This is a genomic window from Actinomadura rugatobispora (assembly GCF_042656285.1).
GTDB lineage: Bacteria > Actinomycetota > Actinomycetes > Streptosporangiales > Streptosporangiaceae > Spirillospora > Spirillospora rugatobispora.
The window spans coordinates 1-57,671 of record NZ_JBHSON010000047.1 but is presented as its reverse complement, the minus strand read 5'-3'; the positions used below and the strand labels follow the sequence as shown (position 1 = coordinate 57,671).

48 protein-coding genes and 1 pseudogene (1 of these 49 running past the window's edge) are annotated in these 57,671 nt (G+C 70.4%); 26 read left to right on the top strand and 23 right to left on the bottom strand.

Annotated elements, in window-relative coordinates; genetic code table 11:
• From ACFPZN_RS30425 to ACFPZN_RS30390, 8 genes and pseudogenes are all read left to right on the top strand, one after another.
• On the top strand, positions 1-269 hold the 3' portion of the coding sequence (locus ACFPZN_RS30425) for a nucleoside hydrolase (RefSeq protein ID WP_378285687.1). The gene continues 724 nt to the left of window position 1, outside the view; only the last 269 of its 993 coding nucleotides appear in the window; its start codon lies off the left edge, out of view; its stop codon occupies positions 267-269.
• A 160-nt stretch (positions 270-429) separates the two neighbouring features.
• The gene (locus tag ACFPZN_RS30420; RefSeq protein WP_378285686.1) at positions 430-1,476 is read left to right on the top strand and encodes a PDR/VanB family oxidoreductase; all 1,047 of its coding nucleotides are present in this window, start codon (positions 430-432) and stop codon (positions 1,474-1,476) included.
• A 144-nt stretch (positions 1,477-1,620) separates the two neighbouring features.
• Positions 1,621-2,523: a factor-independent urate hydroxylase gene (gene pucL / locus ACFPZN_RS30415; RefSeq protein ID WP_378285685.1), complete on the top strand. Its 903-nt coding sequence runs from the start codon at positions 1,621-1,623 to the stop codon at positions 2,521-2,523.
• Positions 2,523-2,969 carry a 2-oxo-4-hydroxy-4-carboxy-5-ureidoimidazoline decarboxylase gene (locus ACFPZN_RS30410; RefSeq protein ID WP_378285684.1) on the top strand — a complete coding sequence of 149 codons (447 nt, stop codon included), beginning with the start codon at positions 2,523-2,525 and terminating at the stop codon, positions 2,967-2,969. Before pucL ends, ACFPZN_RS30410 begins: the two co-directional genes overlap by 1 nt.
• Complete coding sequence (gene uraH, locus ACFPZN_RS30405; RefSeq protein ID WP_378285683.1) at positions 2,966-3,277, top strand: hydroxyisourate hydrolase; 312 nt, start codon at positions 2,966-2,968, stop codon at positions 3,275-3,277. The genes ACFPZN_RS30410 and uraH overlap by 4 nt, the downstream gene beginning before the upstream one ends.
• Positions 3,267-4,604: an allantoinase AllB gene (allB, locus tag ACFPZN_RS30400; protein ID WP_378285682.1), complete on the top strand. Its 1,338-nt coding sequence runs from the start codon at positions 3,267-3,269 to the stop codon at positions 4,602-4,604. The genes uraH and allB overlap by 11 nt, the downstream gene beginning before the upstream one ends.
• On the top strand, positions 4,601-5,428 hold the full coding sequence (locus ACFPZN_RS30395; RefSeq protein WP_378285681.1) for a bifunctional allantoicase/(S)-ureidoglycine aminohydrolase: 828 nt from the start codon (positions 4,601-4,603) through the stop codon (positions 5,426-5,428). The genes allB and ACFPZN_RS30395 overlap by 4 nt, the downstream gene beginning before the upstream one ends.
• Positions 5,425-5,733: pseudogene (locus tag ACFPZN_RS30390) on the top strand (acyl-CoA thioesterase/BAAT N-terminal domain-containing protein); the annotation flags it as partial. The gene ACFPZN_RS30395 and the pseudogene ACFPZN_RS30390, both read left to right, overlap by 4 nt.
• Here ACFPZN_RS30390 and ACFPZN_RS30385 read toward each other — a convergent pair.
• Complete coding sequence (locus tag ACFPZN_RS30385) at positions 5,647-5,922, bottom strand: hypothetical protein (protein ID WP_378285711.1); 276 nt, start codon at positions 5,920-5,922, stop codon at positions 5,647-5,649. The pseudogene ACFPZN_RS30390 and the gene ACFPZN_RS30385 sit on opposite strands and share 87 nt — an antisense overlap.
• A gap of 6 nt (positions 5,923-5,928) precedes the next feature.
• Between ACFPZN_RS30385 and ACFPZN_RS30380 the strand changes: the two genes are divergently transcribed.
• On the top strand, positions 5,929-6,558 hold the full coding sequence (locus ACFPZN_RS30380) for an acyl-CoA thioester hydrolase/BAAT C-terminal domain-containing protein (protein WP_378285709.1): 630 nt from the start codon (positions 5,929-5,931) through the stop codon (positions 6,556-6,558).
• A gap of 32 nt (positions 6,559-6,590) precedes the next feature.
• On the opposite strand, the gene mgrA is transcribed toward ACFPZN_RS30380, so the two are convergent.
• The 8 genes from mgrA to ACFPZN_RS30340 all read right to left on the bottom strand — a co-directional run bounded on the left by mgrA (position 6,591) and on the right by ACFPZN_RS30340 (position 14,274).
• The gene (gene mgrA, locus ACFPZN_RS30375; protein WP_378285680.1) at positions 6,591-7,586 is read right to left on the bottom strand and encodes an L-glyceraldehyde 3-phosphate reductase; all 996 of its coding nucleotides are present in this window, start codon (positions 7,584-7,586) and stop codon (positions 6,591-6,593) included.
• A gap of 61 nt (positions 7,587-7,647) precedes the next feature.
• Complete coding sequence (locus tag ACFPZN_RS30370; RefSeq protein ID WP_378285679.1) at positions 7,648-8,475, bottom strand: ABC transporter permease; 828 nt, start codon at positions 8,473-8,475, stop codon at positions 7,648-7,650.
• A complete protein-coding gene (locus tag ACFPZN_RS30365; RefSeq protein WP_378285678.1) occupies positions 8,472-9,242 on the bottom strand; it encodes an ABC transporter ATP-binding protein in 771 nt (256 codons plus the stop codon). Before ACFPZN_RS30365 ends, ACFPZN_RS30370 begins: the two co-directional genes overlap by 4 nt.
• Positions 9,242-10,420: a substrate-binding domain-containing protein gene (locus ACFPZN_RS30360; RefSeq protein WP_378285677.1), complete on the bottom strand. Its 1,179-nt coding sequence runs from the start codon at positions 10,418-10,420 to the stop codon at positions 9,242-9,244. Before ACFPZN_RS30360 ends, ACFPZN_RS30365 begins: the two co-directional genes overlap by 1 nt.
• A 190-nt stretch (positions 10,421-10,610) precedes the next feature.
• Positions 10,611-11,069: a MarR family winged helix-turn-helix transcriptional regulator gene (locus ACFPZN_RS30355; protein WP_378285676.1), complete on the bottom strand. Its 459-nt coding sequence runs from the start codon at positions 11,067-11,069 to the stop codon at positions 10,611-10,613.
• Between the two features lie 124 nt (positions 11,070-11,193).
• Positions 11,194-12,180 (bottom strand): isopenicillin N synthase family dioxygenase, encoded by a 987-nt coding sequence (locus tag ACFPZN_RS30350; protein WP_378285675.1) that lies wholly within the window; start codon positions 12,178-12,180, stop codon positions 11,194-11,196.
• A 146-nt stretch (positions 12,181-12,326) separates the two neighbouring features.
• Positions 12,327-13,445, bottom strand: a complete 1,119-nt coding sequence (locus tag ACFPZN_RS30345; RefSeq protein ID WP_378285674.1) for a DUF1152 domain-containing protein — start codon at positions 13,443-13,445, stop codon at positions 12,327-12,329.
• A 28-nt stretch (positions 13,446-13,473) separates the two neighbouring features.
• Complete coding sequence (locus ACFPZN_RS30340) at positions 13,474-14,274, bottom strand: SDR family NAD(P)-dependent oxidoreductase (protein WP_378285673.1); 801 nt, start codon at positions 14,272-14,274, stop codon at positions 13,474-13,476.
• A gap of 103 nt (positions 14,275-14,377) precedes the next feature.
• On the opposite strand from ACFPZN_RS30340, the gene ACFPZN_RS30335 reads away from it, so the two are divergent.
• Together ACFPZN_RS30335 and ACFPZN_RS30330 are read left to right on the top strand one after the other, a co-directional pair.
• Entirely contained in the window at positions 14,378-15,364 is a 987-nt protein-coding gene (locus ACFPZN_RS30335; protein WP_378285672.1) for a helix-turn-helix domain-containing protein, read from the top strand.
• 106 nt (positions 15,365-15,470) lie between these two features.
• Positions 15,471-16,724 carry an SMI1/KNR4 family protein gene (locus ACFPZN_RS30330; RefSeq protein ID WP_378285671.1) on the top strand — a complete coding sequence of 418 codons (1,254 nt, stop codon included), beginning with the start codon at positions 15,471-15,473 and terminating at the stop codon, positions 16,722-16,724.
• A 41-nt stretch (positions 16,725-16,765) separates the two neighbouring features.
• On the opposite strand, the gene map is transcribed toward ACFPZN_RS30330, so the two are convergent.
• Positions 16,766-17,533 (bottom strand): type I methionyl aminopeptidase, encoded by a 768-nt coding sequence (gene map, locus ACFPZN_RS30325; RefSeq protein WP_378285670.1) that lies wholly within the window; start codon positions 17,531-17,533, stop codon positions 16,766-16,768.
• A 70-nt stretch (positions 17,534-17,603) separates the two neighbouring features.
• Between map and ACFPZN_RS30320 the strand changes: the two genes are divergently transcribed.
• Positions 17,604-17,897, top strand: a complete 294-nt coding sequence (locus tag ACFPZN_RS30320; RefSeq protein ID WP_378285669.1) for a helix-turn-helix domain-containing protein — start codon at positions 17,604-17,606, stop codon at positions 17,895-17,897.
• A 10-nt stretch (positions 17,898-17,907) separates the two neighbouring features.
• On the opposite strand, the gene ACFPZN_RS30315 is transcribed toward ACFPZN_RS30320, so the two are convergent.
• A complete protein-coding gene (locus ACFPZN_RS30315; RefSeq protein WP_378285668.1) occupies positions 17,908-18,969 on the bottom strand; it encodes a DUF2293 domain-containing protein in 1,062 nt (353 codons plus the stop codon).
• A gap of 63 nt (positions 18,970-19,032) precedes the next feature.
• Between ACFPZN_RS30315 and ACFPZN_RS30310 the strand changes: the two genes are divergently transcribed.
• The 5 genes from ACFPZN_RS30310 (at position 19,033) to ACFPZN_RS30290 (ending at position 24,834) form a co-directional block, all read left to right on the top strand.
• Complete coding sequence (locus tag ACFPZN_RS30310) at positions 19,033-19,266, top strand: hypothetical protein (RefSeq protein ID WP_378285667.1); 234 nt, start codon at positions 19,033-19,035, stop codon at positions 19,264-19,266.
• Positions 19,267-19,365: 99 nt separating this feature from the next.
• Complete coding sequence (locus ACFPZN_RS30305; RefSeq protein WP_378285666.1) at positions 19,366-20,409, top strand: LacI family DNA-binding transcriptional regulator; 1,044 nt, start codon at positions 19,366-19,368, stop codon at positions 20,407-20,409.
• Positions 20,406-21,953, top strand: a complete 1,548-nt coding sequence (locus ACFPZN_RS30300) for a sugar ABC transporter ATP-binding protein (protein WP_378285665.1) — start codon at positions 20,406-20,408, stop codon at positions 21,951-21,953. Before ACFPZN_RS30305 ends, ACFPZN_RS30300 begins: the two co-directional genes overlap by 4 nt.
• On the top strand, positions 21,943-23,898 hold the full coding sequence (locus ACFPZN_RS30295) for an ABC transporter permease/substrate-binding protein (RefSeq protein ID WP_378285664.1): 1,956 nt from the start codon (positions 21,943-21,945) through the stop codon (positions 23,896-23,898). The genes ACFPZN_RS30300 and ACFPZN_RS30295 overlap by 11 nt, the downstream gene beginning before the upstream one ends.
• Before the next feature lie 36 nt (positions 23,899-23,934).
• Entirely contained in the window at positions 23,935-24,834 is a 900-nt protein-coding gene (locus ACFPZN_RS30290; protein ID WP_378285663.1) for a ribokinase, read from the top strand.
• Positions 24,835-24,933: 99 nt separating this feature from the next.
• On the opposite strand, the gene ACFPZN_RS30285 is transcribed toward ACFPZN_RS30290, so the two are convergent.
• The 3 genes from ACFPZN_RS30285 to ACFPZN_RS30275 all read right to left on the bottom strand — a co-directional run bounded on the left by ACFPZN_RS30285 (position 24,934) and on the right by ACFPZN_RS30275 (position 27,115).
• On the bottom strand, positions 24,934-25,479 hold the full coding sequence (locus ACFPZN_RS30285; protein WP_378285662.1) for a DedA family protein: 546 nt from the start codon (positions 25,477-25,479) through the stop codon (positions 24,934-24,936).
• Between the two features lie 74 nt (positions 25,480-25,553).
• Positions 25,554-25,997 carry a PH domain-containing protein gene (locus tag ACFPZN_RS30280; protein WP_378285661.1) on the bottom strand — a complete coding sequence of 148 codons (444 nt, stop codon included), beginning with the start codon at positions 25,995-25,997 and terminating at the stop codon, positions 25,554-25,556.
• A gap of 35 nt (positions 25,998-26,032) precedes the next feature.
• On the bottom strand, positions 26,033-27,115 hold the full coding sequence (locus tag ACFPZN_RS30275) for an RDD family protein (protein ID WP_378285660.1): 1,083 nt from the start codon (positions 27,113-27,115) through the stop codon (positions 26,033-26,035).
• 308 nt (positions 27,116-27,423) lie between these two features.
• Here ACFPZN_RS30275 and ACFPZN_RS30270 point away from each other — a divergent pair, with 308 nt between their 5' ends.
• Positions 27,424-28,353, top strand: a complete 930-nt coding sequence (locus ACFPZN_RS30270; RefSeq protein ID WP_378285659.1) for a Ppx/GppA phosphatase family protein — start codon at positions 27,424-27,426, stop codon at positions 28,351-28,353.
• An 18-nt stretch (positions 28,354-28,371) separates the two neighbouring features.
• Here ACFPZN_RS30270 and ACFPZN_RS30265 read toward each other — a convergent pair whose 3' ends face one another.
• Positions 28,372-29,886 carry a polysaccharide deacetylase family protein gene (locus ACFPZN_RS30265; RefSeq protein WP_378285658.1) on the bottom strand — a complete coding sequence of 505 codons (1,515 nt, stop codon included), beginning with the start codon at positions 29,884-29,886 and terminating at the stop codon, positions 28,372-28,374.
• A gap of 268 nt (positions 29,887-30,154) precedes the next feature.
• Between ACFPZN_RS30265 and ACFPZN_RS30260 the strand changes: the two genes are divergently transcribed.
• The gene (locus ACFPZN_RS30260; protein ID WP_378285657.1) at positions 30,155-32,422 is read left to right on the top strand and encodes a protein kinase domain-containing protein; all 2,268 of its coding nucleotides are present in this window, start codon (positions 30,155-30,157) and stop codon (positions 32,420-32,422) included.
• A 25-nt stretch (positions 32,423-32,447) separates the two neighbouring features.
• On the opposite strand, the gene ACFPZN_RS30255 is transcribed toward ACFPZN_RS30260, so the two are convergent.
• The 3 genes from ACFPZN_RS30255 to ACFPZN_RS30245 are packed head-to-tail and all read right to left on the bottom strand — an operon-like array spanning position 32,448 to position 38,172.
• Positions 32,448-35,723, bottom strand: a complete 3,276-nt coding sequence (locus tag ACFPZN_RS30255) for an error-prone DNA polymerase (protein ID WP_378285656.1) — start codon at positions 35,721-35,723, stop codon at positions 32,448-32,450.
• A gap of 29 nt (positions 35,724-35,752) precedes the next feature.
• Complete coding sequence (locus tag ACFPZN_RS30250; protein ID WP_378285655.1) at positions 35,753-37,312, bottom strand: DNA polymerase Y family protein; 1,560 nt, start codon at positions 37,310-37,312, stop codon at positions 35,753-35,755.
• Positions 37,309-38,172, bottom strand: coding sequence for a hypothetical protein (locus tag ACFPZN_RS30245; protein ID WP_378285654.1), 864 nt, complete (start codon positions 38,170-38,172; stop codon positions 37,309-37,311). Before ACFPZN_RS30245 ends, ACFPZN_RS30250 begins: the two co-directional genes overlap by 4 nt.
• Before the next feature lie 920 nt (positions 38,173-39,092).
• Here ACFPZN_RS30245 and mtnA point away from each other — a divergent pair.
• Positions 39,093-40,112: an S-methyl-5-thioribose-1-phosphate isomerase gene (mtnA, locus tag ACFPZN_RS30240; RefSeq protein ID WP_378285653.1), complete on the top strand. Its 1,020-nt coding sequence runs from the start codon at positions 39,093-39,095 to the stop codon at positions 40,110-40,112.
• Positions 40,113-40,188: 76 nt separating this feature from the next.
• Here mtnA and ACFPZN_RS30235 read toward each other — a convergent pair whose 3' ends face one another.
• The gene (locus tag ACFPZN_RS30235; RefSeq protein ID WP_378285652.1) at positions 40,189-40,353 is read right to left on the bottom strand and encodes a hypothetical protein; all 165 of its coding nucleotides are present in this window, start codon (positions 40,351-40,353) and stop codon (positions 40,189-40,191) included.
• 65 nt (positions 40,354-40,418) lie between these two features.
• On the opposite strand from ACFPZN_RS30235, the gene ACFPZN_RS30230 reads away from it, so the two are divergent.
• From ACFPZN_RS30230 to ACFPZN_RS30215, 4 genes are all read left to right on the top strand, one after another.
• Positions 40,419-40,580, top strand: a complete 162-nt coding sequence (locus ACFPZN_RS30230; RefSeq protein WP_378285651.1) for a hypothetical protein — start codon at positions 40,419-40,421, stop codon at positions 40,578-40,580.
• 362 nt (positions 40,581-40,942) lie between these two features.
• Complete coding sequence (locus ACFPZN_RS30225; protein WP_378285650.1) at positions 40,943-41,305, top strand: alpha-L-rhamnosidase-related protein; 363 nt, start codon at positions 40,943-40,945, stop codon at positions 41,303-41,305.
• Between the two features lie 891 nt (positions 41,306-42,196).
• Positions 42,197-46,453, top strand: coding sequence for a hypothetical protein (locus ACFPZN_RS30220; RefSeq protein WP_378285649.1), 4,257 nt, complete (start codon positions 42,197-42,199; stop codon positions 46,451-46,453).
• Between the two features lie 25 nt (positions 46,454-46,478).
• Positions 46,479-47,378, top strand: coding sequence for a 2-dehydropantoate 2-reductase (locus ACFPZN_RS30215; protein ID WP_378285648.1), 900 nt, complete (start codon positions 46,479-46,481; stop codon positions 47,376-47,378).
• 14 nt (positions 47,379-47,392) lie between these two features.
• On the opposite strand, the gene ACFPZN_RS30210 is transcribed toward ACFPZN_RS30215, so the two are convergent.
• The 3 genes from ACFPZN_RS30210 to ACFPZN_RS30200 all read right to left on the bottom strand — a co-directional run bounded on the left by ACFPZN_RS30210 (position 47,393) and on the right by ACFPZN_RS30200 (position 51,716).
• Complete coding sequence (locus tag ACFPZN_RS30210) at positions 47,393-48,253, bottom strand: hypothetical protein (protein ID WP_378285647.1); 861 nt, start codon at positions 48,251-48,253, stop codon at positions 47,393-47,395.
• A gap of 923 nt (positions 48,254-49,176) precedes the next feature.
• Positions 49,177-50,034: a TIGR03619 family F420-dependent LLM class oxidoreductase gene (locus tag ACFPZN_RS30205; protein WP_378285646.1), complete on the bottom strand. Its 858-nt coding sequence runs from the start codon at positions 50,032-50,034 to the stop codon at positions 49,177-49,179.
• Between the two features lie 482 nt (positions 50,035-50,516).
• Positions 50,517-51,716, bottom strand: coding sequence for a glycosyltransferase family 2 protein (locus ACFPZN_RS30200; protein ID WP_378285645.1), 1,200 nt, complete (start codon positions 51,714-51,716; stop codon positions 50,517-50,519).
• Positions 51,717-51,974: 258 nt separating this feature from the next.
• Here ACFPZN_RS30200 and recD2 point away from each other — a divergent pair, with 258 nt between their 5' ends.
• Positions 51,975-54,203, top strand: coding sequence for an SF1B family DNA helicase RecD2 (gene recD2 / locus ACFPZN_RS30195; protein ID WP_378285644.1), 2,229 nt, complete (start codon positions 51,975-51,977; stop codon positions 54,201-54,203).
• An 84-nt stretch (positions 54,204-54,287) separates the two neighbouring features.
• On the opposite strand, the gene ACFPZN_RS30190 is transcribed toward recD2, so the two are convergent.
• Positions 54,288-55,775, bottom strand: coding sequence for a peptide ABC transporter substrate-binding protein (locus tag ACFPZN_RS30190; protein ID WP_378285643.1), 1,488 nt, complete (start codon positions 55,773-55,775; stop codon positions 54,288-54,290).
• 520 nt (positions 55,776-56,295) lie between these two features.
• Here ACFPZN_RS30190 and ACFPZN_RS30185 point away from each other — a divergent pair.
• A complete protein-coding gene (locus ACFPZN_RS30185; RefSeq protein ID WP_378285642.1) occupies positions 56,296-57,489 on the top strand; it encodes an LVIVD repeat-containing protein in 1,194 nt (397 codons plus the stop codon).
• The last annotated feature ends 182 nt before the right edge of the window (positions 57,490-57,671 follow it).

The following is a 57,671-nucleotide window of genomic DNA, read 5'->3' as shown; positions in this document are numbered from 1 at the left end:
ACGACCTCCTCGCGGCCATGGTCTGCACCGACCCCACGTTCGTCGACGCCGAGATCGTCGACCTCCAGGTCGACATAGGCGGAGGTGCCGCCTGGGGGACGACGGTCGCCGACCTTCGGCCTGTGGCCCGGCGCGCGCACGTCTCGGCCTCGGCCGGGGACGGCAACGCCCTCGGCGAGGGGGCGGCCGTCCAGGTCGGGCTCGACGCGGACGTCGACCGGTTCCGCGCAACGTTCCGATCATTCGTCACCCTCCCCATTGCCAAATAATAAAGGTACGAACTAAAATTGACCGACAGTTCCGCGCGCCAGCCGGAAAGCGGTAGAAGGACTCCTCCGCAGTCCTGATCGATCGCCTCCGTGCGCCGACCCGGGTCACCAAGAACCAGCGGGCGCCAGGCAGGAACCCGGGCTCAAGGAGTTGTGTCCCGTGCACGCCGACCAGATCAGTGCGACCAGAGTCGCCACCTCAGCACGAACGGAGTCTCCGGATCCGGGGATCGCGAGCGCGGGCCCTGACACGAACGCCGTCCTCGACGTCGTCGTCGCCGAGCGGACCGACCTCGCCGAAGACGTCGTGGGACTGACCCTGCATCGCGCGGACGGCGGTCCGCTCCCTCGCTGGGACGCCGGATCACACATCGATCTGATCTTCCCCACCCCGACACTCGGTACGCTCACCCGGCAGTACTCCCTTTGCGGGGATCCGTCCGACAACCGGGAATGGCGGGTCGCCGTACTCGGCGACCGCCACGGTCGGGGAGGGTCGCGCCATCTGTGCGACCGGCTCCAGGCCGGTGCCGTCCTCCAGGTTCGAGGGCCGCGCAACCACTTCCCGTTCGCCGCCGCCGAGGAGTACCTCTTCCTTGCCGGTGGAATCGGCATCACGCCCATCAGGCCAATGGTCGCGGCAGCCGCCGCGACCGGTGCGCGATGGCGACTCCACTACGCGGGGCGGAAGCGGTCCCGGATGGCGTTCGCTGCCGACTTCGCGGCCACCTACCCCGACAAAGTACATGTCATCGCCGAGGACGAGCATGGCTTCCCCGACCTGCGATCCATCCTCTGCGGGGCGTCGCGGAACACGGCGGTCTACAGCTGCGGCCCCGCGCCGATGCTCGAAGCCGTCGTCGCCACATGCCAGGAGCTCGGCCTTCCCGCGCCGCACCTGGAGCGCTTCACCGCGGTCCAACCGGAACCCGGCACCTTCCAAGACACGCCCGTCGACGTCGAGTTCCGCCGGCTGGGCGTGACCCGGACCGTTTCGGAGAACGAGTCGATCCTCGACGTCGCCGAGGAGCTCGGATCCCCGATCTTCGGCTCGTGCCGCGAAGGAATCTGCGGTACCTGCGAGACCCGTGTTCTCGAGGGCGCGCCGGAGCACCGCGATGCGCTCCTGAGCGACGCACGGCGTGCGGACCACATGTTGATCTGCGTCTCCCGGGCCACGTCACCGTGGCTGGTACTCGACGCCTGAGCTCCGGCCGAGGAACCGGGATCCGTCCGGCGAAGGGAACCAACGTCAGTCGACGCGTGGCGGTGGGCGGCCACGAGATCGCGGAGGTGCCGCACGTGTTCGTCCGGCGCAGTCTTTCGCTCACGTCCAACGACAGGAGAACGCATGTCCACGGTGCTGGGAATGAACCAGTACGGCAAGGCGGAGACCCGCGTCGTCCGCATCTATCGCGACACCCCGATGCACGAGATCCGCGATCTCAATGTGTCGACGTCGTTGCGCGGCGACTTCGACCGTGCTCACACGATCGGCGACCAGTCGATGATCATGCCCACCGACAGCCAGAAGAACACGGCGTTCGCCTACGCCAAGACGCACGGCGCCGACTCGATCGAGGACTACGCGATCGCCCTCGGCAAGCGTCTCGTCACGGCGACGCCCGCGGCGCGCCAGGTGCGGGTTCGCGTCCAGGAGTACGCCTGGGACCGCATCGGTGACCACTCGTTCGTGCGCCGAGGCGGCGGCGTCCGTACCTGCGTCGTCACGATCACGCGAGGCGACGCCCGCGACGAGTGGGACACCCAGGTGCTGACCGGCGTCGAGGATCTGGTCGTCCTCAACTCGACCGGCTCGGAGTTCAAGGGCTTCCTCAAAGACGAGTACACCACGCTCCCCGAAACCGACGACCGGATCCTCGCCACCTCGCTCGCGGCCACATGGCGGCACACCGGCACCGGCGTGGACTGGAACCGGTCATACGAAGCAGCGGTGACCACCCTCCTGAGAACGTTCGCCGGCACCTATTCACGGGCGTTGCAGGAGACCTTGTACGTGATGGGCGTCGCGCTCCTCGAATCGCAGGACGCTCTGGCGGAGGTGCGCTTCTCCGCACCGAACAAACATCATTTCCTTGTCGACTTCTCCGATTTCCGGGTCAACGGACTCACCAATGACGGCGAGGTCTTCAACGCCGCGGACCGGCCCTGCGGACTCATCGAGGCTCAGGTCATCCGCGACGACGCGCCCACCGCCCGCGACGCCTGGCCGGCCGAACCCGGATTCCGCTGATGGTGGTCACCCGGGACGTGCTCCTCGGCTGCCTCGCGATCCCCCGATGGGCGGACGAGGTACTCGCCGGACATCCGTACACGAACGCCGCCGGGGTGCTGGCCGCGGCGGTCCGGGCGTCGGGTGAGCTCACCGACGAGGAACTGGTCCAGGCTCTGTCCGGCCATCCGCGGATCGGCGAGCACGGCGGCGCACAGTCACGACTTGAGCAGTCCGGCATCGATCTGGCGGTCGATGGCACCGCCGCGAGGCTGGCGTCCGGCAACGCGGCGTACGAGGAGCGCTTCAGCCGGGTGTTCATCATCCGCGCCGCCGGGCGGGACGGGGAGGAGATCCTCGCCGAGCTCGAAAGACGGCTCCACAACGATGACGCCACCGAGCGCGCGGAGACGATCGAGAATCTCCGGCAGATCGCACTCCTCCGGCTGGAAGCGGCGTTGTCATGAGCGGGTTGTCCACTCACGTCCTGGATACAGCCCTGGGCCGACCGGCGGCCGGGGTTCACGTCACGCTCGAGACGCGCGACGGCCGGTACGTCGCCGAAGGTGTCACCGACTCCAACGGACGCATCGCCGCCATCGGAACCGGATCACTGGCCGCCGGCGACCACGTCCTGCGCTTTGATACCGGAACCTACGTCGACGGCTTCTACCCGGAGGTGATCGTCATCTTCACCGTCGTCGACGCGGAGGACCACCACCACGTTCCGCTGCTGCTCAGCCCCTACGGCTACGCGACCTACCGTGGCAGCTGAACTCGACCTGGTGATCCGCGCGCGGCGCGCGGTCGTCGACGACACGGAACGACCGGTATCGGTCGGCGTGATCGGCGGGAGGATCGTGACCCTCACCGGGCACGACGAGCCACCGGCAGCCGCGCGCACGGTGCGGTTGGCCGAGGACGAAGTGTTGCTGCCCGGCCTGGTCGACACGCATGTTCACGTCAACGAGCCAGGGCGCACCGAGTGGGAGGGTTTCGCGAGCGCGACCCGCGCGGCGGCCGCGGGCGGCGTGACCACGATCCTCGACATGCCCCTGAACTCGGTGCCACCGACGACGACGGTCGAGAACCTACGCCTGAAGCGGGAGGCCGCGGCGGGTCAGGCGCATGTCGACGTCGGCTTCTGGGGCGGCGCGGTGCCGGGCAATCTCTCCGATCTCGCACCCATGTACGCCGCCGGCGTCTTCGGATTCAAATGCTTCCTGCTCGGCTCCGGCGTGCCGGAGTTCGGCCATCTCGACCCCGGGCCGTTCGCCCGTGTGATGGGGGAGTGCGCCCGCATCGGCGCGCTGGTGATCGTTCACGCCGAGGACGGCCACCTTCTGGACGAGTCGGCCCTGGCCGGCAGGAGCTATGCCGGCTTCCTGGCCTCGCGGCCGCAGGCGTCCGAGGTGGCGGCGATCGAACTGGTCATCCGCCTGGCGGCGAAGACCGGCGGCCGCGCGCACGTCGTGCACCTGAGCGCAGCGGACGCGGTTCCGATGATCCGGGACGCCCGCCGTCGCGGGGTCGACCTGACCGTCGAGACCTGCCCGCACTACCTCACGTTCGCGGCGGCGGACGTCCCCGACGGCGCGACGGAGTTCAAGTGCTGCCCGCCGATCCGCGAGGCGGACAACCGGGACGCACTCTGGCTGGCCGTTGCCGACGGGACCGTCGATTTCATCGTCTCCGACCACTCACCGTGCACTCCGGAGCTCAAGCTGCGTGGCGACGGCGACTTCGGCACGGCCTGGGGCGGCATCGCATCGCTCCAGCTGGGACTGTCGGCGGTGTGGACCGGTGCTCGCCTTCGCGGACATGACCTGACCGACGTGATCCGCTGGACCGCGACCGCGCCGGCGAGCCGCGTCGGTCTGTTCAGGAAGGGCCGGATCGGTATCGGCGCCGACGCGGACCTGGTGCGCTTCGCGCCCGACGAGGAGTTCGGCGTGGACGTATCGCGTCTTCACCACCGCAACCCGGTGTCGGCGTACGCCGGTCGTCGGCTCACCGGCGTCGTCCGCGAGACCTGGCTGCGCGGGATCACCGTCGACGACGGTCTGCCCCCGCGTGGCCGGCTGCTGAGGAGAGGGCAATGACCAACTACCACGTTCCCGCGGGCGGGTTGCCGCCTCAGAGCGCGCTGACGACGGATCGGGCACGGTTCACCGAGGCGTACGCCGTGATCCCGGCACGGACACAGAGCGACATCACCGCGTCCTACCTTCCCGGGTGGCAGTGGACGAGACTCTGGGTCCTCGCCCGTCCCCTCACGGGGTTCGCCGAGACGTTCAGCCAGTACATCGTCGAGGTCTCCCCGGGTGGCGGCTCCGAGAACCCGGAGGCCGACGCCGGGGCGGAGGCCGTCCTGTTCGTCGTCGGCGGCGCGCCGACCTTGACGATCGAGGGCACGACCCACGGCCTGACCGCGGGCTCCTACGCCTACCTGCCGCCGGGAGCCCGCTGGACGCTTCACAACATCGGTCCGGACATCGCGTCGTTCCACTGGATCCGGAAGACCTACCAGCACGCGGCCGGACTCGATGTCCCGGAGGCGTTCGTCACCCGGGAGCGGGACGTCACGCCGATCGACATGCCCGGCACGGGCGGCACCTGGTCGACCACCCGGTTCGTGGACATCGCCGATCTGCGGCACGACATGCACGTCAACATCGTCAACTTCGAACCCGGAGGATCGATCCCGTTCCCGGAGACCCACGTCATGGAACACGGCCTCTACGTTCTCGAGGGGAAGGCGGTGTATCTCCTCAACACCGATTGGGTCGAGGTCGAGGCGGGTGATTTCATGTGGCTCCGAGCGTTCTGTCCGCAGGCCTGCTACGCGGGCGGCCCCGGACGGTTCCGCTACCTCCTGTACAAGGACGCGAACCGGCCGGCTCCCCTGTCCGGCGCGCTTCGATGAACCCCACGCCTGTACGCATCGACGCGGTCTGCGGCCTCACGTTCCGAGGACTGTCGCCCGGCCGGCCGACCACGGTCTCTGTCACGACGACTCACGGAGCCGACAGTTGGGTTTCGCTGGGCACCTTCGCCGCCGACCGTGACGGAGTGGTTGACACCGGTCGGATGCGGTCAATCGCCGGCACGTATGTCGGCCGTTCGTCGATGGGCATCTTCTGGTCACAGCGATGCACCACCGGCGCGGCGGTCCCGTCGACCGCCGCCGACCCGGTGACGTCGACGGTGCACGTCCGTCAGCACGGAGAAATCGTCGACGTCACCGCGGTCCAGAGGTTCGCCGACGGCCCCGACGTCGAACAGCGCCCGGCCACCAAGGGTTTGATCGGGACTGTCTATCTGCCGGCCCGGCCGAAGCGGATCCCGGTTCTCGTTCTCGGCGGATCCGAAGGCGGCCAGAACGATCTCGCCGCCGCGCTGATGGCCGCCCACGGTCACCCGAGCATGGCGCTCACCTACTTCGGGGCCGCAGGTCTGCGCGATCGGCTTGAGGAGGTACCTCTGGAGTACCTCGCCGCCGCCGCGGAGGACCTGGCCGGAACCGGTCCGTTCGCGGTCTACGGCGTCTCCAAGGGCGGGGAGCTGGCGCTCGTGCTCGGCGCGACCCATCCCGCCGTGGCCGGGGTGGCCGCGATGGTCCCGAGCTTCCCCGGCGTGTCGGCGCTGCACTCCGATCTCCAGCCGTGGTCAGGACCCGGGGCACCGAGCGGCATGCCCATGGGGCACGTCGAGCCGCCGCACGCCGGCGAACTGTTCGCGCCGGGCACCGCATTTCGGACAACGCGCGCCCGAGGTCCGCGGACCACCGTCCCGACTCTCCTGGTGACGACCGGGGACGACACCGTTCTCCCGCCGCTGCGGATGGAGGTCCCGGCCGGCAAGACGCTGGAGCGGGTCCACATCCAAGGAGCCGGACATCTCATCCAGCCTCCACACCTGCCCACCACCGCCACGGTCGCACCGTACGGCGACGGCTGGCTGCTCCTGGGCGGGACTCCGGCAAGGAACGCCCTGGCGAACAGGACCGCGTGGACGAGGACACTCCGGTTCCTGCGTCTTCTCGACTCCGAGTGAGCGAGTAGCGCTCCGGGTGGGCGCCCTGGGCGCTAGTCGGACAGGCGCCAGCCGCTCCAGATGTCGACGTCACCGTCGGTGGCGTACCGGTCGATCTCGGCGAGCTCCTCGTTGGTGAGTTCCGCCGCGTCGAGACAGCGCAGACTGTCGTCGAGCTGGCTTACGCTGCTGGCGCCCACGACCACCGATGTCATCCGGGGATCCCTCAACGCCCAGGAGAGTGCCATCTGCGCGAGCGTCTGGTGCCGTTCGGCGGCGAACTTGTTCAGGGCCCGGACCCGCTCCCGATTGTCGCCCGTCAAGTAGCGATCCGGATTCAGCGGGCCGGACCGGGCGGCGCGCGATCCCGCCGGAACCCCGTTCAGGTACCGGTCGGTCAGAAGACCTTGCGCCAGCGGCGAGAAACCGATGCAACCCGCACCCGCACCTTCGAGTACGTCGAGCAAGTCGTCCTCGATCCAGCGGTTGAGCATCGAGTAGGACGCCTGGTGCACGAGCAGCGGGATCGCGAGCGCGTCGAGCGCCTCGACCGCTCGGGAAGTCCGGTCGGCCGAATAGGAGGAGACGCCGGCGTAGATGGCCTTGCCCTGGCGGACAGCGGTCTCCAGAGCGCTCATCGTCTCCTCGATGGGCGTGGAGGGGTCGGTACGGTGCGAATAGAAGATGTCGACGTAGTCGAGTCCGAGCCGCCGCAGGCTGGCATCCAGGCTCGCCAGCATGTGCTTCCGGCTGCCGCCCGTCCCGTAGCGGCCGGGCCACATCTCGTAGCCGGCCTTGGTGGCGACGACGATCTCGTCACGCCTGCCGGCGAGGTCGGTTCGCAGGATCCGTCCGAACAGCTCCTCCGCCGACCCGGGTGGAGGGCCGTAGTTGTTGGCCAGGTCGAAGTGCGTCATGCCGTTGTCGAACGCGTGACGGACGAGCGCACGCTGCCTGTCCTCGTGCCCGGTGCGGCCGAAGTTCTGCCACAACCCCAGGGACAGGACAGGCAGGTCGAGGCCGCTTCGGCCGCACCGGCGGTATTCCATGTGACTCCTCAATCTTCGCCCGACCATCCGTTGGCCGGGGAGAACGCGCCAGGAGCTCTCGTCAGACGCGGCTTCGGTCGAACCGCTTGCCGACCACGAACGAAAGGCCGCTGAAAAGCCAGAAGGCCGCGATACCGAGCAGCGCGCTCAGGATGATCGACGCGTAGAGCAACTCGGACTGAAGCCGAGCGATGTAGAGCGACATCAGGATGCCGATGCCGGTCGTGCCCTGTCGGAAGAAGAAGTCGCCGACGATCGCGCCGATGACCGAGAGCCCGGCAGAGATGCGGAAGCCGGCGAAGATCGCCGTCAACGCGAACGGGAAGTCGAGCTTCCACAGCCTCGTCCATCGACCGACCTGCTGGAGTGCGAAGAGTTCCCGCAGCGCCGGATCGACCGACTTCAGTCCGAACAGCGCGTTCGCGATGATCGGGAAGAGCGAGATCATCGTGCACACCACGACCCGGCTGAAGAACCCGAATCCGAACCAGAACCCGAACAGCGGCACGAGCGCCAGGATCGGGATCGTCTGCAAGGTCACGGCATACGGGTACAAGGAGCGTTCAGCCCAGACGGCCTGGCTCATCGCGATCGCGACCGCGAGGCCGATGATGATCGCGGCGACCAGGCCGACCGCCGCGACCCGGGTCGATACCAGCAGGCCGTTGAGCAGTGCCTGCAGGTTCTCGCCGTCGAGGAAGCCCACCGAGATCACGCGATGCGGCGGCGGCACCAGAAATCGGCGTTCGGGCGTCAGCAACTTGTAGGAGATCAGGTACCAGAGCCCGACGAAGGCCGCGAAGACGAGCGCCGGCGGCACCACCATCGCGAGAAGACGGGCAGGCCGCCGGCTCGGCAGCGACGTGGACTGGGTGGCGATCAAGCTCACTGGGCCCCCTCTCGAAGCAGGCTGGACACCTCGCTGACGAGCTTGGTGAAGAGACCGTCGAACCTCAGGCCGAGTGGCCGGGGAAACGGCAGCGGCACCTCGACCTCCCCGAGGATCGTCCCCGGGCGACCCGACATCACCACGACGCGGGTCGACAGGAAGACGGCCTCGAAGATGTTGTGCGTGACGAACATGCCGGTGAACGGCCTGTTCGCGAACACGCTGGTCACCTCGGTGTTGAGCCGCTCGCGGGTGAGCTCGTCCAGTGCCCCGAACGGCTCGTCGAAGAGGAAGATCTCCGGATTGAGCGTCAACGCACGCGCGATGGAGACCCGCATCTTCATGCCGCCGGACAACTGCTTGGGCAAATGGCGCTGGAACCCACCGAGGCCGACCAGGTCGACGGCCTCCTCGCGGCGTTCGATCCGGTCCTTCTTGGGCACGCCCTGGAGCTCCATCAGCAACTCGACATTCTGGGCGACGTTGCGCCAGTGCAGCAGGGTGGCTTCCTGGAACACGAAACCGATGACGCCGTCGCCGACCCTCGACGTCCCCGTCGTGGGGACGTCGAGGCCGGCGGCGATCCGCAGCAGCGTGCTCTTTCCGCATCCCGAGGGGCCGACGATGCTGATGAACTCGCCCGAGTTCACCGTCAGGTCGACGTCTCGCAGCGCCTGCGTGCCGTTGCCGAACACCTTCCCGAGGCCCGAGAAGTCGATGGATCCCCGGTCGTCAGGCACGTTGTTCCTCTCCGTCGCGACCGACATCAGTCGATGTTGATCGACGGGTCGATGAACCGGTTGGTGACGATGTCATCAGCCTTCAGACCGGGCTTGGTCACCTTCTTCGCCGCGGCGAAGATCGGCACATCGATGTCGATGAGCTTCTGGACACGCGCCGTGTCGAACGAGCCGACGGCGCCGTCAGGAGCATTGGCGAGCATCCCGATGCTCTTCGACTGCTCGCTGCCGAACTTGATCAGCCCCTCGCTCTGCGGAGCGCCGATGTTGTAGACGCCGAGATCCAGGATGAGCTTGTTCGCCTTCGCCGAGTTCTCGTGGTAGGCGACGGCCGCACGCTGGATGACCGGAACGAGCCTCTTGAGGCAGGAGGCCTTGGCGGTGACGTCCTCGGCGCGGACGGACACCTGGTCCGGATAGATCTTGTAGCCGAGGTCGTTCACGAGCTGATACTTGATCGGCTTCTTGTACTGCGCCACGTCGTGCTCGTACAGGTACGGGTCCTGGGTGGCATAGCCCTGCTGGGCGTACTCGCCACCGCCGGCCACGAACGTCGACGGGCTACCGTCGAAGCCGCCGTCGACCTGGCTCTTCTTGAGAACGCCGCCGCCGATCAGGTACGCCATGTAGGTCGTGCCGTCGAAGTACAGCACCTTCGAGTCGGTCTTACCGACGTCTGCGATGGTCTTCCAGTCCGAGTGCTTCTCCGGATCCCAGAAAATCATCAGGGGGCTGAGCTGATCCGGGGCCGCGATGCCGACCGTCGGCTGTTTCGCGGAGTTCTCGATGGCCTCGTCCGTGTTGATGCCACCGATCAGGATGTCCTTGTCCAGGTACATCTGCGCCGACACGCTGGAGAACCCGATAGCCGGCCCTCCGGCACGCACCTCGAGTTTGACGCCGGTGTCGATGCCGCCGTCGACCAGCCTGCCGGTGACCCGCTTCTTGCCGGCGTTGATGTCGACGCCGCCGGCGAGCATCTGGTAGATGGGGCCGTGCTCGGCCTGCGGGACCCAACCGGTCTGCCAGACGATGGTCGATGGGCAGACCTCTGCCAGGTTCGATGCGGAGCCCGCGGCCGCGGTCGTCGTGGCGCCGGTCGGGCCGGAGTCCTTCGAGTCGTCGGAACCGCAGGCGGTCATGGTCGCGGTGATCGCCGCGACGAGGGTGCCGGCGAGAAGCCGAGCACCGCGTCGTTGCTTCATCAGTCACTCCTAGCTGGGGCTCAAGTGGCCGGCGGTGACCGACACAATAGTTTGCGCGCAATCCAAACGGAAGATGTTTGCGCGCAATATTTACACGGGTTCTTCTTCCTTCACCGGCCCGTATAACGACGGCCCGGCACCCTCTTGCGGGGTGTCCGGCCGTCGTGCCCGGCGGATCGCAGGGGGTTGTTCAGCCGTGCGACCTGCCCCCGCGTTCGTCGCGATCCGCGATCTTGCGGAGGAGCCCGATCAGCCGTGGCCGATCTCCGGCCGCCTCGAAGAAGGACCGGTCAGCCTGGTCAAGGGCCACCACCGCTTCCTCGGCCAGGTCTCGACCCTGGTCGGTCACGTACAGCAGCGAAGCGCGTGCGTCCGCCGGGTCCTGGCCTCGCACGATCCAGCGCTTGCCCACCAGCGCGTTCGTGACTTGGGAGGTCATCGCCGGGTCGAGGCCTCCGTGTTCGGCGACATCGCGCTGCCGCGGCGGATGCCCGTCGCGGCCGAGCCACCAGACCGTCGTCAGCACGACGAACTGGACGTGGGTCAGGCCAAAAGGCGCCAGCACCTCCGCCATCGTGCGCTGCCACCGCAGGTTGGCGTGCCAAAGCAGGAAGCCCGCGCTGTCGCCGGCGGAGTGCTGCTCGATCAACTCGTGCGGCACCTTGCGCCGGGTCCGGGACGAGGAGTTCTTTCCGGTGACCGCTGCTTCACCCGCAGCCGCATCGGTTGTGCGTCGAGTCTGAGCCACCATCGAATGTTACCGGTCGTCCTTTCTAAGCTGTCGCATACATGCGGGAGACCTTGCCGAGCAAATGATCCCCCGAAGTGACCGGCGCGTACTTCGGTGGCTCCCCCGGCTCGAGGCAGGTCGGGATGCACTCAATGAGAGCGTCGAAGTTCGGCTGGTGGAAGTAGGGGATGCTGAAACGCTCGGTCGGCTCGCCCGAACGCGGTGGATTGACGACCCTGTGGACCGTGCTTCGCCAACGATCGTTGGTCCAGCGCGCCATCAGGTCACCGAGATTGACGAGGAACGCCCCCTCGACCACGGGGACGTCGCTCCAGGAGCCATCGAGCTCCATCACCTGTAGCCCGCCGGCCGAACTGTCCTGGTAGAGCAGGGTGAGGCTGCCCCAGTCGGTGTGCTCGCCTTTCCGGATCTGGCCGGGCCTCGGCGCCGCGAACTGCTTGGGGTAGTAGTTCGCGGTCAGGCTTCCGATCTCTCGGTCGATGAATTCCTCGAACCATGTGCCCGGCAGGTCGAGCGCGATCGCGAACAGTCGCATAATGCGGTCGCTGAGCAGCGACATCTCTGTGGCGTACTCAAGCCACGTCTCCCGAATCCATTCCTGGCCCGGAGCGAGCGGCGGCCAGTGATTGGGCCGCATCAGGTCAGGGTGGGGAACCTCGGCATAGCCGCGTTCAGGTGCGATGGCCATGCTGAAGACCTCGCACAGGTCCGGCGGGGCTGTGGCCTCCGCCTTGACCAGACGGGCGTCCTCATCGCTGGCCTTCGCGACAGCGCCACTCCTGCTGAAACCACGGCCGAACGGGTCCACCGGGTCGACGACGAGGCCGTCCTTGACCGCGTCCGGAAGTGCGAACAGCGCTTTCGTCGCGACGTACATGCGCTCGATCAGGGCAGCGTCGACGCCGTGACCCGTGATGGCGAAAAAGCCGTCGCGCACACTGGCGTCGGCCACGCGCAGAGCCAGGTGCCGACCATTGCCTTCGCTGAGATCGATCAGCGGAACACCCATGTGCGTTTCCGTCCTTTCTCGTGCTGTGGTGCACTGTTCGGGACCGGTGCGAAAGGCCGGCCGGAAAGCGGTGCGGCCGTACGCCGCCGCGCGCGACCAAGCACCACCGAACCGCTCGGGCGCCGCTCGGCGGCCGCCGTTGCCGGCTACCGGGCGTAGTCGATGAAGCGGAGCAGCCCCGTCTCCGGAACCCGGCCCAGCGACCGGTACACGTCTTCGGCGTTGGCCAGGGACGTCGTCGGGATGAGGTCCGCGGCGTGCTTCGCGACGAGCCTGGTGACCATCACCGGGTCGAAGACCCAGATCGGCACGGCTGACGGTCCGATCCGCGCGACCTCACCGAACGGGTTGCTCTTGACGACCCGTTCCAGGCCGAACTCGCCGAGGCCGGCCTTGATCACCAGGCTGCCGATCGGGTCGTGCGCCTGGGCGTGCAGGTCACGGACCTTCTCCAGGGCGGGATAGCTCGCGCCGATGACGCCCCGGAAGGATCCGCCCCGGATCGCCGTACCGAGGTTCGCGTCGAGTTCCTCGAGCTCCATCTCGGCGTCCAGGCCGTATCCGGCGAGCGCGAAGTAGGTCACGATGTCCTGCTGCAACAGACCCGAGAGCGTGAGGTGGTCGGCGAGCGACGTCTGGGTCGGGCGGATCTCGTCGCCCGTCGACAGGGTGTCGGAGCCGACGTCGACGCTCACGATCAGGTCGGCACCGTAGTGCTCGATGACGGCCTTCATGCCCGCGCCGACGCCCTGGCCGCCACCGCGGAGGGAGATGATGAACGCCTCGCCCCCGAAGTTCCGGGCAGCGGTCGCCTCGTGCGGCGCGCGGCCTTCGAGCGAGGCGTCCGCACCGACGATGACGGCGTGGTCGTTGAGCGGCTTGGCGCCCACCAGGTCGGTCGGCTCGTAGAAGTCCGGACCGAGGACACTCTTCAGGCCGACGCGCTCCTCTCCCGGCGGCAACCACCACTGGCATGCGACGCCGCCGAGGATGACGCGCTCTACGCCCATGCGGGTGAGCCAGTCGCCCACCAAACTGGCGACGAGGCAGTCGCTGCCTCCGCCGTGTCCCATGACGATGGCGGTCCTCGCCAGCCGAGCAGCCTCTTCGATAGTGCTGGTCGTCGAGCCCATAGGGGTCCGCTTCCTTTCCTTGAAATAGATTGCACGCAAACTATCATCCAATTTTTCCTTTGTCGAGAAGTGCCGCAGAAGGTGCACATGACGCGCGGTGAGGTGGAGGTTCCGGACCGGCGCCGCCTCCACCGGAAGCCGGCCGTCTGAGCCGGCGGGATCACGGCGGCGACAGCCGCTCGATCACGGCCAGGGCGTCGGGGTAGCGCTTGGTGTGCGCCCCTCCGTCCACGCTGTAGAGCCCGCCGGAGATGAACGACGCCTGGTCGGACGCGAGGAAGTAGACGAGGTTCGCCACTTCCTCGGGTTCGGCGAACCTGCCCAGCGGGGTGTTGTCGACGTACTCGTCCACGAGCCCCGGCACGTTCCACAGCGGGCCGGTCGCCGTGGTGCGGACCAGGCCGGGGGCCACGGCGTTCACCCGGATCCCGTGGGGCCCGAGCTCCATCGCGGCGACCTCCGTCAGCGCCACGACCCCGGCCTTGGCCGCGCAGTAGGCGGCCATGCCCCGGGCGGGCTGCACGGCGTTGAGACTGGCCAGCGTGACGATCGCGCCGCCGCGTCCCGCGTCGCGCATCGCCCGGCCGGCGTGTTTGACGGTGAGGAAGGCCCCGTCGAGGCAGAGGGCGACGGTGTGGCGCCAGTCGCCGGCGTCACAGTCGGTGATCTCGGTGAGGGCCCGCGAGCCTCCGGCGTTGGCCACCACGGCGTCCAGGCCGCCGAAGCGGGTGCCCGCGAGCTCGATCAGGGAGGCCACGTCCTCCTCGACGGTCACGTCGCAGCGGGCTCCGGCGAAGACGTCGGGGCCGAGGTCGGCCTCGAGCGCGGCGAGTGCGTCGTGGTCGACGTCCCCGCCGACGACCTTGCCTCCCTCCGCGACCAGCCGCCTGGTGATGGCCGCGCCGATCCCGTTCGCGGCGCCCGTGACGACGCCCACCCAGCCGGGCGGAAGACCGCTCATCGCTGCTCTCCTTCGCGCGTGACGACTACGCCTCACAACCTGGCAGTTGGCAATCGGCAAATCAACGGTCGCACTATGCGAACATGGTGTTACCTTCGGGTCCATGGGCCGACCCTCGCCGCAGACCGATCGCCTCCTCGACCTGGTGGACCTGATGGTCGAGCGTCCCGACGAGGGACTCGCCCTGGCCGAGATCGCCCGCGCGCTCAACGTCGCCAAGGCGACCGTCCACCCGATGGTCACGACGCTGACCCGGCGGGGCTGGCTGCTGCGCCACCCCGAACGGCACACCTACCGGCTCGGGCCCGCGCTGGTGGCGGCCGGCCGGGCGGCGGCGCGCGGGCACGTGGTGGTCGACGCCGCGCGCCCGGTCGTCCGCGAGATCGTCGACGAGACCGGCCTGCCCTGCCTGGTGCTGGTGGCGGGGGCGATCCCGGGCGAGTACGACGACCTGCTGGTCGGCGAGATCGTGCAGCCCTCGGCGCGGCACGCCAGGGAGTGGGCGGCGGGCCGTCCGGGCACGGGCTACCACTGCCTGCGGCTCGGCGACCGGATCCCGCCCCGACCTCCGCTGGGCGCCGTCTGCGTCGCGTGGTCCGACGACCCCGGCGCCGTCGGCCGGTGGCTCGACCGGCTCGGTGAGGACCGGCCGCCGGACGCGCTGGAGCAGATCGCCCCGGGCCTGGCCAGCGTCCGCGAGCGCGGCTGGGCGCTGGAGGTGGAGAACCGCCTGCACGAGCGGCTCAAGACGCTGGCCAGGGAACTCGGCGAGGACCGGCGCTCCGAGAAGCACGCCGCGACCTTGCACGGGATGCTCGGCGAGATCGTGCGGGCGTTCGATCTCGCCGACACCCTGCCGCCCACGGTGGAGCCCGGCGCCCGGTACCGCCCCACGAGCGTCAACGCCCCGGTCTTCGACGCGAGCGGCGCGGTGACGGTCGCCCTGTGCATGATCTGCTCGTCGGGCGCCCCCGGCGACCCCGCCTGGAGCGGCACCGACGTGATCGAACTCGGGGAACGCGTCAGGGCCGCGGCCGACGCGGTGACGGCCGCGACCCACGGCCGGCCGCCCGAGTCGCGCCGCCTCTGACCGTCCGCATAGCCGGCGGCCGGGAGATCATCGCCTCGCCGGAGCCGTTCATCGCGAGCGCGATCGTTTCGGAGGCATGTCGGGGGTGGCCGTTAGGTTCTGGGGCATGGTCGCATCCCCCTTCGAGAACGAGCCGATCCTCTATGAAATCGATGCCGGGTTTTTTCTGCCCGACCGGGGTGACGAGCAGGAGGGCCCCTCGGACGCGCTACCCGCCGGTGACCCGGACGAGGCGGTGCGCCTCTTTCATGAGTACCGGCGGCGGATGGCAGAGATCCTCGGATACGAGGACGAGCTTCCCGGGCCCGCGACCGAAGAGGATCTCGACGCCGCGGAGGAGCGTCTGGGCTTGGCGTTCCCACCCGACCTCCGCGCGCTCTACGGCATCGCGGACGGCGACGGCTACAAGATCATCAACCATCTGTTCGATCGGCACCCGTGGCACTCGCTGGACGAGATCGGCGACGAGGAGGAGGACTGGCTGCTCGGCCGGCAGTGGGAGTACGAGCCGCAGCGCAGCACGGTCTTCGACTCCGAGCCGCCGAACGCCGTCCGGCGGTCGCTGCTGCGTCCGGGCTGGATCCAGTTCGCGGACGACACCGGCGGCAACTGGCTCGCCGTGGACATGGACCCCGGCCCTGAGGGACGTCCGGGGCAGGTCATCGCGATTGGCATCGACTACACGGACGGGCCACTGTACGTCGCCGACTCGGTGACCACGTTCCTGCGCCGCCTGGTGGAGGCGCTGGAACGCGGCGACTACTCCCAGCATGACCAGAACCTCTGGATCGAGGCGGACCTGCCGAACGGACTCGCGATCGACAGTGAGCGCACCTGGTACACCGATGGCCCGTCGGCAAGGGCGCAGGCAGGGCAGACGCGTCCTCGGGTGCAGCGGGTCAGAGTGTCCGACGTCGGTGACCTCGCGTTCCTCGACGCGCTGCCCAATGTGCGTTCGCTGTCGCTGGCGGGCTCCGGCTCGCCCGATCTCACCCCGCTACGCGAGCGTCCGGTCGAGTATCTCGAACTCGATCTGGAGACCGTCGGCCTCACGCCGCTGACCGGCCATCCGGAGCTGCGCTCGCTGTCGGTGTCCTCCGCGCGGCCGGTCGAGCTGGCCCCGCTGCTCACGGTGCCCCACCTGTGGGCGCTGGACATCGCGGGTGCGCCCGTCGCGGACCTCGCCGCGGTGGCCGAGTTCCAAGGGCTGCGCTTCCTTGAGCTGACTCATGACCAATGGCGGGAGTTGAGGGACGACCTGCCTTCTCTGGCGGCCGTCGGCATCCACCCTCGTCGGCCCGAACGGGAATGGCCCGTGGGCACCCACTGGACGAGGGTCCTGGGGGAGCCGCCGCGTTAGCGGTGTCAAGTGTCCACCTAGGAAAGCGGGCTGGGCGGCGTTCAGGGCAGGGTGAGGATGCGGGGGCCGTCCTCGGTGATGGCGACCGTGTGCTCGACGTGCGCGGAGCGGCTGCCGTCGCCGGTGCACAGCGACCAGCCGTCGGAGGCCGTGTAGTAGTCGTCGCCGCCTCCCGCCATGAGGCTCGGCTCGATCGCGATGACGAGGCCGGGCCGCAGCCGCAGCCCGCGTCCCGGGCGGGACTCGTTGGGGACGAAGGGCGCCTCGTGCATCTCCCGGCCGATGCCGTGGCCCGCGAAGTCGTTCTGGACGCCGTAGGAGGCGCCGCGCCCGATCCGGGACATGGCGTGGCCGATGTCGCCCATCTTCCCGCCGGGGACGGCGGCGGCGATGCCCGCGGCGAGCATCTGCTCGGCGGTGCGGATCAGTGCCAGGTCCTCCTGCCGGGCCTGGCCGACGACGAAGCTGACCGCGCCGTCGGCGTGCCAGCCGTCGATGTACGCGCCGCAGTCGACGCTGAGCAGGTCGCCTTCGCGCAGCCGGTAGGACGTGGGAAGGCCGTGCAGCATCACGCCGTTGACCGAGGTGCAGATGACCCCGGGGTAGGGGGTCGCCCCGAACGAGGGGTGGTAGCCCAGGAACGAAGCGCCGGCGCCCGCCTCGGCGATGATCTCGCGGGCGAGCTCGTCCAGTTCGAGCAGGGACACGCCGGCGGCGGCGCGGGCCCGGGTCTGGTCGTGGATCGCGGCGACGACCCGGCCCGCCTCGCGCATGGCGTCGATCTCACCGGGGGTCTTGAGCTCGATCACGGTGCTGCCCTTCCGCTCCGTGCCGGAGCCGGATGTTGACGATAACTATACCGGTATTAGTATCACAGGCATGGTGCGAGAACCGTTGACCGAGTCCGAGCGCGAACGCGGCGAGCGGCTGGGCGAGGCCCTGCGTCAGGCGCGCGGCCCGCGCAGCATCGTGGAGGTGGCCGGCAGGGCCGGGATCTCCCCCGAGACGCTGCGCAAGATCGAGCGGGGCCGCATCCCCACGCCGGCCTTCTTCACCGTCGTGGCCGTCGCCGAGGTGCTCGGGGTGTCGCTGGAAGTCCTGATGACCCATGTCAGGGCCCAGAACGAGCTCGTGCCGGGTGATGCCGCCGCGGCGGCCGCCGTACCGCTCTGACAGGGCTCCGTCAGGGTCGGCGCCATCCGTCCAGGACGGCGTCCACGCGGGCGCGGATCCGGGTGCGGGCGTCCTGGCGCGGGACGCCCGACATCAGCAGCTCGTCGTAGTCGGTGTCCAGATGCCGGACGGACGCGGCGACGGCGAGGAGCAGCGCGTTGTCGTCCAGTTCCCGGCCCGCCGCCGAACGGCCGACCCGCCCGCTGCCCCGCAGCCCCGCGTGCTCGGCGATCGCCCGCGCCCGCTCCGCCGGGCAGCCGGGGAACAGCCGGACGATCTCGGCCGCCATCCGGGCCTGGAACTCCACGTCCTGGTGCGCGCGGCGCTCCTGGTCGCGGACGCGGCGCCGGGCCCGCGCGTCCTCGTCGGCCAGGCACTGCTCCTCGGCCCTGGCCAGCGCCTCCTCCTCCACCAGGATGCCGCGCCGCTCGTACCGCTTGCGCCGCCGGTTGTGCTGGACGACGATCGCCGACAGCCCGCTCTCCTTCTTGGCGCGCCGGCTGAGCGCCGCGTTCCCGGCGGGCAGGAAGAGGAGGTGGTCCATGTCGGCGCAGGCCAGGCAGAGCGGCGCGCCGTCCTCCATGACCAGCATGTCGCCGGTGCCGTGGCAGGAGGCGCAGGTCCAGTCCGGCTTGGGCGGGAGCACCGCCACCAGGTCGGGCGCCTGGTTCTGGCGCGCGGCGAGGCGCTCGCGGCGTGCGGGGGTGAGGTCGGGGGAGATCCAGTGCGTGCGGTACGCGCGATCGGCCGTCTCGTCCGCGCGTGCGGTGAAGCGCAGCGGCCTGCGGTCGCGGGTGGCGGCGATGTAGGCGGCCTCCGAGGGTTCGAGGCCCTTCTCCTCGGCCCAGGCGCGCAGTGCGACGAGCGCCGTGGCGATCTTGTCGTGGCGTACGGTCATGGCCGCTTCGAGGGGGTCGATCCGTCCCTGGCGCCATTCGTCCACGCGCGGGGCCGTGAGCCAGCCGATCTGCTGGAACACCTCGACGGCCGCCACCGAGTGGGAGCGCCTCAGGAGGGTGTCGGCGGCCTCGGCGACCCGGCGTCCCAGCCGTGTCTCGTGCACCTCGCTCACGGCGGACAACGCTATACCAGCTGATGGTGTAGCTGATCCATCGCGTTCCGTAACGTCGGTCCCGTGGGGGAAGGCCAGGGGGGAGGCATCCGCTGGGCCGGGCCGGGAACGGTGAGGGTCGCCGCGGTCCGGCTGTCGGGCGCGCATCGCGTGTGGGCCTCCTACATGGGGGTCCCGGCCGCGGTGGACGCGGCGTTCCTGGTCACCGACGGCGGCGCCCTCGTCGGGCGCGGCTACTACACCTCGGTCGAGGAGCTGGCCGAGGTGGTCGATCTCTCCGCGCTCACCCCGTACTGATCACCCCGTACTGATTCCGCCGGGGGTTGCGGGAAGAAGCGGCGTCATGTAATCGTTTACATCGATGTAATCGTTTACACGGCGAGGGCGGGACGCGCGATGGCGAGCGTGAAGGACGTGGCACGGCGGGCCGGGGTGTCCGTCGCCACCGTCTCCCGGGTGCTCAACGACAGCGCCTCCGTCACCGCCGCCACCCGGGCGCGGGTGCTGGAGGCGGTCGCCGAGCTCGGCTACCGGCGCAACGCGGTGGCCCGCTCCCTGCGCACCGACGCGACCCGCACCCTCGGCCTGGTGATCGGCGACATCCTCAACCCGTTCTTCACCGAGCTGGCGCGCGCCGTCGAGGACGAGGCCCGCGCCCTCGGCTACTCCGTCGTCATCGGCAACGCCGACGAGCGCCCCGACCGGCAGGACCACTACGTCCGCACCCTGCTGGAGCAGCGGGTGGACGGGCTGCTGCTGTGCCCCACCGCCGAGATCACCCCGCTCGTCCGCGACACCGTCCGCGACGGGCTGCCGCTGGTCTTCCTCGACCGCACGCTGCCCGGCCTGGACGTGCCCACCGTGCGGGCGGAGGGGGCCGCGGCCATCGCCGCGCTCGTCCGGCACCTGCGCGACCTCGGGCACCGGCGGATCGCCTTCATCTCCGGGCCCGCGCTGCTGTCCACCGGCCGCGAGCGCACCGAGGCGTTCGCCGCCGCGATGGAGGCGTGCGGCCTGCCGGTCCCGGGCGGCCACCTGGAGGCCGGGGACTTCCAGGCGGCCAGCGGCCGGTCCGCGACGGCCCGGCTGCTGGACCTGCCCGAGGCCCCCGAGGTGATCGTGGCCGGGGACAACCTGATGGCGCTCGGCGCGCTGGACGAGATCCGCGCCCGGGGTCTGCGGATCCCCCGGGACGTGGCGCTGGCCTGCTACGACGACCTGCCGTGGTTCACCCATCTGGACCCGCCGGTGACCGCGATCGCGCAGCCCGTCCAGGAACTGGGGCGGCGCGCGGTGCGGGTGCTGGCCGAGCGCATCGAGGACCGGCCGGTGGAGTCGGTGGTGCTGCCGTCCCGGCTGGTGGTCCGCCGCTCCTGCGGCGAGCCCGCCGGCACGGGTGAGAGGGACGCGGGCGAGAGGGAAGGGAGCGTTCGGGCATGACGGACGAGATCCTGCGGGTGCGCGGCCTGCGCAAGGCGTTCCCGGGCGTGGTCGCCCTGGACGGGGTCGACTTCGACCTGCGGCCGGGCGAGGTGCACGTGCTGCTCGGTGAGAACGGCGCGGGCAAGAGCACGCTGATCAAGGCGCTGTCGGGCGCGCACCGTCCCGACTCCGGCCGGATCGAGGTGGACGGGAGGCCGGTCGAGATCCGCGACGCGCAGGACGCGGCCGGTCTCGGCATCGCCACCATCTACCAGGAGTTCAACCTGGTCCCCGAGCTGACCGTCGCCGAGAACCTCTTCCTGGGCCGCCCGCCGCGCCGGTTCGGCCTGGTGGACCGGCGGGCCATGGACGGCGCCGCGCGCGAGCTGCTGGACCGGGTCGGCGTCGACGCCGACCCGCGCCGCCGGATGGCCGACCTCGGCATCGCCCGGATGCAGATGGTCGAGATCGCCAAGGCGCTCGGCCGGGACGCCCGGGTGCTCATCATGGACGAGCCGACCGCCGTCCTCACCACCGGCGAGGTCGACACCCTCTTCGAGATCGTCCGGGCGCTGCGCGAGCGCGGCGTCGCGGTCGTGTTCATCACCCACCACCTGGAGGAGATCCCGCGGATCGGGGACCGGGTGACCGTGCTGCGCGACGGCCGGTCGGTGGCCGAGGTGCCCGCCGGCACCCCCGAGGACGAGCTGGTCCGGCTGATGGTCGGCCGTCCGATCGAGCAGCGCTACCCGCGCGAGCGGTCCGACGCGGGCGAGACGCTGCTGACCGTGCGCGGGCTCGGCCGGGACGGCGCCTTCGACGGGGTCTCCTTCGACGTGCGGGCGGGCGAGGTGGTCGGGCTGGCGGGGCTGGTCGGGGCGGGCCGCACCGAGGTGGCGCGCGCGATCTTCGGGGCGGACCGCTACGACCGCGGCGAGGTGCTGGTGGGCGGCGCCGCGCTGCGCGGCGGGGACGTGCACGCGGCGATGGAGGCGGGCGTCGGGCTGGTCCCCGAGGACCGCAAGGGCCAGGGCCTGGTGCCGGGCGCCGACGTCCAGGAGAACCTGGGCCTGGTCACGCTGGGCCCGACCAGCCGCGCCGGGCTGGTGGACCGTTCCGGCCAGCGCGGCCGGGCCGCCGAGATCGCCGCGCGGCTGAACGTGCGGATGTCGGGGCTGCGGCAGCCGGTCGGCACGCTGTCCGGCGGCAACCAGCAGAAGATCGTGATCGGCAAGTGGCTGCTGGCGAAGGCGCGCGTGCTGATCCTGGACGAGCCCACCCGCGGCGTCGACGTGGGCGCCAAGGTCGAGATCTACCGGCTGGTCAACGCGCTGACCGCGGCGGGGCACGCGGTGCTGATGATCTCCAGCGACCTGCCCGAGGTACTGGGCATGAGCGATCGGGTGCTGGTGATGTCCCGGGGCCGGCTGGCCGGCGAGCTGCCGGCCGGCGAGGCCACCCAGGACGCGGTGATGGCCCTGGCCGTCGGCGGCGACGGCGCGGCCGCCGCCGCGGCGGGCGAGAACGACGACACGCTGGAGGGAGAGGCCGATGTCCACTGACACGCTGCGCGAGCGGCCACCGGCGGGAGCGCGGGACGGCGCGGCGCGGGCCGCGGCCCGGCTGCTGGGCGAGAACGGTGCGCTGGCCGGGCTGGCCGTCCTGGTCGTGGTGCTGGCCCTGCTGTCGGGAGACTTCCTGACCGTCACCAACCTGCTCAACGTCGGGGTGCAGGCGGCCGTGGTCGCCATCCTGGCGTTCGGCGTCACCTTCGTCATCGTGACCGGCGGCATCGACCTGTCGGTCGGCGCGGTGGCGGCGCTGTCGGCGGTGGTGCTGGCCTGGACGGCCACCGGCCAGGGCGTGCCCTGGCCGATCGCGGCGGTGCTGGCCGTCGCGACCGGCGTCGCGGCCGGGCTGGTGAACGGGGCGCTGATCACCTACGGGAAGCTGCCGCCGTTCATCGCGACCCTGGCCATGCTGGGCGTGGCCCGCGGGCTGGCGCTGGTGATCTCCGAGGGCAGCCCGATCGCGCTGCCGGACGCGGTGACCCGGGTCGGCGACACGATCGGCTCCTACCTGCCGGTCCCGGTGATCGTCATGGTGGCGATGGGGCTGCTGACCGCGTTCGTCCTGGCCCGCACCTACAGCGGCCGGGCGATGTACGCGATCGGCGGCAACGAGGAGGCGGCCCGGCTGTCGGGCATCCGGGTGTCCCGGCAGAAGCTGGTCACCTACGCGCTGTCGGGCGCGTTCGCCGCCGTCGCGGGGATCGTGCTGGCCGGACGGCTCGCCTCCGCCCAGCCGCAGGCCGCCAACGGCTACGAGCTGGACGCCATCGCCGCCGTCGTCATCGGCGGGGCCAGCCTGTCGGGCGGCAAGGGCCGGGCGTTCGGCACCCTGGTCGGCGCGCTGATCCTGGCCGTGCTGCGCAACGGGCTGAACCTGCTGTCGGTGTCGGCGTTCTGGCAGCAGGTGGTGATCGGCGTGGTGATCGCGCTGGCGGTGCTGCTGGACACCGTCCGGCGCCGCGGCACCCGGGTCCGCCCGGCCGCGTTCTGGGCCGGGGGAGCGGCGGTCGTCGCGGTGGTGGCGGCGCTGGCGGTGGGCGTGGCGTCCACCGGCGGCGGGTCCGGATCCGGCACGGCCGCCGGTGGCGGCGGCGGGGTGAAGATCGGCCTGTCGGTGTCGACGCTGAACAACCCGTTCTTCGTGCAGTTCCGGCAGGGCGCCGTGGACGAGGCGCGGCGGCGGGGCATCGCGCTGACCGTCTCGGACGCGCAGAACGACGCCTCGCAGCAGGTCAACCAGGTGCAGAACTTCGCCGGCCAGGGGATGAAGTCGATCATCATCAACCCGGTCGATTCCGACGCCGCCGCGCCCGCCGCCAAGGCCGCCGAGCGGGCCGGGATCCCGGTGGTCGCGGCGGACCGCACCGTCAGCGGCGCCGCCATCGCGCAGCTGGTCGCCTCCGACAACGTCGCGGGAGGCCGGGACGCGGCCCGGGAGCTGGCCCGGGAACTGGGCGGACGCGGCAAGATCGCGATCATCCAGGGGCAGGCGGGCACCTCGGCGTCCCGCGAGCGCGGCCAGGGCTTCGAGCAGGGCATCCGGGAGTTCCCCGGGATCCAGGTCGTCGCCAAGCAGCCCGCCGATTTCGACCGCACCAAGGGCCTGGACGTGATGACCAACCTCATGCAGTCCGAGCCCGGCCTGAACGGCGTCTTCGCCGAGAACGACGAGATGGCCCTCGGGGCGGTCAAGGCGCTCGGGGCGAAGGCGGGCACGCAGGTCAAGGTGGTCGGGTTCGACGGCACCCCGGACGGCATCAAGGCCGTCCAGGCGGGCACGATGAACGCCACTGTCGCGCAGCAGCCGCGGCTGCTCGGGCAGATGGCGGTGCAGAGCGCCGTCAGGGCGGCCGAGGGCGAGCGGCTCGGCGCCACGTCGATGGTGCCGGTGAAGATGGCCACCCGCGAGAACGCGGCCGAGTTCGCCACCTCGTAGCGTGGGGCTCCGCCGGGAGGAACAGGGAGAGGCTCAGTGTCGGAACGGCATGACGTGGTCGTGGTCGGATCGGTCAACGCGGACCTGGTGATCGGGGTGGAACGGCGTCCCGCGCCCGGCGAGACCGTGCTCGGATCCGACCTGGCCACCTATCCGGGCGGCAAGGGCGCCAACCAGGCCGTCGCCGCCGCCCGGCTCGGCGGCAGGGTCGGCATCCTGGGCCGGATCGGCGACGACGGCCACGGCGCCCTGCTCCGGGAGGCCCTCGCGGACGCGGGCGTGGACCTGGCCCACCTGCTGGTCACGGACGGGCCCAGCGGCGTCGCCCTCATCACCGTGGACACCGGGGGAGACAACAGCATCATCGTCTCGCCGGGCGCCAACGCCCGGCTCGTTCCGGGCGACGTCGAACGGGCCCGGCCGATGCTGGGCGGCGCCGCGGTCGTCTCGTTCCAGTTGGAGATCCCGATCGGGACGGTCCAGGCCGCCGCCCGGACGGCCGCCGGCGCGGGGGCCCGGGTGGTGCTCAACCTCTCGCCTCCGGCGCCGGTCCCCGACGACGTCCTGGCCCTGTGCGACCCGCTGGTGGTGAACGAGCACGAGGCGGCCTTCCTGCTCGGCCACCAGGGGGAGCCCGCCCTGCTGGCCCGGGAGCTGCTGGGCCTGGGCCCGCGCTCGGTGCTGATCACGCTGGGCGCGGACGGCGCGCTGGTCGCCGACCCGTCCGGCGTGACGGCGGTCCCTTCGCCGAAGGTGGAGGCGGTGGACACCACGGGCGCGGGCGACGCCTTCACCGCGGCCCTGTGCCTGCGGCTGGCCTGCGGCGACGGCCTCGCGGACGCCGCCCGCTACGCGGCCCGCGTGGGCGCCGCCGCCGTGCGGAAACCGGGTGCCCAGAGCTCCTACCCGGGCGCCGGCGAGGAACTGCCCGCCTGACCTTCGCCGCCCGCTGCGCGCTGTCCTCGGTGCCGAATCGCGGGGTGTCGGGGTTTTTGGGGTGCGCGTGGCGGGGCTCAAGCCCCCCCCGCGACCCGCTCAGGGGCGGGGAGCGGTGGCGCCGGGCTCGTCGTGCTCACGCTCGTCGCCGGGCCCGGCCGGTTCGTCGCCGGGACGGCCGCGCCCGCGGCGCCGGCGCAGCACCACGAACGTGCCGATCAGCCCGCAGATCGCCGCGACCAGCGCCGCCACGGCCACCGGGGAACGGCCGAAGACCTCCAGCCAGCCCCAGATCACCGCGTACCCGCCGACCACCCACGGCGGCGTCCAGAGCAGCGACCCCAGCGCGGAGGCGACCAGGTAGCGCGGCAGCGGCATCCGCATGGCCCCGGCGCATATCGGGATCGCGTGCCGCAGGCCCGCGACCCAGTGGGCCCCGAACACCGCCAGCGCCCCGCGCCGCGCCACCAGCCGCTCGACCTTGCGCAGCCGCTCCTCGCCGATCCGCCGTCCCGGCCGCGAGGTGTAGATCCGCTCGCCCAGCGCGCGGCCGATCCAGTAGTAGACCTGGCCGCGGACGAAGATGATCAGTACGGCGACCAGGACGCCCAGCCACAGCGGCATGCCCCAGAAGGTGTCTCGCATGAACCGCCGCCTCGCTCGATCGACTCTCCCGTCGATGTTAGGTGACCCTAACCTGACCTGGAAGCCGTCGGGGCTCAGTGATCGGCGCGGGCGCGGAGGCGTTCCAGCTCCGCGGCGGCGTCCCGGACGTCCTCGCCGAGGTCGAAGGCGCTGAAGAGGTGGAGGTCGTCCGCGGTCTCGATCTCCAGCAGCCGGGTGTGCAGGAGCAGCCGCTGCCGCTCGTCCACCCGCAGCGCGGTGACCGAGGACCACGGCACCCGGCGGCGCCCCGCGTAGCCGGTGACGACGGTCACACCCCCGGCGTCCGCCGCGACCCGCACCGGCGCCAGCACGTCGCGCAGCGCCAGCGCCCCCAGCCCGGCCGCGGCGATCCCGGCCAGCAGCAGGAACGGCCGATCGTCCAGGGACAGCACCGCCAGCAGGGCGAACGCCACGGCCGCGCCCGCCTTGAGGACCACCTGCGCCACCGGCACCCGCCAGCGTCGCTCATCTCCGGCCATGCCGGTCCCTCCGCTCACGGCCCCACGTTAGCGGGAGACCGTGGCGCCTCCGCTCACTGCTCCTCGGGAGGCGGGATCCGGTAGTTGGGCTGCGCCGGCGGTTGCGCGTACGGCTCCGGTGGTTGCGCATAGGGCACGGGCGGCGGCGCGTACGGGATGGGCGGCACGGGCGGGGGCTGGGGAGCGGCGATGGCGGGCGGCGGCGCGGTGTCGCGCCGATCCGTGTAGGCCCGCTTCGCCTTCTCCACGGCCTTGCGGCCGGTCCCGGCGGCCTTTCCGGCGGCGTCGCGCCCCAGTTCCTGCACACGCTGCGCCGACTCGGAGGCTCGCAACTCCCTGAGCCTGTTGTTCTCGGCGAGGCGTTGCGCGCCCTCCCGGGCGCCCTGCAGCGCGATCTGGCCGCCCTGAACGGCCTGTCCGACGGCGGCGCGGTAGAGATGCGCGCGCGCCACGCGCGTCCCCAGCACACGGTCCTGGAGCGTGCGACGCCCCGGAAGGACGGCCGACAGCGCGTTCACCCAGAAGACGGCCAGGGCGAGTGCCCAGCACAGCACCGACAACACGAAGAGGCCCTGGAGGAGCAGGCAGCACGCCAGCGCGTAGAGGCCGATGTCGGTGACGGTGGTCGAGGCCGCGCGCACCAGGGTCTGGCCCTTGCCCAGCCTGGTCCGCCGTTGCGCCTCCACGCGCAGGTCGAGGACGAGCTTGCCGACCGTCCGGCCCTTCCAGGCGAGCGCGGCGAAATGGTAGACGAACACGATCACGACCAGGGCGGCGAACGCCTGCACCACGTACCCGGTCGCGGTGTTCCACAGCCCGAGGCCGAAGTCGACCGAGGCCCCCTTGACGTCGCCTCGCGAGGTGAGCACGCGCCACGCGCTCTTCTCCGCCAGGGCGGGGACGCTGGTGAGCAGTTCGGTGAGCCGGGTCCAGGTCCACGACCCGAGGGCGCCCGCCAGGACGATCACCAGCGCGAAGTCGATCGCCCACGCGGCCGCGCGCCGCCCCGGTCCGGCCGCGGCCTCGCCGCCGTCGTTCCGCCCGGCGGCCCCCGCGGGCCCGTCGGATCCCCAGGATCCGGGGCCCGGGACCCCAGCTGCTGGAGCCGTGTAGTGAGGCGGGAAGTGCGGGTTCATCGAACTCCTTGGCGGGGGGCGGGAAGGACTCCGGAACGGCCTGCAATATTTCACCAGATCATTGATCAACGGCGGATCAATATGACGAAACAGGGATGATGCGGTCATCGCCGTTTCCGCCCCGGGACGCCGTCGCTGTGATTCCGGCGACGTGGTTCCAAAGCTGTTGTTCCAGTGGTGTAGTTCCAGCGATGTGGTGCGGTGCGCCGGTGGAGGTGTCCGTGAGGTTAGGGCCCTCTGGTCGAGAGTGTCTGGTTAGTAGTGATCCACGTAAATTTTCGTGACTTGGGTTCGGTAGCGTCATCCCCATGCGACTCGGCGTGCTGGACGTGGGCTCGAACACGGTGCATCTGCTGGTCGTGGACGCGCACCGGGGCGCGCGTCCACTGCCGGCGTTCTCTCACAAGGCGGAGCTGCGGCTGGCCGCGCATCTGGAGGACGGCGACCGGCTGTCGGAGGAGGGGGAGGGCCTGCTGCGCGACTTCGTCGAGGAGGCCCTCCAGATCGCCGAGGACAAGGGGGTGGAGGACCTGGTCGCCTTCGCCACCTCGGCGATCCGGGACGCCGCCAACGGCGAGGAGGTCCTGGGACGCATCCGGGACGGCGCCCAGGTCGACATCACGGTGCTGTCCGGGGACGAGGAGGCCCGGCTGACCTTCCTCGCGGTGCGGCGCTGGTTCGGCTGGTCCTCCGGACGCCTCCTGGTCGTCGACATCGGCGGCGGCTCCCTGGAGATCGCGGCGGGCATCGACGAGGACCCGGACGTGGCGATCTCCCTGCCGCTCGGCGCGGTCCGGCTGACCCGCGACTGGTTCACCGCCGACCCGGTCCCGGCCGACGAGGCGCGCAAGCTGCGCCGCCACGTCCGCGCCGAGATCGCCCGCCATGTCGGGGAGGTCGCCCGCTACGGCGCGCCCGACCACGCGGTGGCCACGTCCAAGACGTTCAAGCAGCTCGCCCGCATCGCCGGGGCGCTGCCCACGTCGGAGGGCCCGTTCGCGCGGCGGGTGCTGCGCCATGGGAGCGTCACCGAATGGGCCGAGAAGCTCGGCTCGATGCCCCCGGAGGAACGTTCCGAACTGCCGGGGGTCTCCGAGCGCCGCGTGCCGCAGCTGCCCGCCGGGGCCATCGTCGCGGACGCCGCCATGGACCTGTTCGGGGTCACCGAGCTGGAGGTGTGCCCCTGGGCCCTCCGCGAGGGCGTCATCCTCCGCCGGCTCGACATGATCACCGGCTGATCGGCGGGCCGGCGGGGATCAGCGGCCGCCGGAGGTGGAGCCCGGCACCAGGGAACGGCCGGCGAGGAGCGCGCTGACGGTCACGAACCTGAAGCCGTCCCCGTCCAGCCGGTCCAGGACCGCCGGGACCGCGTCCACCGAGGCCGCCCGCACGTCGTGCAGGCGGACGATGCCCCCCGGCCTGGCCTGGGACACGACACGGTCGGCGATGGCGCGGGGATCCGTATCGGCCAGGTCGTCACCGTCCCCGTTCCAGAGGATCTGGGCGAGGCCCTGCGAACGGGCGATCCGGGCGACCGCGCCGCCGCCCTCCCCGTACGGGGGCCGCAGCAGCGTAGGCGCGCGGCCCGTCGCGGACCGCACGGCCTCCTGCGTGCGCTGGATCTCCGAGTTGATCCGCAGCGCGGGCAACCGGGCGAGGACGCGGTGCGCGTGGGTGTGGTTGCCGATCTCGTGGCCCTTGGCGTGCATGCCGCGCAGCAGGGCGGGATGCGCGGCGGCGTTCGCGCCCACGACGAAGAACGTGGCGCGGGCGTCCCGCTCGGCCAGCATGTCCAGGAGGCGGCCGGTGTCGGGCCCCGGGCCGTCGTCGAAGGTGAGCGCGACGCACTTGGCGACCCGGCAGTCGGCCTGGGGCGCCGTCCGCGGTGACGGGGGCGGCGCGCTGCCGGTCGGCCGCCCCGGCGGCGCGGTGCCGGCGCGGTCGGGCGGGGGCGAGGGGGCGGTCCTCAGGGTCAGCTCGGGCCGCACGGCCAGCGCCGCGTCCCGGGCACGCCTCCCGAACGGCGACAGCAGCGGCTCGTAGGCGGCGTGCCCCAGGACGACAGCGACCCGTCCCGCCGGGGCGGGCGCCACCGAACCGTCGCTGAACTCGGTGACCAGATCGCCCTGCCCGTTGAACCCCAGCGAGGAGAAGACGCCCCGCGGATCCGCCGTGAGCTTCGCCGGGACGGCCGGCGCGGCGACCCTCGCCGCGACCAGCGAGGCCAGCCTCGACAGCGCGGACGGGCCGTTCACCAGATCGGCCGAGGAGCGCACCGCACCGGAGGCTCCGGCCGCTCCGTCGTACCAGATCGTGCGCCGCGTCTCGCCGCCCCCGGACCCGGACGGCCCGGGGGAGCGCGCGGTCACCAGCCGCACGCCGACCACGTCGCCCGACGCCGCCGCCAGCGACCACTCGACGTTCAGCTCCGGGACGGCCCCGTCCGGCGGACGCGGCCCGGTGCCCGCCGCCCGCTCCGCGAACGGCCGGACGTCCCCGTCCACCTGCCCGGCCAGCGCGCCGTTGAGCGGCTCGGCCCCGGCGATCCGCGGATACCCGGCGAAGAGGCGGATCCGCGCGTCGTGCTCGCCGAGCGTCACCGTGCTCAGGCCCGGCACGCCACCCGGGTCGATCTGCCGGATCGCGGTCGGGTCGGTGAGCGGCGCCGCCTCCCGGTCGTCACCCGAGACGCAGCCCGCCGTCAGGGTCACCCCCGTGATCGCGGCGGCGAGGCCCGCGAGGGGCCGCCTCCGGCGCCGGGTCCGGGCCACCACGGCACCCTCCGATGATCGTTGCGGCCGGGGAAGTCCTGCGTGTCTCGTCCTGCGAATGCCAGTTTCGAGGGCGTCCCGTACCGCTTTGCCGATCATCGGAAAAGGTTTGGCGGAACCTTGACCTTTTCCGGCCTGCGGATCCGGGCCTCCATCCCTGCCATCGGCCGCCGACCTCTGCCATCGTGTTGGGCGGGTGGGTCCATGCGGCGCTCCGGCGACGGCGGCCGACCGGTGGGGGACCCCGGTGGGCGAGAGGTGAACGTCAATGGAGAGCCGACCTGGCCGCAGGCCGGGGGCGGTGGTGCTGCGCGAACTGCAGCCCCACGACCCGACCCGGGTGGGCCCGTACGCACTCGACGCCAAGGTCGGCGAGGGCGGGATGGGCGCCGTCTACCTGGGCCACGGCACCGACGGCCGCCCGGTCGCGGTGAAGGTGGTCCGCCCCGAACTGGCCGGCGACCGCGCCTTCCTGGCCCGCTTCAACGACGAGTGCCGCAACGCCGAACGCGTCGCCTCGTTCTGCACCGCGCAGGTCCTGGACCACGGCCAGGACCTGGGCATGGCCTACATGGTCACCGAGTACATCGAAGGCCCGTCCCTTCTCCAGCACATCGCCGAGAACGGCACCCTGTCCCCGGGCATGCTGCACGGCGTCGCCGTGGGCGTGGCCGCGGCCCTGGTCGCCATCCACGCCGCGGGCCTCGTCCACCGCGACCTGAAGCCCAGCAACGTGCTGCTGTCCATCTCCGGGCCCCGGGTCATCGACTTCGGCATCGCCCGCGCCCTGGACATGGCCACCTCCCACACCCGCACCGGCCAGGTCGTGGGCACTCCCGGCTACATCGCCCCCGAGCAGATCCTCACCCAGCAGATCACCCCGGCGGTCGACGTCTTCGCCTGGGGCTGCCTGGTGGCGTACGCCGCGAACGGTTGCAACCCGTTCGGCCAAGGGTCGATCCACGTCATGGTGGGCCGCGCCCTGCACGCCGAACCCGAACTGGGCGCTCTCACCGAACCGCTCGCGAGCCTGGTGAAAGCGGCCCTCGGCAAGGAACCCGAGACGCGTCCAAGCGCGCGCGACCTGCTTCTCAACCTGGTGGGCGGTGGCGCGAGCGAATCGGCCGTGACCACCACCCTGGGCCAGTCGTGGATGCCTCCGCTGGCCTCCGTCCAGGACTCCTCGACCGGCCCCGTCCAGCAGCCACCGGTCGCCCCGACACGGCAGTCGCCGGCCGCCTCCGCCCAGCAGCCTTCGGCCGCCCCCGTGCAGCAGTCGTCCACTACCTCCGCGCAGCAGCCCTCGGCCGCCTCGCTCCACCAGCCTTCGGCCGCCCCCGTGCCCGTCCAGGAATCGGCGACCCCGTCCACCGCCACTCCCAGTCGGCCGCTGTCTCCCCCTCTGCCGACCGGGCCCAGGCAGGATGACCCGGGGGCGCTCCAGAGGGTGGTCTCGCCCGTTTCCGAGGGGGTCACGATCCCGGCCGGAGAGACCATCACCGATCCGTCGGCGCTCGGTGGCGGGAGCGGGCCCCTACCCCCGCCGCCGCTGCCACCTGCGCCCCTGCCATCGGCGCGGCCGCCCAAGCCCCGGCGAAGGGGACCGGTGATAGCGGGCGCGGCGGCCGCCGTGGCGCTGCTCCTGGCCGGGGGCGGGCTGCTGTGGGCGCAGCTGAGCGACGACGACCCCAACACGGGGAACCTCTCCGCGAACAAATCCGGCGGCCCGCCGATCGAGCCGATGCTCGTGCGCATCGACACCAAGGCCGGCTGGCCCAGGGAATGCCACGCCGACATCGGCACGTACACCCCCGGCCAGACCGCGCCCGTCACCCTCCTGAGCGGGGACACCTGCGACACCCTTCCGGAACGCTCCCCCGACCGCACCAAGGTCGCCTTCACCCGCAAGATCGGGGACCAGTACGAGGCCTGGGTGATGAACGCCGACGGCGGCAACCCGCGGCGGGTGATCGGCGGGCTCTCCGGCGGGCGGGTGACCTGGTCGCCGGACGGCGGCAAGCTGGCGTTCATGCGCAGGGACGGGGGCGTGCGGCAGATCTACGCGATCACCATCGGCCAGACGGAGCCGCAGCGCCTCACCACCGACCCCGCCGACAAGGACGACCCGATGTGGTCCTCCACCGGCAGGCTGGCGTTCTGGAGCAAGCGCGACGGCGCCGCGCAGATCTACAGTCTGGACCCGCGGAACCCCGCCGCCTGGACCAGGCTCAGCAGGAGCGGCGTCCCGTCGATGGACCCCGAATGGTCCCCGGACGGGACGAAGATCGCCTACACCCGCGGCGACTACTCCGACGGGCACATCTGGGTGATGAACGCCGACGGCTCCGGCGACCGGCAGCTCACCAGGGGCGCCGACCACGAGATGGACCCCGCCTGGTCGCGCGACGGCACATGGATCTGCTACGCCCGCGGCCCCTACGCGTCGCCGGAGATCCGCACGATCCGCGTCGACGGCACGGGCGACCGCCCCTTCGGCCCCGCGAACGGCGGGATCGGCCACCCCAACTGGTCCTGACGCGTCCCGCCCGGCCCTGGCCGGGTCAGTGGAAGTTGCGGGCGCGGACGCGGCCGGGAACGGGGAGCCGCCGCAGGCGCGTGGCGCGGATGTTGGTCACGCCGTCGGCGCGCTCCAGGCGCCCGTTGACCAGGAGGGCCTGCGCGTCCACCGCCAGGCCGCGGTGCCGCTGGAACACCTGCGGCGGGCAGATCACGTTGAGGATGCCGGTCTCGTCCTCCAACGTCATGAACACCATGCCGCCCGCCGTCGGCGGCCTCTGGCGGTGCGTGACGAGCCCCGCCACGACCACATTGGTGTCGCTCGGCACACCGGGGAGTCCGCGCGAGGGTGTCGCGCCCAGCTCGTCCAGGGCCTGCCGTACATGGGCCATGGGATGCGTATGCGAGACCCCCGTCGCCCACAGGTCGGCCAGGGTCTCCTCAACGGGAGTCATCGCGGGGAGCACGGGCGCGCTCGCGCCAGGGGTGACCCCCTCCAACTGCCCTGGCCCTGTCCCCGCCAGGGCACCCGCCGCCCACAGGGCCTCCCGCCTCGTCAGCCCCCCGGTGCCCTCGCCCTCCCGCACAGGGACCGAACCGAAGGCGCCCGCCGTCGCGAGGGCCTCCAGGGCCGCCGCCGAGAGACGGACGCGCCGGGCCAGGTCCTCCATGCTCGTGTACGGACGGCCCGCGGCGATGGCCTCGGCCGCCTCGTCGCCCAGGTTGCGGATGCCGATGAGCCCCAGGCGTATCGCAGGCTGCGGCTCCGACGGGGCGTGCGGATGGCCGCGCTCGACGGGCAGAGGTTCCTCCAGAGTCGGGTGAGCATCGCTGGCGTTGATGTCCACGCCCCGTACGACCACCCCGTGGCGGCGCGCGTCGGCCAGCAGCGACTGCGAACTGTAGAACCCCATCGGCTGGTTGCGTACGAGCGCCGCCGTGAAGGCCGCGGGGTAATGCCGCTTCACGTACGCGCTCGCGTAGACCAGGTGGGCGAAGCTCTGCGCATGCGACTCGGGGAAGCCGAAGCCCGTGAACCCCAGGATCTTCTCGTACACGTCCTCGGCGATATCGGCCGGGATCCCGCGCTCGGCCATGCCGTCCAGCAAGCGCTGCCTGAGCCGCTCCACCCGTTCCGGCGCGCGCTTGGCCCCCATCGCCTGCCGCAGCTCATCGGCCTCGGCGGGGGAGAAGCCCGCGCAGTCAACGGCCAACTGCATCATCTGCTCCTGGAACAGCGGAACGCCCAGAGTGCGGGCCAGCGCGCTCTCCATCAGGGGGTGCGGGCAGGTCGCCGCCTCAAGCCCCTTGCGCCGCCGCAGGTACGGGTGAACCGACCCGCCCTGGATGGGCCCCGGCCGGATGAGGGCCACCTCCACCACCAGGTCGTAGAACTCTCGCGGCCTGAGCCTGGGCAGCGTGGCCATCTGCGCGCGCGACTCCACCTGGAACACCCCGACGGTGTCGGCGTCCGACAGCATCTCGTACACCTTCGGGTCCTCCGGCGGGATCGACTGCAGGTCGAACCGCACCCCGTGATGCTCGGCCACCAGATCGAAGCAGTCGTGCAACGCCGCGAGCATGCCCAGCCCCAGCAGGTCGAACTTCACCAGGCCCGCCGCCGCGCAGTCATCCTTGTCCCACTGCAGCACGCTGCGCTTCGGCATCCGCGCCCACTCGATCGGGCAGATCTCCCCGACGGGACGGTCCGCGATCACCATGCCGCCCGAATGGATCCCCAGATGGCGCGGCAACGCCAGCATCCGCCCCGCCAGCCCCGTCACCGCCGCCGGGACCTCCGACTCCGTCCCCACCGGATCGCGGGGATCCATACCGCGCGACCAGGCGTCCTGCTGCCCCGGCGAGAATCCCAGCGCCCGCGCCGCGTCCCGCACCGCCATCCGCGGCCGGTAGGAGATGACGTTGGCGACCTGGGCGGTGCACTCCCGCCCGTACTTGTCGTAGACGTACTGGATGGCCTCCTCGCGGCGGCGGTGCTCGATGTCCAGATCGATGTCGGGCGGCCCGTCCCGTCCCGGCGACAGGAACCGCTCGAACAGCAGCCCGTGCCGCACCGCGTCCACCCCCGTGATCCCGAGCGCGAAGCAGACCGCCGAGTTCGCCGCCGAGCCCCGGCCCTGGCACAGGATGTTCCGCCTCCGGCAGAACTCCACGATGTCGTGCACGATCAGGAAGTAGCCCGGGAACCCGAGCCCCTCGATCACGTCCAGCTCCCGGGCGATCTGCGCGTACGCGCCCGCGACCTTCTCCCGCTCCGGCGGCCCGTACCGCTCCCGCGCCCCCTCCGCCACCAGGCGCCGCAGCCAGCTCGCCTCCGTGTGCCCGTCCGGGACGGGCCAGTCCGGCAGCCGCGGCGCCACCACCTGGAAGTCGAACGCGCACTCCCGCGCCAGCGCCACCGTCCGCTCCCGCACCCCCGGGAACCGCGCCAGCCGCGCGGCCATCTCCGCCCCGCTCCGGACGTGCGCCGTCCCGCCCGCGGGCAGCCAGCCGACCATGTCGTCCAGGCTGCGCCGCGACCGCACCGCCGCCAGCGCCTGGGCCAGCCGCGCATCCGGGCCCGGCGCCGCGAAGTGCACGTTGTTGGACGCCACCACCCCCACCCCGGCACGGGCGGCCAGCTCGAACAGCACGTCGTTGCGGGGATCGTCGCCCGGCTGGTCGTGGTCGATCAGCTCCACGAACACGCCGTCCCGGCCGAACATCCCGGCCAAACGGCGCAGCTCCCGCTCCGCCGCCTCAGGCCCGCCCCGCTCCAGCGCCGCCGGAACCGGCCCCTTCCGGCAGCCCGTCAGCACCGCCCACTGCCCGTCGTGGGCGGCGGCCAGCGCGTCCAGGTCGTACACGGGCCGGCCCTTCTCGCCGCCCGCCAGCTGCGCCGCCGTGATCGCCGAGCAGAGCCGCGCGTACCCCTCCGCCCCCCGCGCCAGGACGAGCAGATGCCGTCCCGCCGGATCCGGCTCCCCGGTCCGCGGCCCCGGCAGCTCCAGGCTCAGCTCGGCCCCGAACACCGTCCCGATCCCGGCCTCGCCCGCCGCCTGCGCGAACTGCACCGCCCCGTACATGCCGTCGTGATCGGTGATCGCCATCGCCTCGACGCCGAGCCGCACCGCCTCCGCCACCAGCGCGGCAGGGTCGCTGGCCCCGTCCAGGAAGCTGAACGACGAATGGCAGTGCAACTCCGCCCAGGGCACACCACCCCGCCGGACGACCGGTACGGGTTCGGGGGACACCGGAGGAGTGCTCTCGGGCTTCGAGCCGCGCCAGGAAAGGCGCTCCTCGAACTCGCGCCAGGGCACGGGCGGGTTATGCCACCCCATCGGCGCTCTCAGTCATAGGCGGCCTCCACATGCCAGGTGCCGTCCTCGACGGCGAGGAGGTAGGCGCGCCCGTCGTCGGTCACGGCCTGGAACCGGGCGCGGCGACGTGAACGGGCCGGATCCCACCACCGCTCGACGGCGGGCCAGGGCCCCGTCCAAGAGGTGATCGCCGTGCGCGGGCCGTCGCCGACCGCCAGTTGCGCGGGCGGCGCCGAGACCACGCACCGCGCCGACACGGTCACGGGGGAGCCCGCGGCGTCCACCACCCCCGCGGGCCACGGCCGGCGCGGCACCACCGCGGGCGCGGGCGCCGGGACCCGACCCGGCCACGGCCCGTCGCGCACATCCCCGGGAGGCAGGTCGCCGACCGGCACCTTCGCCACCCCCTCGCCCGGCCCCCGCCCACCGCTCAGGACCGGACGGGTGATCGCCCGATGCCCCAGCAGCGCCTGGATCCGGTCGGCCGCCCGCGCGATCCGCTCGGTGACCGCCGACCGCCCCCACAGCGACTGCTGCGTCCCCTCGTCCGGAACCAGCTGGTCAGGGGCCATCTCCAGCCAGACGACCCCGCCCCAGACGGCCTCGTCCCGCGGCGGCTCCTCCACGCCCTCGGCATCCACGCCGGACACGGGCCGCCCGCTCCGCCACGCCGCCAGCTGCCAGCGAACCCGCTCCGCCACCGCCGTCGCCGACAGCCGCCCCTCGTGCCGCCACAGCCGGCGCAGCACGTGCCCGTCGGCGAAACCGATCTCCACCTCGAGCCGCACACACGTCAGCCCGCCCGCCGCCAGCCCGTCGTGCAACTCCGCCGCCAGCCGCTTCGCCGCGAACACCACCTGCTCGCCCTGCCCCGCCGGAGGATCGAACTCGTTCCGGACCGACAGGTCGGCGGACGCCGGCGCGGGCGCCACCGGACGGGGCTCCTCACCGCGCGCCAGCCGATGCGCCAGCGCCCCATCGGCCCCGAACCGCCCCGCCACATGCCCCGACGGCAGCGCCGCGAAGTCGCCCAGCGTCCGCACCCCGAGCCGGTTGAGCAGGTCAGCCAGCTCCGGCCGTCCGAGCACGGACAGCGGATACGGCGCCAGGAACACCGCGCCCCGGCCCTCTTCGACGACCACGCCGCCCCCACTGCGCGCGGCCAGCTCCGCCGCGAACAAGCCGTCCGCCACGCCCGCACCGCAGTCGAACCCCGCCTCCACCACCGCGTCCTGAAGAAGCAGCCGCAACGCCTCCTCGCCCCCGTAAAAGCGCGCCGCCCCCCGCGCGGGAACGGCGCACAGCCCCGGACGCACCACCTCCACCTTGGGCGTGAGCTCCGCGACGGCATCGGCCACCTTCTCGAACAACCGCCCCTCGGCGTCGGTGTCCCGTTCCCGCACGACCAGGTCGGGGCAGCGCCGCTGGGCGTCACGGACGCGCTGCCCGCGCCGCACCCCTTCGGCCCTGGCCGCCGCGGTGCAGGCCGCCACCCTCGCGTCCACGACCACGGCCCCGGGCGTCGCCGCGTCCACCCCCACCGCCGTCACCGGCCAGTCGGGACACCAGATCACCAGCACCCGGCTCACCCGCCACCCCCGCCGACCACCGCCTCGACAGCCGCGGCCGGGCTGCCTTCGGTGGGACGATCCGTAACCCAGCCATCGACGGCGCCTTCAGCCGGACCCCCGCCGGGCGACGCGGTGTGCTCGCCCGCACGGACTTCCGGCCGCGGAATCGCGCGCATGTGGCCGGTCAGCCGATCTGAGGTGTCCGGCTGGGCCCGGCCGGCCACGACCTCCAAAGACGGCCGACTCCGCTCGCGCTCAACAGGCAGGACCTCCCCGCTCGGGCCGGGAAGCCAGACCAACGCCTGACGGCCCCGTCCCGGCGCGTCCTGCCCCTCAGCGGTGATCTGCGCACGGCGGCCCGTCAGAACGCCATGTCCGTCGCCGAGTCCTTCCCAGGTGGCCTCGTCCACGCGCAGGCGCAACCGCGTCCCGGGCCAGGTGCGTGCGAACGCCCCGGTGAGAGCCAGAACGCAACCGTGCTTGCGGGCCAGTGCGGACAGCCGTCTCACGGCGGTCGCCGAAGGGGCCTCGGGGGTACGGACCAGCACGAGATCGACCGCCTCGACCAGGGCCGCCACCACGTCCGGCCACCGATCACCCGGCTCGTCCACCAGCAGAAGCCGCTCCGGAGCCGCCCCCATGCCCGCGGCGGCCACGACCCCGAAGTCAGGCAGGCCGACGATCCCGCACCATCCGCCGGCCTCGCCACCCGATACCCCGGCCACGAGCGCCAGGCCGAGGGAGGACGCCCCGGGGCCGTCCAGGCCCACGATGGACCCCGGCCGCAGCCCCCCGCCCGGAATAGCCGGGCGCAAGGCGGGAAGCACCGGAACCAGATCCCGTGCGGCCGCCGTCGAGTCGAGCCGCAGAGCGTCCACAGATGCAAGCTCCGCCACCCGACAGCCTCCCTTCCCAGCCGCCTACAATCTCGAACATAGATTCGACCCGTGTCAAGTTATCGCAGGTCAACAAAGAGAAGAAAGCCACAACCCCCGTGCTCCCGCACACCAACCCGCGCCCACGGGCTAGCCACCGCCGCTGGTATCTACTGGCGGTGCTGGAGGCCACACAGGAGCGCTCGACCGGCGATGCCGGCGAACACGCACACCACTCGAAGGCCCACCGAGCCGAGAGATGAGAGCCCACTGATCGCCTCGGTGCGCCCTGAACAAGCGACCTCACTTCGCGACCCTGCCGTGACGCTCAAGACCGCGCTCTCCGGCTCCCGCCTATCGGGCACCTGCGCCAGCATTTGCTGGCGATGTTGGGGGGCAGCGCGGGGAGGGCCTCGACCGGCGATGTCGTCGGAGTCGCACACCGTTTACAGGATCACCGAGCCGAGAGTGAGGGCCCGCCGGATCGGCTCGGTGTGTCCTGAGCTCGCGACATGGCTTGTCGATCTTGCTGTGATGCTCGCCTGTGGCATTGCCCTGCGGCCCAGATGACGCGCCCACGCGAGGCCACTTCGTAGGGGCCAGGCCGACTCGCGGGCCGCGTCACATGAGCCGGGCTGCCCTTGGGGCACGACCGCCCAGTGCGGACGGGGCGCCACAGGTGGAGGCAGGGTTCTTGGGGCGAGGGGATGCCACACCTGTCCCGGACCGGCGGCAGCCTTCTGGGGTTCCGGCCCTGGCGCAGGCCGTGACGGGCAGGAGCCCCCGGGGAGCGGAGCCTGGTTCCGGCGCCCGACTTGAGCTGTGACCGTTGAGAGGCGGCGTCGTGGGCCGTCCGGGAGGTGGCTGGACGGGGAGTGGAGCATGAGAATGGTCTTATCGGTGATGTTTGCATGGAGTGGGGCATGGTGAACGAACTTCGCGCTGTCGAGTGGGTCGGAGACGGGCTGCGGCTCATCGACCAGACCGTGTTGCCCGGCCGGTTCGAGCATCTCGATGTGCGTGACACCGGCACGCTGGTCGATGCGATCCGGCGGCTGGTCGTGCGAGGGGCTCCTGCGCTCGGGGTCGCCGGGGCGTTCGGTGTGGTGATCGCCATGATCGAGGCCGAGCGTCAGGGCTGGGACGACGCCGAGCGGGACGCGGCCGTCGAACGGATTCGGACGGCCCGGCCAACGGCCGTGAATCTCGCGGCCGGTATTGATCGGGTTGTGCCGTTCGTGCCTAAGGGCGTCGAGGCCGTGGTCGCCGAGGCCCAGAAGTTGCTGGACGAGGACGTGCTGGGGAATCGGGCCATCGGCAAGGCCGGGGCCGACTGGATCCTCGCACGCGCAGGGAAGCGGCCGCTGCGCGTACTGACGCACTGCAACACCGGAGCGCTCGCCACGGCCGGGTGGGGGACGGCGTTCGGGGTGATCCGCGAACTGTCCGAGCTGGGAGCGCTCGAGGTGGTGTACGCCGACGAAACCCGCCCGCTTCTGCAGGGCTCCCGGCTCACCGCGTGGGAGCTGGAGCAGGTGGGCATCCCCTATCTCGTCCAGGCGGACGGCGCGGCGGCGAGCACGATCCTGCGGGGTCTGGTCGACGTGGCGATCATCGGCGCGGACCGGATCGCCGCCAACGGGGACACCGCGAACAAGATCGGATCCGTGGGGGTGGCTCTGGCCTGTGCGGACGCGGGCATCCCGTTCATGGTCGCGGCTCCCTGGAGCACCATCGATCTGAGTACGCCATCCGGTGCCGGGATCCCCATCGAGGAACGACCCGGTGACGAGGTGCTGGCCTGGGCGGGGAACCCCGTCGCCCCGGAGGGCGCCCGAGGATTCAACCCGGCGTTCGACGTCGTCCCGGCGCGGCTGGTGACCGCGCTGGTCACCGAGACCGGTGTGCTCGAAGTCTCAGAGGGCGTGACGCCGCGGGACTGACCCGGCGGACGGAAATCGCTCCATCCCCGCGCAAGCTTCGGGTAGGCGAGGCGGGAGCCAGCGCCGGGAGTCGATCTCAACGCCGAGGTGGCGGCAGTTCCAGCAGGATGAAGAACCACTGGTCGCGTTCGGCGAGGGAGCCGCCCTGGCTCTGTTGGACGAAGCAGGCGTCCTCGAACATCAGCGTCTGCCCGGTGGCCAGGAACGCCGAGCGGCACAACACGTGCGGCGTATTGGACATGGCCCATGTGCAGCGGCACATCGCCACGCCCTGGGGGCGCCGTTGCGCAGTTCGACGCTCCCCTGATGGCGAACCTGTTGAAGCCGACGGGCACCGACTGGTTGCTCACCGTCGACCTGCGGGAGTTCTTCGACCGGCCCGTCGATCACCATTTCGTGCTGGGGCTGCCGGCATCGCACTTCGAGCGTCGGCTTGACTGCACCGGGCCCACGGTGGTGAGGCTTTGACGAAGATCGCCTTGGTTTCGCCGTCGGTAAGGCCCTTGAGCCGTCCCCCACACCGCAACGAACCCGACCTGCACACCTTCCATCGCTGGCTGCGCCAGCGCATCGAGGCGACATCTGCTCCTGTCAAACACGGGCTGGCCTGGAGAATCATGGCGCCGGCGAAGCCGCCGGGCTGTGGGTCCGACGTGCTCTGTAGAAGGCGCTGCTGGAACCGGGGGCGGCCAATCCGCGCGCGATGGTCAAGAGGTGCTACCAGAATCAGCGGACGAGGTGTCTCCAGCAGATGAGGGCTGCGGCCAGGGTCATGGCCGCCTCGTGGATGTGGTCGCGGATCTCCCACGGATGCGTCAGCGGCGGAACCAGTGCAGGAGCCCGATGGTGCGTTCGACGACGTACCGGGCTCGGACCTGTTCTGGGCCACACCCCATCCTGCTGGCAGCGCTCGCAGACACCGGTTACTGGACCTTGCCTACGAACTGCTCATGCTGGACACACCGCCATCCTGGCCGGCGATGATCGACCGCGGCGAGACCACCATCCAAGAGGACTGGTACGGTATCGCCGATGACGGCTCCGCTCGCGCCTCCCTCCACCATCACAGTAAGAGCGCGGTCATCACCTTCCTGCACCATCACACCGCCGGGATCCAACTGCGACCAGGTGTGCACGGCTACCGCCATTTCGACATTTGCCGGGCTCCTGGGCGGCGTCTGGCGGTCAACTGACATGGGCCGAAGCCGAGTTCGACTCTATCTACGGACGTGCCGCCCCCTGCCTGGCGCAACACGAACGCCGCTTCCACCTGTGGGTCACCGTGCCCCTCGCACGGCCGCCACCATCACCTTGCCCGGCGGCCGCGCCTTCGAAGCCATGCCCGGAGACCATCGCGCGACCTGTGTCATGGAGGGCCGCCGAGCCGCACCAGCACAAGGGATCCGGCTCTGCTTTCCTTCTCAGACAACCGGCTGTATCGCAGTCGGAGTCGTTATCTCGCAGGTGTAGTGGTGCAGGGGACATCGGCGGAAAGCCTTGATGCTCTGGGCGTCGATGATGGGGGTGCCGGTTTCTGCCTTTCGGGCTTGCCGCCGGCGGGACGGGCTGCTGCCAAGAGCCCGGTGAGTTGGGCGCGAATACCAACGGTTTCCCAGTCGGGGGTGTACGCGGTCTGTTCGGACGCTGCAGTGGCGCAAAAGGCCACCTCAGGAAATGGTGTTAGGGCCGACGCGCGCCCTGGATCGAACCATCGTGCTTGCGGACTTCGGCTACGCCCATAATGGTCGTGAGATCGGTGGCGCCGGTGCCCGGTGGTGGCCGGAACAGGCCTGCGGGTCCGGAGCGTTGTCCACCTCCGGTATCGATGAAACAAGTCCAGACAGGCAGGCCGTATCTAGGCTGAGGGGTGCGCAGCCCCAGTTCTTTCCTCACCGTAAACCACGTATACGTCCGACCGAAATTTGGTACAGGTCGGCTTTTCTGATATCTCGACCCTTGTCCGCGGTTACCATGTTCAACGGGAGTGTTTGCGGAAACAAGGTGGTCGGCGGACAATGATCACGCGACGGGCGTTGATATTGGGGGCTTCGGAGTTCCGTACGGGTATCGGGGAACTTGCTGGTATGGAAGCACTCCCTTTCGTCAGTGCGCGGCTTGAGGAATTCGGCGAGGCCCTCGCGAACTTCGGATATTCCTGTGTTACGCACGGCATCACTCCTCCCGGTCCGAGTAGTCCGCTCATGGGCGCCCTGGTTTATGACCACGTGACCCGGAATGACCAGCCAGAATCGCTGATCGTTCACGTCCTGAGCCATGGCGACCGCGCACCCGCATCGGGAAAGCTTTATGCGATCGGCTCCGACGGGACGCTGCACAGCGCTACGGACATTGAAAGTTGGATCACCCAGGTAGAGGATTTTCCGAACCGGCCTTACACTCTGTTCCTCCTTGACCTCTGCTATTCGGGCGCGGTCGCGAAACTTCCCTGGACCTTCCGCGAAAAAGAGAATCGGCGGGCCTGGGTCATCGCGGCATGTTCGGAAGACCGGGCCGCATATGAAGGGCATTTCACCCAGGCTCTCTCGAACGTCCTCAATGCGATCAGGCTTGGCAGTCTCGATATCCACAAGACCGTGAAGCACGTCCCCCTCGAGACGATCAGCCGAGAACTGAAGCGTGAGGTACAGCGGATCGCGGAAGCGGAGGGAACTTACACTCAGTTGGTCACCACGACCATGGTGGATCTCTCCCATTCGCTCGACCTCCCCTTCTTTCCGAATCCGTCCTATGAGGAGCGTGAACTCGTCTCGGCGGAGCACGACCTCGACGACATGCTCCTGGCATTCGTGGACGATCTAGATGAGGGCTTGGACGCCTACCACTTCCTGGACCGGGCCGCCGGTCGCGGGCCGCTGGCCGGACGGGTGACCAAGGGATGCTTTTCCGGCAGGACGGTGGAACTGGAGCAGCTCGGGGGGATTATCCGCGGCGTCGGCCCGGTTCCCGCGATCTCCGTGGTCACCGGAAGCCCCGGGGTCGGGAAGTCGGCGCTTCTCGGATTGATCGTCAGTGCGGCTCATCCGCTGTTGCGAGAACGGACACGGGGCATCTGGGAGCACGCGGCCCCCTGGCTTCCAGTATCCGAGAACATCGCCGCGGTCCACGTCCGCCAGAGAGGCATCGCGGAGGTGACCGCCTCCCTCTTCCGCCAGCTCCAGCTCAGCACGCTGGAGGCGGAGCTCACGCCGCAGACACTGATCAATGAGGTCGTCAAGCTGCCGTCTGAACCCGTCATCGTCCTCGATGCGCTGGATGAGGCGCACGACGTCATCCGGCTCATGAACGAGCTCATTCTACCGCTGTCCCACGCGGTGAATCGCGCCGGACGTCCCTGCTGCCGACTGATCGTGGGTATGCGCCCGTGGGGCGACCTCAGCCCGTTGATCAGGTCCGCGAAGCGCCTAGGGAGCCTGATCAACCTCGACCAGGCGGATCGCACCAGACTCGGCGCCGACATCTCCGCCTACGTCTCCTCTCTGTTGAGCACCTGGCCCGCATTGAGCGGCGACGAATCCAGAGAAGTGCGCGACGCTTTCGCGACCACGGTCGGGAGCACCCTGACCGCGCAGCGCTGGTCAGAGGAACGTTGGGGCGAGTTCCTCGTGGCCAGTCTGTACGCCTACCACTTCGTCACGCAAACCGCGTTTCCGATAAGTCCGGGACAGGCCGCTAGCCTCGGCAGGGAGGTGCCGCTCACACTTCCCGGAGTGTTCGAACTGGACCTTCTCATCCGGCAACCGGACGGCCTGCTGCGACCGGTGCTCGCCGCGATCGCGCGGGCACGAGGGCATGGGATGCCAGAGGACCTGGTCCGGCGGGTGCTGCCGGCGTTCCTTGTCGGCGCGCCGAGCCCTGCGCCCGAACGCAATGCCACGATCCGCGCGATCGAGGCGGTCCGGTTCTATCTCCGTACGAAGCCCGATTCCGATGGAACGACGCTCTACCGGCTGTTCCATCAGGGGCTCGCCGACCATCTCACGGCCTTCCCGATAGAGGACGGGCAGCCCGCTCCCAGCGGCCTGCCGGAACGGATCCTCGAACTCATGCTCGCTTCACTGCGGCGGTCGTCGCTGGGTGGGTATTCATGGGGGACCGCACGGCCGTATCTGCTCCGTCATGCGATCCAGCACGCGGGGGACGCCGGGCGTACCGATGATCTGATGATGGATCCCGGATTTCTGGTACGCGCCGACCCTTACACGCTGTTCCCTGAGTTCGACAAGGTCTATTCGGACGCGGCCCGGAACTCGGCCATCGCCTACAGAGCGTCCGTGCGCCGGCACCGAGGCGTGGGATGGCGGGAGCGACAGCAATTGCTCGCGATCGACGCGGTGCGTTGCGGTGCCTCTGAGCTGGCCGGCCGGCTGGTCGAGATCAAGGACCATCCCGTGCTCACCTGGTTGCCCGCCTTCGCCGGCGACAATGAGACGAAGCGCAGGCCGCCCAATCTGGGTGGAGCCGCCAACACGGGCGACGTCTACGCCGTCGCCATTGCCGTGGTCGAGGGCATGCCGCGGGCGATCACGGGGAACAGCGACGGCACCGTGCGCGTCTGGGACATGCGGACCGGAGCCATGGTGGGCGAGCCACTGGTCGGGCACGTGGACGGCGTCCGTTCTGTGGTCTCCGGCGTCGTCAACGGGCGTGCCCTGGCATTCTCCGGTGGGGCGGACGGCCGCATCTGCGTGTGGGACCTGCTGACACAGGCTCAGGTCATGGAGCCGGTCCAGGCGCATAATGACTGGGTGCGCAGCATGGCCTGCCTGGAGCAGGACGGCCGACTGATCGTCGTCTCCGGAAGCGCCGACCAGACGGTCCGCGTCTGGGACGCCGAGACCATGATGCCCCGCGGACCCGCCTTGGAGGGCCACACCAACTGGGTCCGCGGCGTCGCCGCCGTCGGATACGAGGGCAGGACGGTGGCGGTGTCCGTCAGCCCGGACAACACCGCACGCCTGTGGTACCTCGACACCGTGAACGACCTGCAGCCGCCCTTGACCCGTGAGAAGCACGCGATCCGCGCGGTGTCCTGCACGAAGATCGACGGCAGGCCGGTCGCGCTCACCGGTGGCGCCGACGGGACCGTGCGGGTCTGGGATCTGAGAACGCGTTCGCAGCGCGGCGAGGCCATGGCCGGCCACGCCGGCGGCGTCTGGGCGATCGCCTGTTGTCAGATGAACGGACGCCCCACGGCCGTCGTCGGGGATAATGACGGATTCCTGCGCATTTGGGATCTCCGAACCCGCCAGCTCATCCGCGAACCGCTGAAGGCGCATTCCGACTGGCTCGGAGCGGTGGCCTGCATCGAGACATCGGACGGCGTATTCGCGGCGACCGGTAGCGGCGACGGCACCACCCTGATCTGGGATCTCACCACCGGAACCCGGACGGCAGGGCCGCTGACCACCCATTCAGCCCGGACCACCGCGATCGCCAGCGTCGAATACGAGGGCCGGTCACTCGGAGTCGTCTGCGCGGAAGACGGGCGCGCTCGTGTCTGGGATCTGCGCGCGGGTAAGCCCGTGGGACAGTCGTGGGAGGTGCCCGGGGACATCACGGCATGCGACATGCTGGTCGAAGCCGGCACGCCGTACTGCGCGATCGGCGGAACCGGCGGCCTGGAGGTCCGCTCGGTCGGCTGGGCCGAGAACGAACTGATCTGGCGCAGCGGCACCGTTTCCCGCCCGGCGGTCACAGACGTTCGGATCGCCCGGTTCGACGGTCGGCGGTTCGCGATCGCGGTCTCCAGGGAGCAGGGGCTGAGCGTATTCGACCTCCAGCATGGGACGCCGGAGTGGCAGCTGAAGCCGACGATCGGCCCGGACGTGCGTGTCGTGGCAACGACGACGGTGGCCGGCAGGCCCGTGGCCGTGATCGCCTCGACCGAGGGGGAACTGGCGACCATCGATCTCATCGACCGTCGAGAACGTCTACTGGGCATCGTTCGGGACAGAGAGATGACCAAGGTCGCATGCCTGGGAGCGAAGGTGGTCGTGGGATCCACTGACGGACGGGTCGGGATGTGGAATCTGTCCGACGAGGTTCAGACGGCCGAGCTCGCGGCCGAATCTGGAATCGCCGTCTGCGCGCTGGCCTGCGGTGTGATCGATGGCATTCCCGTTACCGTTGCCGGATTCGCGAACGGGGTGGTGAGCAGCTGGGATCTCAACGACGGGCGGCGGCTCGAAGATATCGCTCTGGCGGGAACGGCCGACTCCTTGGAGATCAGCGCCGATGGAATGCTGCTCATCGGAAGCGGATGGCAGTTCATCGGCCTCAAAAAGAGACGGCCGTCGGCGCCGAACAGCAGGATCACGTAGGTGAGATCATGGATGTGGAGTTCTCATGGCGCGCATAGCCGTCATCGGTCCCGGTGCGGTCGGGTCCGTCTTCGCGGCACTTGTCAGCGAGCAAAAGGATCACGATTTGGTGGTCTGCGCGCGGAGCGTCCCGCCAGACAAGATCGTCGTGGAGTCGGAAAGCGGGACGCGAGTATGCATCCCTGACGCGATACTGGCCGATCCCGCCGAGGTCGGCGAACCGGTCGACTGGGTCTTCCTAGCGATCAAAGCGCACGACACGGCGGGCGCGGCGCGCTGGCTCGCGGGTCTCTGCGACGAAAGGACGACAGTGGTGGTCCTGCAGAACGGTATAGGCCATCAGGCCAGGGTGGCACCGCATGCGCCTACAAGTGTGGTCCTGCCGGCGATCGTCTGGTGTCCGAGCGAGGTCGTCGGCGATGGGCGCGTCTCGCTACGAGGCCCGGTCCGGGTCGGCGTGCCCGACTCCCCTGCGGGGAGCGACCTCATTGATCTCCTCGATCCCACCGAAGCCCGAGTCGAACTGGTCGCCGACTTCACCACGCATGCCTGGCGAAAGATCTGCGCCAATGTCGTAGCCGGTCTCATGGTGCTGACGGAGCGCAGAGCCGAGGTCTTCTCCCTGGCGGGAATGCGCGCCCTCGCTCACCAGCTCGCGTGCGAGTCGGCCTCGGTGGGAAAGGCGGAGGGCGCGCGCCTGGATGTTCGGGCGGTGGCTGACGCGATTATTGCCGAGCTTGTCTCCATGCCGTCGGATATGGGCACGTCCATGCTGTTCGACCGCCTCGCCGGCCGCCCGACCGAATGGCGTGAGATTCACGGTGTCGTCCAGGAACTCGGAAAATCACACGGCATTTCCACCCCGGCGCTCGACGTCATCGTTCCTTTGCTTCAGGCCACGTCCGGCCGGCAGGAGCAGGGGTAGCGTTTCCGGCACGATCAAAGGCCGTTCAGGTGGGCCGCGACCACCGGGCTCCGCAGATAACTCTTGGCCGTATGGAAATCCCAGTCAGCAATCGTGATCGCCGGCGCTTCCCAGTCAATGCCCCGGAACCGCCCTCCCAGGCCTCGGCGGGGAAGGGCGACCAGGTCCCCGGCATCCGCCAGGTTGATCCACCGGCGCACTCCGGGGGGACGCTCCCCCCAGCCCTGTGAGGGGGCCGGTTGGAGCCGGTCGAAGACGACGTTGGGCATGCCCAGAGGGCTGCCCAACGTGACCAGCAGATCGACGCGGAGTTCCGGACAGGCCCACAACGCCTCATATACAACGACGCTGCCGAGCGAGTGCGCGACCACGATGACCGGCTCGCCGCTCCCTCCCCTCTCCCGGATCGCCGTGGTGACGGCACCTCGCGCTGTCAAGCGCCGATGACCGGTCCGTTCGTTCAGGTAAGAACCGAGTTCGCGAACGAACATCATCGCGAAGCGGCTCGCCAAGGCCCCGTACCGGATGGTCAGCCAGTCGGCGGCGGCCCGGGCTCGAGCGAGGCGCGGACCTTGGGCCGCCCGGCGGGCCGGCTGCATCTGCTCGACCCACTCGATCAGGAGATCCTGCTCGAGGTCGTCCAGCAGTCCTGGATCTTCCGGCCCTTGAGCCGCTCCGCGGTGCAGGTGGTGAGCGTAGTAGGCGACCTGGACTCCGCTCGGCATCGCGTCCTCGCGCAGTCCCGCCGAGGTCAGACCGGCCCTGAGCCAGGACGTCCAGTCCAGGCTGATGGCCTCGCCCGCCGCCGTCAGGTCCCGGGTGGAACGGTAGTAGCGGTAGTTCAGGATGCCGTGAACGCCGATGATCACTGTCACCGTGACCCCGATTCCTGGTGGTGGTGAACGTCAAACTACCTGCGGACGAAGCCAAATATTGGGCGATTCGACTCAATCGCGCTGGGTTCGAATACCTGGTACCTCCCTAGGGGGCAGGGAAGGGCCGATGAGACCATGTTCCGCTGCTTGAAGACATACGGTCCCTCCTTGCTCCGCAAGCCTGCCGGAGTTGGCGGCGGGTGTCACGGCCGACCGGCTGAAGATCCGCCCGTAAACGGGATCTCGATGAATATGGCGGTCCACTTTCGGGTCACTGCTTCCGGGTCAGTCGAGTTCCGGCTCTGTCCCGTAATCGGTGATGGTGGTGAGTCACCGGTGGCAGGGTGGAGTGCACGGGAGATCAACAATCTTGCGGGCATGCCGAACCATCGCGGATGGGACGTGATCACAGCGCCCGTCGTGCTCGGACTTCGAGCGGCCCACCGGCCGCAGGATGCCGATGCCGGTGGCCAAGGACATCGTGAGGTGCAGGGACAGGTGCTGTGGTGGGTGCGGCTCGTGTCGGTCGAGGATGTCGTGCTGGCGCCTCACTCGCTCGACCAGCCACGTCACCACCCGTCGAACCTTTCGTCAGGCGCAGCCACACCTTCCGGCGCCCGTCGGCCGCCGGAACCGGTCCCTGGCCGGCGCGGGTTTCGCGAACACGCGCCGCGCTGCGCTCTCCGCCCCCGGCGACGGGTTGCGTGCCGCGGCCGCTTCATGGCGGCCCGGAGACCGGTCGGCCATCACGCCTGCTGCGATTCCGGCGCCGGCGGGCCGAGCGGCGCACGCCCGAGGCGATGGTGCGCGGTCGTCGCGACAGGCTCATCAGCGTGGTGTTGTTCTCTGGAGGAGCCCAAGCCCCGGGCCATGCCGCGGATCGGTGACACCTTCAGAAGAACCCCGGGGCGCGAGAAGATGACTTACGAGGCCGAGAGGGAGAACCGCTCGGCGAAGGCGGACATCTCATCGCGCTGCTGTTCCAGTTCCCTGGCGGAAGGGGCCACCATGATGCGGGTCACGCCTTGTGCGGCGAGATCCTCGACCTGTTCGGCCGACATGTCGATCGTTCCCCATCGCGTGTATTCGAGCGCGCCGGGATCGCGGCCGGCCTCGACTGCGGCGATTTTGGCCAGCTCCCATTGCGCCGCGCGTTCTTCCGGGGTGAGTGCGCCGCCGGGGAAGTAGCCGTCCCCGCGCTGCCCGGCGCGGCGTGCTGCGGCCCGGCTGGAGCCGCCGACATGGATCGGCAGGTGCGTGACTCCGTGCGGCTTCGGATAGCTGGTTATGTGATCGAAGCCGAAGAACTCGCCGTCGAAGCTGACGCCTTTCTCGTCGCCTTGCCAGAGCAGCCGCAACACGTTGATGGCCTCGTCGGTACGGCGTCCGCGCGTGTTGAAGTCGACCCCCATTGCCTGGGCCTCGCCGGGCAGGGTGCCCAGCCCCACGGTGAGCAGCCGCATTCGTCCCTTGGACAGGACATCGATGGTGGCCAGGCGCTTGGCCAGGACCACTGGGTGGTGATAGGGCAGCAGCAGTACGGCGGTGCCGAGCAGGATGCGCCGGGTGGCCGCTGCGGCGAAGGCCAGGCAGTCGAGTGGATCGGGATAGGGCAGGGATGGGGGGATCTCAAATGAGCCGTATCCGGCGCCGGGATACAGCACAGTGTGCTCTGGCAGGTACAGCCCCTCAAAGCCGCAGTCCTCGGCATGCCGGGCATAGGCCACGAGCCTGTCGGGGGCGAGCCCGTCGGCTGGGAAATAGTTGATCGCGAATTTCATCGTTCTCCCCGAGATCGGTTCCCGGCACGCTACAACGTTGACATCGGCGTCAAGGCAAATGCCTCCGGACGGGTCCCCAGCCCGGGTGCGGCGGGACAGGCGATATGCGCCGTCTCGGCCGGATCATCGCCGATCGCGTTTCATCCGAGGTCAGATGTGTGAAACCCGTGCGGTCGGCTGGCCGGGCCGGTATTTCTGTCCGCCGCGTCTTGGTGAGTGCGGGATCGCCGAGCGATCTGGCCGGTGACGCTCGCCTCCGGCATGGCCCCACCGGCCAGGTGACGCGCTCGCTCGGGGTTCGGGTCCGCTTCGAGACAGGCCGTGGCACAACCGGTGGATCGGCGTGCGGATCGAACGATCCCTGATCGGCTACGTCCACTGATCAAGTCCTTGCCGGCTCCGAATCGCGGTCAGCGATCGCGTGGCGAGTGCCCTGGTTCATTGCTTTTCGGGGCGTACTGGGAGCGGATCGGGTGGCAGCGCTATGAGGGTGGTCGTTCCCGCGGTGCTGGTGGCCGGGGGGCGGGTTCTTGCGGTGATGAGAGGGCTTGGAGGGCTTGGATTCTTTGCGGGGTGGCGTGGCGGGGCGTGTAGGGGCCTGGGGGGAGGGTGTCCGCGCGGCCCTTCTCGTAGACGGTGAGTGATTTGGTGAGGCCCAGTGGGACCAGGAGCAGTTCGGTGATGAGGCCCTTCCAGGCGTAGTAGGTGTTGATCGCTCTTGCCGGATAGACGCAGGGGATGTTGGCCAGGATGCGGAGGAGTGGGATGCGGCGGCGTCTGGCGGCGTAGATGAGCGGGGGCGCCATGAGAAGGAGTTCGGTGCCCCACCACCAGGCGAGAGCCTGCTCGACGGGCATGTGCCAGGTGACGGTGAGCAGGATCGGCGTCACCCACCACAGGGGCGCGAAGAGGATCTCCAGGACGGCCAGCAGGACCCACAGGGCGAGCATGGGCTTGCGGACGACCAGCCGGCCCAGGTGGAGCCGTACGTTCTGGAAGAAGCCGGCCATCCAGCGGCGGAGCTGGCGGCGCAGGTAGGGGAGGGTTTCGGGGTCGGCGGCCCAGGCCACGGCGTCGCCCACGTAGACGGCCCTGTGGCCGGCGATCTGGGCGGACCAGGTGAGGTCCATGTCTTCGACGATGGTGCGTTCGGGAAATCCTCCGTGCTCGAGGAGGAGGTCGCGGCGGAAGGCCGAGCAGCAGCCGGAGCAGACCATCGGGCTGGCCGCGCTTGCCTGGATGGGGCGGTGCCAGTGAAACCCGAACAGGTACTCGATCGAACGGCCGCGTTCCCAGAGCGTGCGGGTGAAACGGGTCTGGACGTTGCCGGCCGCGATCGCGACGGAGGGGTCGCCGAAGGCGGGCTTGAGGCGTTCGATGTAGTCGGGTGCGAGGACTGTGTCGGCGTCGACGGCGAGGACGAGGTCGCCCAGGCAGTGCGGGAGGGCGTGGTTCTGGGCCCTGGCCTTGCTGCCGAGATTGCCGGGCGGCCGCAGCACGGTGGCACCGTACGAGCGGGCGACCTCGCCGGTGCGGTCGGTGGAGCCGTCGTCGACGACGATGATCTGGTCGGCCTGGTCGGTCTGCGCCAGCAGGGACGCCAGCGTGGCGGGCAGGCCCTGCTCTTCGTTGTGCGCCGGGACGATGACGGAGACCTTCATCGCGGCCTCCGGAAGGCGCACGCGGTGATCATGATGACCCACACCGTGCCGTAGACGAGGTTGCTGATGCCGATGCCGGGTATCGTGCCGTTCATTCTCGCTCTCCTTTCTCGATTCCGGTGCCGCCATCGTCGGAGGGGCGGGCGGGGGTCCGCCAGGGGGAGCGGAAATTGTGGATAACTTCGCGGAGTGAGTTATCCACAGGCCGATCGGAATCGGGAACTGTCGCTGCCGATGCGTACAATCCCTCGGCATGAGGGGTAACGGCCGGAAGGGGCGATGCCGGTGACGGCGGCCGGTGACAGGCCGGGACCGGCCGTACTGGAGGCGGTCCTCGAACGGATCACGTACGCGAACGAGGACACCGGCTACACCGTCGCGCGGGTCGCGACCGAGCGGTCCGGGGGCGATCTGCTGACGGTGGTGGGGGCGCTGCTGGGGGCGCAGGTCGGGGAGAGCCTGCGGCTGACCGGGAGATGGCGGTCCCATGCCAAGTACGGGCGGCAGTTCGAGGTGGATTCGTACACGACGGTGCTGCCGGCCACCGTGCAGGGCATCCGGCGCTACCTCGGCTCGGGGATGATCAAGGGCATCGGGCCGGTGATGGCGGACCGGATGGTGGGCCATTTCGGCACCGACATCCTGCGGATCATCGAGGAGGAGCCCGAGCGGCTGGTGGAGGTGCCGGGCCTGGGGCCCAAGCGCACCAAGCGGATCGGGGACGCCTGGGAGGAACAGAAGGCGATCAAGGAGGTGATGGTCTTCCTCCAGGGCGTGGGAGTGTCGACCTCCCTCGCCGTGCGGATCTACAAGCAGTACGGGGACGCGTCGGTGGACACGGTGCGGCGCGAACCGTACCGGCTGGCGGCGGACGTGTGGGGGATCGGGTTCAAGACCGCCGACACCATCGCCCAGGCGGTCGGCATCCCGCACGACAGCCCGGAACGGATCAAGGCGGGGCTGCAGTACACGCTGTCGGAGGCGGCCGACGACGGGCACTGCTTCCTGCCCGAGCCGAACCTGATCACGGCGGCGGAGAAGATCCTCGGTGTGCCGCGTGAGCTGATCGGGCCCGCGCTCGACGGGCTCGCGCAGGAGGAAGGCGTGGTCAGGGAGGCGATACCGGGCACCGGTGAGGACGCGGCCACGGTCCCGGCGGTGTACCTGGTGCCGTTCCATCGTGCCGAGCGTTCGCTGGCGAACGGGTTGCGGGAGTTGCTGCACGCCGGGCACGACCGGCTGAAGGCGTTCGCCGACGTGGACTGGGACAGGGCGCTGGCCTGGCTGCGCAAGAAGACGGGTGCCGATCTGGCGGCCGAGCAGGAGGAGGCGGTACGGCTCGCGCTGACCTCCAAGGTCGCGGTGCTGACCGGCGGCCCAGGCTGCGGCAAGAGCTTCACGGTGCGGTCGATCGTGGAACTGGCGGCCGCGAAGAAGGCGAGCATCGTGCTGGTCGCGCCCACCGGGCGGGCCGCGAAGCGGCTCGCCGAGCTGACGGGGTACGAGGCCGCCACCGTCCACCGGCTGCTGCAGCTGCAGCCCGGCGGGGACGCCAAGTTCGACCAGGACAATCCGCTGGACGCCGATCTGGTGGTGGTCGACGAGAGCTCCATGGTCGACCTGATCCTGGCCAACAAGCTGGTCAAGGCGATCCCGCGCGGTGCCCACCTGCTGCTGGTCGGGGATGTCGACCAGCTGCCCTCGGTCGGTGCGGGAGAGGTCCTGGCCGACCTGCTGGCGGCCGAGGTCGTCCCGCGGGTACGGCTGACCAAGATCTTCCGGCAGGCGCAGCAGTCGGGCATCGTGGTGAACGCCCACCGGGTGAACTCGGGCGATCACCCGCACACGCACGGCTACCCGGACTTCTTCCTGTTCCCGTGCGAGGAGCCGGAGGCCGCCGCGGAGCTCACCGTGGACGTCGTCGCCAACCGCGTACCGCGCAAGTTCGGCCTCGATCCGCGCCGCGACGTGCAGGTCCTCGCGCCGATGCATCGGGGGGCCGCGGGCGCGGGCACGCTCAACGGCCTCCTGCAGGAGGCGCTCACGCCGCACCGGGACGAACGGTCCGAGCGCCGTTACGGCGGCCGGGTCTTCCGCGTGGGAGACAAGGTCACGCAGCTGCGCAACAACTATGACAAGGGGGAGGCGGGCGTTTTCAACGGCACCGTGGGGGTGGTGACGTCGGTGTCCCTGGAGGAGCACATGTTGACCGTCCAGACAGACGAGGACGAGACCATCGACTACTCCTTCGACGAACTGGACGAACTGGCCCACGCGTACGCCATCACCATCCACCGATCACAGGGCAGCGAATACCCGGCCGTCGTCATTCCGCTGACGACAAGCTCATGGATGATGCTGCGGCGCAATCTCCTCTACACGGGAATCACCCGGGCGAAGAAACTCGTCGTGCTGGTCGGCTCACGCCGGGCCCTGGCCGCCGCCGTTCGTACGGCCGGGGCAGGACGCCGCCACACCGCCCTGGCCCACCGCCTCGGCGCCGCCTGAGGCGTGCCCGTTTTGGGGGAGTGCCTGTCTCGGAATTGCTTCAGGCACCGCGCGAGCGTGGCGCCCAAGTGGTGAGGCGAGGCGTTAGTTTTTGGGTTTCAGGGTGGTGAGGTTCAGGCCGGTGAAAGGGTCGGTGGTTATTTTGTGGAGGCGTTCGGACCATACGAAATGGTCGTGGGCGGACCACAGGGGGATGGCCGCCATGTCCCGAAGAAGGGCCGACTCGGCCAGGCGGGCGGGGGTGACGCCAGCGTCCGGAGTGGGGGCGCTTTCCGCTTGGGTGATGAGGTCTGAGACGTCCTCGCCCTCGTAGCCGGTGCCGGCTTCCAGGAGGGGGCGAAGGGCTGCGACGGGGGCGGGGTAGGGCGTGGTGGTGTGGACGACGAAGGGGCCGTCGACCTTTCGTTCGTCCAATGCCGTGCGGAGTTCTGCCGCAGTGACCCGACGGGGTTGGACGTCGATGGTCAGCGTCTTGCGAAGTTGTTCGGCGACGGCCTCCACCCAGGCGGCGTCGGACGCCTCATGCCACAGGTTGAGCGTGCCGTTGAGGCCGCCCGCGTCGGTCAGGGCGGCGGTGGCCGCGCGGGGGTCGTGAATGCAGAGACGGCATTGACCTTCGCGTCGGCCTGGAAGGACTCCCGGTGGCACCAGGGAGTTGGCCGGGGTGGCCTGATGTCCCAAGGGGCCTTCCGTTATCGCGCTGCGGTCGATGGCCATGGAGAGGGTCTGGCGGATGGCAGGGGTGAAGCGGTCCTCCCATGAGGGGAAGGCGAGGTAGGTCATGGCCCGTCCGGGCAGGGTGAGGTGCCGGTCGCGGAACTCGGTGTCCATCGTCTCGTGGCGGTCGGACGGGACGGCCGTGGCGACGTCCAGGCGGTTCAGTTCTACGGCCGAGTACTGGTCGCTCGGTTTCGGGATGGACTTCACCACGATGGTGCGGGCGTTGGGGCGTTCCAGGACGGTCTCGCGCCCGTGGGAGGTGATGCGGTAGGGGCCGTTGCCTATGGGACGACGCCCGTACGCGGCCCAGTCGCGGGAACGGAGCACGCTCTCAGGCATCGGCAGGAAGGCCGGGTCACCCAGTAGGGCGGGGAAGCCGTTGAGGGGGCGGTCCAGGGTGACCTCGAAGGTCCGGTCGTCGGTGACCTTGAGGCCCTTGAGCCCGGCCGTTTCGCTGATCGTGCGTGCGCCGTGCCAGCCCTCGCGTACGACTGCCGTCCAGGCGTCGGTGAAGGAGCGGGCCGTGACGGGCGTGCCGTCGTGGAAGCGGCCGCCGGGCCTGAGGCGCACGGTCCAGACCTTGCGGTCCCCGGAGGTGACCGACTCGGCGGCGGCCGGGACGGGGGAGCCGGTGCGCGGGTCGTAGGACATCAGGCCCGTCCAGACGGCGCCGGCGATCATCCGGCCGGTGGCGTCCCGGACGTCGCCGGGCACGAGCGTCGCGGCCGGCGCGGCGCCGACCGACAGGCGCGGGTCGTCCGGGTCGCGCAGCGCCTTCATGGCGGCCAGGGGCGCCACCAGCATCGCCACCGCCCCGGCGACCAGTGCGGCGGTACGCGCGACGCTGTTCAAAAGCCGCTCCCAAGGCGTTGACGACGACGCCGGTGAGCGTACGGCACGGCCGTCCGGGTCGGGAAGGCCGCGCCGCACCTTCACCGTCGGTGGATTACAGCCTGGCCGTGGACATTTTGTGACTCATCGCCGATTGATCATGAACATCCGACAGTTCAGACTTGGCTCGGGCGATACCCGCCAGGACTTCCCCGCTGAAGGTGGAGGCGCGATGTCGGCGCGCACGCAGGTCGAACGCTTGCAGGAGCCCGCGCGCCTTGGCGCGCCCACACGGAGCAGACGTTCCAGACGCGTTCTTTTCGGAGCGGCCGGCACCGTTGCCGTCGCCATGCTCACGGCCGGAACCGCCTGGGCGTGCCCACCCGAACCCGGTAACCAGCAGACGCGCGTAGGCGGGGTGGCCCAGGCCCAGGGCGAGGGACGTGACCTCGGGGGCCACTCAGGGCACGCACCCCGTGCCGTGGACAAGGCGTCGTCGAAGGCGTCCGACGCGGTCAAGGGCGTTCAGCGTGTCGGAAACGTGCCCGATGCCAAGGAGTCCACGTCGCTGGTCTTCATGGACTACGGCGAGGGGCGCGGCAAGCGCACCATCATGTACGTGAGCGGCCGGTTCGGCCTCAAGGGGTACGACATCAGCGCCGACCCGCGCAGCCCCAAGCTCGTCGGCTCGTTCGACCTGCCCGGGTTCTGGCAGGGCGAGGACACCGAGGCCGACCACAAGCGCAAGATCATCTACCTCTCCCGTGACCCCCGCGCGTTCGGCGGCACCACCGACACCGGTGAGTCAGGGGTGTACGTCATCGACGTGTCCAAGCCGGAGAGCCTGAAGCAACTCGCCTATCAGGTCATCCCGGCGGGGCATACGACGTCGTGCGTCAACGACTGCCGCTACCTGTGGACGGGCGGCCCGGCCAAGGCGAACTGGATGCCCGAGGACTGGGGCGGCCGTCCCGTATGGGTGACGGACGTACGGAACCCGCGCAAGCCCAAGGTCTTCAAGCAACCCATCGACACCGGGCGCAACGACGGCAAGACCGACTACACCCACGACATCCAGGTCGACTCCAGCGGTGTCGCGTGGGCCTCAGGGCGTGGCGGGGTGCGCGGCTACCACACCAGCGGGCGCCACTACGACCCGGTGAAGAAGCGCATCCGTACGGCGACGGCCTGGGACCCGGTGCCGTACGCGGGCGGAGGCATCGACGAGGCCACGACGAACTCCTCGTTCATGCACAACAGCTACCGGGCCGTGGGACGTACACGCGACCAGGGCCCCGACCCGCGCCAGTGGGGCGACGGCCAGACGCTCATCGTCACGGAGGAGACCTTCAACGACGGGTGCGTGAACGACGGTCTCCTGGTCATCGCCTCGCTCAAGGGCTCCTACGGCGGGCAGGGCTGGCGTTCCACCCCGGAGAAGCCGTTCCGCCTGCGCACGCTCGGAACATGGAGCGTCGCGGGACAGGAGGGCAGCCTCCCGAACGCGGAGGAGTGCTCGGCCCACTACTTCGACATCAGGGACGGCGTGGTCGTGCAGTCGTTCTACCAGCAGGGCACGCGCTTCATCGACGTCCGCGATCCCACCGACCCCCGCCAGATCGCCTACTTCCGGCCGGGCGACGCGATGGCCTGGGCGTCGTACTACCACGGCGGCTACGTCTACGTCGCGGACCACAACCGTGGGATCGACGTGCTGAAGCCCACCTTCCGGTAGCAGTTGTCGCGGTCGCCGAACGGCGCGTCCCACGGTCGGACGGCGTCCGCAGAAGAGAACCAGTCGGGCCACGCGGGGGGGGTGCCCGTCCGTCGCACTCGTCAGGAGGCTCCCTCGTGCCACCCGTGTCCGCGCGTACGACCCGTACCCTCACCGCCGGGCTCTTCGCCGCCGCCCTCGCC

Excerpts from the sequence above, each read along its gene's own strand:
- ACFPZN_RS30220 (WP_378285649.1), top strand. The coding sequence starts at position 42,197 with ATGGAAGCACTCCCTTTCGTCAGTGCGCGGCTTGAGGAATTCGGCGAG.
- mgrA (WP_378285680.1), bottom strand. The coding sequence starts at position 7,586 with ATGGAATACCGCCGGTGCGGCCGAAGCGGCCTCGACCTGCCTGTCCTG.
- ACFPZN_RS30275 (WP_378285660.1), bottom strand. The coding sequence starts at position 27,115 with ATGAACCCGCACTTCCCGCCTCACTACACGGCTCCAGCAGCTGGGGTC.
- ACFPZN_RS30305 (WP_378285666.1), top strand. The coding sequence starts at position 19,366 with ATGGCGAGCGTGAAGGACGTGGCACGGCGGGCCGGGGTGTCCGTCGCC.
- ACFPZN_RS30320 (WP_378285669.1), top strand. The coding sequence starts at position 17,604 with ATGGTGCGAGAACCGTTGACCGAGTCCGAGCGCGAACGCGGCGAGCGG.
- ACFPZN_RS30300 (WP_378285665.1), top strand. The coding sequence starts at position 20,406 with ATGACGGACGAGATCCTGCGGGTGCGCGGCCTGCGCAAGGCGTTCCCG.
- ACFPZN_RS30380 (WP_378285709.1), top strand. The coding sequence starts at position 5,929 with ATGGCGCTCACCTACTTCGGGGCCGCAGGTCTGCGCGATCGGCTTGAG.
- ACFPZN_RS30230 (WP_378285651.1), top strand. The coding sequence starts at position 40,419 with ATGGCGAACCTGTTGAAGCCGACGGGCACCGACTGGTTGCTCACCGTC.
- ACFPZN_RS30205 (WP_378285646.1), bottom strand. The coding sequence starts at position 50,034 with ATGAAATTCGCGATCAACTATTTCCCAGCCGACGGGCTCGCCCCCGAC.
- uraH (WP_378285683.1), top strand. The coding sequence starts at position 2,966 with ATGAGCGGGTTGTCCACTCACGTCCTGGATACAGCCCTGGGCCGACCG.
- recD2 (WP_378285644.1), top strand. The coding sequence starts at position 51,975 with ATGCCGGTGACGGCGGCCGGTGACAGGCCGGGACCGGCCGTACTGGAG.
- ACFPZN_RS30330 (WP_378285671.1), top strand. The coding sequence starts at position 15,471 with ATGGTCGCATCCCCCTTCGAGAACGAGCCGATCCTCTATGAAATCGAT.
- mtnA (WP_378285653.1), top strand. The coding sequence starts at position 39,093 with ATGGTGAACGAACTTCGCGCTGTCGAGTGGGTCGGAGACGGGCTGCGG.
- ACFPZN_RS30340 (WP_378285673.1), bottom strand. The coding sequence starts at position 14,274 with ATGAGCGGTCTTCCGCCCGGCTGGGTGGGCGTCGTCACGGGCGCCGCG.
- ACFPZN_RS30215 (WP_378285648.1), top strand. The coding sequence starts at position 46,479 with ATGGCGCGCATAGCCGTCATCGGTCCCGGTGCGGTCGGGTCCGTCTTC.
- ACFPZN_RS30235 (WP_378285652.1), bottom strand. The coding sequence starts at position 40,353 with ATGTCCAATACGCCGCACGTGTTGTGCCGCTCGGCGTTCCTGGCCACC.
- pucL (WP_378285685.1), top strand. The coding sequence starts at position 1,621 with ATGTCCACGGTGCTGGGAATGAACCAGTACGGCAAGGCGGAGACCCGC.
- ACFPZN_RS30410 (WP_378285684.1), top strand. The coding sequence starts at position 2,523 with ATGGTGGTCACCCGGGACGTGCTCCTCGGCTGCCTCGCGATCCCCCGA.
- ACFPZN_RS30360 (WP_378285677.1), bottom strand. The coding sequence starts at position 10,420 with ATGAAGCAACGACGCGGTGCTCGGCTTCTCGCCGGCACCCTCGTCGCG.
- ACFPZN_RS30260 (WP_378285657.1), top strand. The coding sequence starts at position 30,155 with ATGGAGAGCCGACCTGGCCGCAGGCCGGGGGCGGTGGTGCTGCGCGAA.
- ACFPZN_RS30350 (WP_378285675.1), bottom strand. The coding sequence starts at position 12,180 with ATGGGTGTTCCGCTGATCGATCTCAGCGAAGGCAATGGTCGGCACCTG.
- ACFPZN_RS30295 (WP_378285664.1), top strand. The coding sequence starts at position 21,943 with ATGTCCACTGACACGCTGCGCGAGCGGCCACCGGCGGGAGCGCGGGAC.
- ACFPZN_RS30335 (WP_378285672.1), top strand. The coding sequence starts at position 14,378 with ATGGGCCGACCCTCGCCGCAGACCGATCGCCTCCTCGACCTGGTGGAC.
- ACFPZN_RS30365 (WP_378285678.1), bottom strand. The coding sequence starts at position 9,242 with ATGTCGGTCGCGACGGAGAGGAACAACGTGCCTGACGACCGGGGATCC.
- ACFPZN_RS30395 (WP_378285681.1), top strand. The coding sequence starts at position 4,601 with ATGACCAACTACCACGTTCCCGCGGGCGGGTTGCCGCCTCAGAGCGCG.
- ACFPZN_RS30285 (WP_378285662.1), bottom strand. The coding sequence starts at position 25,479 with ATGCGAGACACCTTCTGGGGCATGCCGCTGTGGCTGGGCGTCCTGGTC.
- ACFPZN_RS30270 (WP_378285659.1), top strand. The coding sequence starts at position 27,424 with ATGCGACTCGGCGTGCTGGACGTGGGCTCGAACACGGTGCATCTGCTG.